The sequence below is a fragment of the Streptomyces endocoffeicus genome (assembly GCF_016741935.1).
Lineage (GTDB): Bacteria > Actinomycetota > Actinomycetes > Streptomycetales > Streptomycetaceae > Streptomyces > Streptomyces endocoffeicus.
Genome location: NZ_JAERRG010000017.1, coordinates 57,672 through 114,588 on the forward strand (window position 1 = coordinate 57,672; position 56,917 = coordinate 114,588).

Below are 56,917 nucleotides of genomic sequence, written 5' to 3' on the forward strand. Positions count from 1 at the left end.
AGCAGGGTGCACACCAGCGCGAGCAGGGTCGCGAGGGCGAGCACCATCCGGGTACGGGTGCGGAGCTTGCGCGGCTTGACGGTACGGAGCCTGCTCCTGAGCCCGCCGGTGAGCTTGATTCCGCCCGTGAGCCCGAGCCCGAGCCTGAGCCTGAGCCCGAACCTGAGTCCGAGCCTGCCCCTGGCTCCGGGGCCGTCCGTGCGGTGCGTGGCGCGGCGGCCGGAGCCGGTCAGGCGGAACACCGTACGGGGCGTGTCGTCCTGACGGGGCGCGGGGAGCCGGCGGCGCGGCCGCGGCAGCCTCGGCGGTCTGCCGCCGCTCACGGCGCCTCGCCCTCGGCCTTGGGGGCGCCCGGCCCATCGGCCGGGGTGTCGCCTCCGGCGGGCCCCTTGGGGGGCTTGGGCGTATCGGCCTGCGGGGGCTTCTGGGACTGGGGCTTCTGGGGAGACGCGGTGTGGCCGGGCCGTGTGGTGTGGCCGGGGGCCTGCGGGCGGCCGGAGCCCTCGGCGGGCGGCTCGGCCCCGGCGTGGTGCTGCTTCGACGGCGTGTGGGACCCGCCCGTGGGCCGCTTGCCGGGCGGGTGGGCGGCCGGATGTGACGGCGTGTGGCCGGCCTTGTGGTGCTTGCCGGGCCGGTGCCCGGCGGCGGAGTCATGGCCGCCGGGGCGGTGGTGCGCGGGGGAGTGCCGCGGTGCCGCGCGGGGGGCCTTGGGCGGGCCGGGCTGCGGAGGCGCGGGCCGTGGCCGGGTGGTGATGGGGGCCAGGGCGACGGGCTGCCGGGTGTCCCGGTGGTCCGGGCGGCCCGAGGCGTGGCGCTCGCGCCGGTGCTGACGGTCGGTCGGCCCGTACTCGTCGTCCCCGTACTCGTCCTCGTGGCCGTACGCGTGCGCGGCACGCCGCTCATGCGACCCGGAGGGCCCCGAACGCCCCTCGGGGGTGTGCTTCGGCCCCCGGTCGAACGCCTCGGTGGAGACGGGATGTCCGGGGATCAGCGTCTGCGGCGCGAACGGCGTACCGCCCGCGTAGCCCAACCCCAGGACCGCCGAATAGCCGAGGCAGGCGGCTCCCGCGACGACGCCCACATGCCGTACGAGCCGGCCACGGCGCCCGGACAGGTCCACGAACACGGGCCCCTTCCGGGCCACGTCAGCGCGGAGGGGACGCGAAGGCGCGCGCTCGGCCACATCTGACTGAGGATCCATACGGAAGAGGTTAAGGCAGAAAATACGATATGCGACACATAAGTCAAACATGCGGTGTGTCATAGTTCAGTAGGCTTCACCGAATATGCGAGGTTTGACGGGGAGAACGGCACGGGCGGCACCGGCCCCCGGCGCCTCGTACCGGACCACAAGGAGGAGCCAGAGCCATGAGGGCCAGCCCCCGCATGAGCGGAATCGCCGTGGCCGGCGCGGTGGTCTGCGCCACCATCGCCGTATGGGCGGGACACCAGAAGCAGTCGTCCGAGCCGCACGCCGCGCCCTCACAGCCCCGGGCGTCGCAGCCCCCCGCGGCGCGCCCGCCCGCCGAGTTCGTGCCGTACGTCAACGCCTGGTCGGACTCCGGCTATGACATGGCCGCCGCGGCGTCGCGCGGGGTCAAGGAGTTCTCGCTGGGCTTCGTCGTCGCGGGCGACGGCTGCGCCCCGGTGTGGGACGGCGGCACCTCGCTGGAGGACCAGGGGCTGGAGGCCCGGATCGAGGGCGTCCGCCGGGCCGGTGGCGACGTACGGATCTCCTTCGGCGGCGCCGAGGGCACCGATCTCGCCACCGTCTGCACCGACGTCCCCGAACTCGCCTCCACGTACGCCGAGGTGATCGAGCGTTACCAGGCCGCCAGGATCGACTTCGACCTCGAGGGCGAGGCGCTCGCCAACCCCGAGGCGGCCGCCCGCCGCGCCCAGGCGCTCGCGCTGATCCAGCGCACCCACGAGGGCCTGAACATCTCCTTCACCCTGCCCGCCATGCCGGACGGGCTGACCCCGCAGGGCGTCGCCCAGTTGGAGGCCGCCAAACAGGAGGGGGTCATCCTCTCGGGCGTCAACATCATGGCGATGAACTACAGCGGCGACCACACCGGCGACATGGGCGACTACGCCGTCCAGGCGGCCACCGCCGCCCAGGCCCGGATCCGCGAGGTGTTCGGCATGTCCGACGCCGCCGCCTGGAAGATCCTCGCCGTGACGCCGATGATCGGGGTCAACGACGTCACCGGCGAGACCTTCACGCTGGAGGACGCGTCCGGTCTGGCGCGGTTCGCCGCGGAGAAGGGGGTCGGACGGCTGTCGATGTGGTCCGCCGAACGGGACCAGCCGTGCACCCCGGAGATGACCCGGTCCGCCACCCCGACCGCCCCCACGGCCGGTGCCGCGGCCCCCGAGCCGACCGCGGACGTCGCCCCCAACACCCGCTGCAGCGGCGTCACCCAGCGCCCCGGCGCCTTCGAGGCGGCGCTGCGGGGCTGACCGGGCGCGCGGTCCTTGGTCCCAGGCGGAACCCCCGGCGGGGTCGAAGGGGCGGAGCCCCCGGGATGGGACGGGTAAGGGCGGCGGGGGCGCAGCCACGCCCCCGCCGCCCCGCAGGCGTTACGCCACCCCCGGCCCCCGCACCGGAATACTCGTGAACGTCGGCTGGGGCGCCGGGTCCTGGAAGAAGTCGTTCCCCTTGTCGTCCACCACGATGAACGCCGGGAAGTCCTCGACCTCGATCCTCCAGACCGCCTCCATGCCCAGCTCCTCGTACTCGAGGACCTCGACCTTCTTGATGCAGTCCTGGGCCAGCCGCGCCGCCGGGCCGCCGATCGAGCCCAGGTAGAAGCCGCCGTGCGCGGCACACGCGTCGGTGACCTGCTTGGAGCGGTTGCCCTTGGCCAGCATGACCTTCGAGCCGCCCGCCGCCTGGAACTGCTCGACGTACGCGTCCATCCGGCCCGCCGTCGTCGGCCCGAAGGAGCCCGAGGCATAGCCCTCGGGGGTCTTGGCCGGGCCCGCGTAGTAGACCGGGTGGTTCTTGAGGTACTCGGGCATCTCCTCGCCCGCGTCCAGCCGCTCCTTGATCTTCGCGTGGGCGATGTCCCGGGCGACCACCAGGGTGCCGGTCAGCGAGAGCCGGGTCTTGACCGGGTGCCTGGTCAGCTCGGCCAGCACCTCGTCCATCGGCCGGTCGAGGTCGACGGCGACCGCGTCCAGGTCCGGGCCCGCGCCCTTGACCAGCTCCTCCTCCGTCGTCTCCGGCAGGAAGCGCGCCGGATCGGTCTCCAACTGCTCCAGGAAGACGCCCTCCGGCGTGATCTTGGCGAGCGCCTGGCGGTCGGCGGAGCACGAGACCGCGATCGCGACCGGGCAGGAGGCGCCGTGCCGCGGCAGCCGTACGACCCGCACGTCATGGCAGAAGTACTTGCCGCCGAACTGCGCGCCGATCCCGATCTTCTGCGTCAGCTCGAAGACCTTCTCCTCCAGCTCCTTGTCGCGGAAGCCGTGGCCGGTCGGCGAGCCGGAAGCGGGCAGCTCGTCCAGATAGTGCGCGGAGGCGTACTTCGCGGTCTTCAGCGCGTACTCGGCGCTGGTGCCGCCGACCACGATCGCCAGGTGGTACGGCGGGCAGGCGGCCGTGCCCAGCGAGCGGATCTTCTGCTCCAGGAACTTCATCATGGAGCCCTCGTTGAGGACCGCCTTCGTCTCCTGGTAGAGGAAGGACTTGTTGGCCGAGCCGCCGCCCTTGGCCATGAAGAGGAACTTGTAGGCGCCGCCGTCGGTCGCGTACAGCTCGATCTGCGCGGGCAGGTTCGAGCCGGTGTTCTTCTCCTCCCACATGGTCAGCGGGGCCATCTGCGAGTACCGCAGATTGAGCTTGGTGTACGCGTCGTAGACACCGCGCGAGAGGGCCTCCTCGTCACCGCCCCGCGTGAGCACGTTCTGCCCGCGCTTGCCCATGACGATCGCCGTGCCGGTGTCCTGGCACATCGGGAGCACCCCGGCGGCCGCGATGTTGGCGTTCTTCAGCAGGTCCAGCGCGACGAAGCGGTCATTGGCGCTGGCCTCCGGGTCGTCGAGGATGCGGCGCAGCTGGGCGAGGTGGGCGGGGCGCAGATAGTGCGAGATGTCGTGCATCGCCTCGGCCGCGAGCTTGCGCAGCGCCTCCGGCTCGACCTTCAGGAAGGTGCGCCCATCGGCCTCGAAGGTGCTCACGCCCTCGGAGGTCACCAGACGGTACGGCGTGGTGTCCTCTCCCAGGGGCAGCAGGTCCGAATAGGCGAAACCAGGGTGGGCAGGGCGGGAGACGGGGGACATCGCGGCCATTCCTCACTCGACAGGGCTTGGGCTGACTTCGTCGACAGCGCGTCCATAAGCGTAGAACGGGGCCGCGGGAGGGGGCCTGTGAGGTAGGGCTCAGTGGTCAGTCGTAGGTCAGTAGTAGGGGAAGGATCAGGGATCGACCACTAGTCGCGATAGATCGCGACTGGGTACGCTGAGCCGGTGGATGAGCAGCAGCCCGTGCCCTTGACCAAATCCGCCCCCGCTCCGGCGCCCAGGGCCGCGTCGGCCCCGGCGCCCGCTTCTGCCGCGCCAGCTTCTGCCGCGCCCGCTTCTGCCGCGCCCGCGCCCGCGCCCGTCGCGGAGGCGGAGCTCCGCGCGTCCGACGCGGATCGCGACCGGATCGCGGACATCCTGCGGGAGGCCCTCGCCGAGGGGCGGCTCCAGCCGGAGGAGCACGCCGAGCGGATCGACGCGGTGTATCGCGCCAAGACCCTCGGCGAGCTGGAGCCCCTGGTGCGCGATCTGCCCACCGCTCCCACCCGCGGCGCCGCCTCCGCCGCCGCGCGCGACGCGGGGTCGGGGTGGCCGCGCTCCCTCCCCGAGTCGGAGAACCTGGTGGCGGTCTTCGGCGGTTCGACGCGCAAGGGCCGCTGGCGGGTCAGGCGCCGTACGAACGCCCTGGCGGTCTTCGGCGGCGTCGAGATCGATCTGACCGAGGCGGTCTTCGAGCAGCAGGAGATCGTCATCCATGTCGTGGCCGCTTTCGGCGGGGTGGATATCAAGGTCCCGGAGAACGTCTCGCTGCGCGGTTCGGGCGCGGGCATCCTCGGTGGTTTCGACGTCACGACGTACGAGGCGCAGGATCCCGACGCACCGGTGATCCACGTCACCGGGTTCGCCGTCTTCGGCGGTGTGGAGGCCAGGCCCAAGCGGGGTAAGCGGCTGAAGAACCTGCGAGCATAAGCCCTGAAGAAGGGGTGTGCACGGGGAAGTTCCGGGTGGGACAACGGTGTGCATAAGCGCGCGCACAGCGGGTAAGGCTTGGTGCATCGTCTCTCGTACGGCTGATGGGGGTGCTCACGGGGCCGTACACCTCGAGGCGGGCAAGGGTGACCACCGGAGCCGTCGTCAGGAGTAGACCGTGCTGCAACCGCATCAGCCCCTGCTGGAAGCCGCCGTGCCCCCGCAGCGCGTCCCCGCGCGGGATCAGGCCGGCCCCTGGCACTCGGAGGCGGTGTGCCGACGGGACGAGGCCGGGCTGTTCTTCGCTCCCTCCAAGGAGCCCACGGCTGCCAGGCTGTCGCGGGAGGAGGCCGCCAAGCGCGTCTGTGCGCGCTGCCCGGTCATGGTCGAGTGCCGGGAGCACGCACTGCTGCAGCCCGAGCCGTACGGAGTGTGGGGCGGGCTGACCGCGGCCGAGCGCCGGGTCGTGCTGGCCCGCCGCCGGCGCCGGGAGGCGGAGCTGCAGCGCGCGGTGCGGGTCGCCGCCGCCGGCTGAACTCTTCGGGACCTGGGCCGGGCACCGCCGGGAGGCGGGACCCGGCCCTTGTCATGCGGCGTCTGTCATACGGGGTTCGTCATGCGGGGGCTGCGATGCGAGGTCTGTCATGCGGCGTCCGCTGAACGCCGCCTCGGTTGAACGCCGCCTCGGCTGAGCGCCGCCGTCACCTCGCTCAGCTCGGCCGTTCGAAGTCGACCGAGGCGTAGGCGCGCAGCTTGGCGAGCCGGTGGGTGGAGTCGATCTGCCGGATCGTCCCCGACTTGGACCGCATGACCAGCGACTGGGTGGTGGCGGTCTCCGCGCGGTACCGCACCCCGCGCAGCAGATCCCCGTCGGTGATGCCGGTCGCGACGAAGAACACATTGTCGCCGCTGACCAGGTCGTTCGTCTCCAGGACCTGGTCGAGGTCGTGGCCCGCGTCGAGGGCGCGCTGCCGCTCCTCGTCGTCCTTGGGCCACAGCTTGGCCTGAATGGTGCCGCCGAGGCACTTGATCGCGCAGGCCGCGATGATGCCCTCCGGCGTGCCGCCGACGCCCAGCAGCAGATCCACACCGGTGCTCTCGCGCGCGGCCATGATCGCGCCGGCCACATCGCCGTCGGAGATGAACTTGATCCGGGCGCCCGCCTCCCGGATCTCCTTGACGATGCCCTCGTGACGGGGGCGGTCCAGGACCACCACGGTGACGTCCTCGGGGCTGGACTTCTTCGCCTTGGCGATCCGGCGGATGTTCACGCCGGGGGGCGCGGTGATGTCGACGAACTCGGCGGCGTCGGGGCCGGTGACCAGCTTGTCCATGTAGAAGACGGCCGACGGGTCGAACATGGTGCCGCGCTCGGCGACCGCGAGGACGGAGACGGCGTTGGCCATGCCCTTCGCGGTGAGCGTGGTGCCGTCCACCGGGTCCACGGCCACGTCGCACTCCGGGCCGGTGCCGTCGCCCACGCGCTCACCGTTGAAGAGCATCGGGGCCTCGTCCTTCTCCCCCTCTCCAATGACGACGACGCCGTTCATCGAGACGGTGTGGACGAGGGAGCGCATGGCCTTGACGGCGGCGCCGTCGGCGCCGTTCTTGTCGCCGCGGCCCACCCAGCGTCCGGAGGCCATGGCACCCGCCTCGGTGACCCGGACGAGTTCCAGGGCGAGGTTGCGATCGGGAGCCTCGGGGCTGACCTCTAGCTGGGACGGGAGATGGTGCTCGGTCATCGGAGCGCACCTTTCTGTACGGCGACGGACCGTGAGGGCCCCTCCGCCCCGCGAGGGGGATCAGGAGGGTGAGGGTGTTCATGACTTTATCCGCTGATTGGCTAAGTGAGCAGATAGCCCCACGCATGAGCGCGGCCCTGTTGCGAGGTGCGGCGACCCCATGAGGGACGATAGGGGGCGTGGCAGGTATGCGTGGCAAAGAGACGGTCCGGGACATGGTGCTGTCGCTGGCGGCGATCGGCGTCGTCGCGGCGGCCATCTACCTCTTCGGTATCCCGCATGACGAGGGCCCCAAGGGCGCCGGGGTGAAGACGGTGAACTACCGCGTGGAGCTGGCCACGGCCCGCCGCGCCGCCCCGTACCCGGTCGCCGCCCCCGATCCCGGGACCCTGCCCAAGGGCTGGCGCGCGACCTCGGTGACCTACCGCCCGGCCGCCGCGGAGGACGGCGCGCTCTGGCACCTCGGCTTCCTCGACCAGAACGAGGAGTACATCGCGGTCGAGCAGAGCGACGGCAAGCCCGTGCCGTTCGTAGAGGAGGTCACCCAGCAGGCGCGGGAGACCAAGCGGACGCAGCGGATCGACGGCAAGGACTGGGTCCGCTACGACGGCGACAAGTACGACGCGCTGGTGCGCACGGAGCCGGGCGTGACCACGGTGGTCACCGGGACGGCGTCGTACGGGCAGCTGACGAAGATGGCCGCGGCGCTCACCCAGAAGAAGGGCTGAGCGAGACGCGGGCCCTTGGGCCGGACCGCCGGTCCGAGCCAAGGGCCCGCGTCTCATCGCGCGTGATCGAGCGGTCGATCAGACCGCGGTCGATCAGACCGTGGTGATGACGTCGCCGTAGTCCAGGCGGGGGCTACGGGGGAACCAGGCGTCCTCGCCCGGCTTGCCGATGTTGATGACCATCAGCGGGGTGTGGTCCTCGTCCAGGAACTCCTTCTGGATCCCGGCCGGGTCGAAACCGGTCATCGGACCGGCGGCGAGACCGGCGGCGCGGATGCCCAGGATGAAGTAACCGGCCTGCAGCGAGGCATTGAGCGCCGCGGCCTGCTCGCGGGAGCCACGCTCGGAGAAGAAGACGTCCTTGGCCTGCGGGAAGTGCGGGAAGAGCGCGGGCAGCTCCTCGTGGAACTCGTTGTCCGCGGCGAGGATCGCGACCAGCGGGGCGGTCGAGGTCTTGGGCTGGTTGCCCTCGGCCATGTGCTGGACCAGCCGCTCACGGGCCTCGGGCGAGCGGACCAGCACGATACGCAGCGGCGACTGGTTGAACGCGGTCGGCGCGTACTTGATCAGGTCGTAGATCGCCTGCACCTGCTCCTCGGTCACCGGCTCATCGGTGAACGTGTTGGCAGTGCGGGCCTCGCGGAAGAGCAGGTCCTGGGCGGCGGGGTCGAGAACGAGTGCCATGGAAGAAACCTCTGCATAAGCGGGGATATCGCTGACGGGCTCCACTGTACGACGCTTAGATTAATGTTCAACTAAAAAGCTGGTGTGGGGTGGGGAAGGTGCGCTGAATCACAATGCGAAGCCCGGCGGAGCCGGTTGAGCGCGGTGGATCGGGTCCCGCCGGTGGGCGGCGCCCGACGAGCCCAGCCTCCCGCCGCGTCGGCGGGCGCGGGCGCCCCGCCTCCGCCGGACCCGTTGCGGGCCGCCGGAGGACGGCGCGATCGAGTGCGGCCGGTCGAAGGGGCAAGGCCGACAGCGACCGATCGATACCGAACGCCGATCAAGCGCGGCCAGCCGACGGCGAGCGCCGGTGGAGCGCGGCCGGTCGCGGCCGGTCGAGGCCCGCCGGTGGGCGGCGCGATCGAGTGGTGCCGGTTCGACGGCGTGCAAGGTCAGCGGCGGCCGGCGGTAAGCGATGGGCGGCGGCCGGTCAGCTCTCGGCGGGGTTCTCCGTGCCCTCGCCGGATGGGGCACCGACCGCGGCCTTCGACGGCGGGTGCCGGACGGTGTGCGGTCAGCCCTCCCCGGCGCTCTCCGCTTCCTCGGCGCCTTCGGCGCCCTTCGCGCCTTCGTCGTCCGCCAGCGCCGCGTCCAGCCGGGCCCTCGCGCCCTCCAGCCAGTGGCGGCAGACCTTTGCCAGCTCCTCGCCGCGCTCCCACAGCGCCAGCGACTCCTCCAGGCTGGTGCCGCCCGCCTCCAGGCGGCGGACCACCTCGACCAGCTCGTCCCGCGCCTGCTCATAGCCGAGCGTGGTCTCCGCCCGCGCGCTCTGCCCAGCCTGCCCGTCCGTCTGCCCGTTCGTCTGCCCGTCCGGCCCGGTCTGCTCGTCCGTCTTCGCCATACCCCTCACCCTATTCAGCGGGTCCGACAGCGACCCGCACCCGGAACTCGCCCTCGGAGACCCGCGCCCGCAGCTCCTCGCCCTCCGCGACCTCCTCGGCCGCCCGCACCACCGAGCCGTCGGGGTGCTGGAGCACCGCATAGCCGCGGCGCAGCGTCGCGGCGGGGGAGAGCGCCACCACCCGCGCCTGGGTGTGGGTCAGCTCGGAGTCGGCCCGGTCGAGCAGATGGCCCAGGCAGCGGCGGGCGCGCTCCAGCACCGCCGTGATCCGCTCCTCGCGCTCGTCCACCATGCGGTGCGGCTCCCGCATGCACGGCCGGGCCAGCGCGGCGGCGAGCCCCCGCTCCTCCCGGTCCAGTAGCCCGTGCACACTGCGCAGCGCCCGCTCCCGCAGCTGCTGGACGCGCATCAGCTCCTCGCCCACGTCCGGCACGATCTTCTTCGCCGCGTCCGTGGGCGTGGAGGCGCGCAGATCGGCGACCAGGTCCAGCAGCGGCGAGTCCGGCTCGTGGCCGATCGCGGAGACCACCGGCGTACGGCACGCGGCCACCGCCCGGACCAGCTGTTCGTCCGAGAACGGCAGCAGGTCCTCCACGCTGCCGCCGCCGCGCGCCACCACGATCACGTCCACCTCGGGCAGCGCGTCGAGCTCCTTGACGGCCTCGATCACCTGCGGCACCGCGTGCACCCCCTGCACGGCCACATTGCGCACCTCGAAGCGGACGGCGGGCCAGCGCAGCCGCGCGTTCTCCAGCACATCGCGCTCGGCGGCCGAGGCGCGCCCGCAGACCAGCCCTATCAGCTGCGGCAGAAACGGCAGCGGCTTCTTACGGTCGGCAGCGAACAGCCCCTCCGCCGCCAGCCCCTTCTTCAACTGCTCCAGGCGCGCGAGCAGCTCGCCCACGCCCACCGGGCGGATCTCGGCGGCCCGCAGGGACAGCTGGCCCCGCGGCGCGTACCACTCCGGTTTGGCGTGCACCACGACCCGCGCACCTTCGGTGACCGTGTCCGCGATCTTGTCGAAGACGGCGCGGAAGCAGGTGACGGTCAGCGAGATGTCGTAACTGGGGTCGCGCAGGGTCAGGAACACCACACCGGCGCCGGGGCGCCGGGACAGCTGGGTGATCTGCCCCTCGACCCAGACCGCGCCGAGCCGGTCGATCCAGCCCCCGATCAGCCGGGACACCTCGCCGACCGGGATCGGCGCCTCCGCGGACGTGTTGACAGCCATGACGGTGAGCGTATCGGCCACCACCGACAGCGGCGGGGGCCATCGCCCACACCAGGGGGCCATCGCCCACACCAGGCAGGGGATCGTCGCCCACACCAGGGGCCATCGCCTCCACCAACCGACGGACCCCGCGGTCATCGCCCCTACCATGGGGGACATGACTGCAACCTCCGCCCGCCGGGTCCTGCTCGCGGCCCCCCGTGGCTACTGTGCCGGTGTCGACCGAGCCGTGATCGCCGTCGAGAAGGCCCTGGAGCAGTACGGCGCGCCGATCTACGTGCGCAAGGAGATCGTCCACAACAAGTACGTCGTCCAGACCCTGGAGAAGAAGGGCGCCATCTTCGTCGACGAGACGGAGGAGGTGCCCGAGGGCTCCATCGTGATCTTCTCGGCGCACGGTGTCGCGCCGGTGGTCCACGAGGAGGCCGCCACGCGCAAGCTGGCCACCATCGACGCCACCTGTCCTCTGGTCACCAAGGTCCACAAGGAAGCAGTCCGGTTCGCCAAGGAGGACTACGACATCCTCCTGATCGGCCATGAAGGCCATGAAGAGGTCATCGGCACCAGCGGTGAGGCCCCCGAGCACATCACCCTGGTCGACGGCCCCGACGATGTGAAGAACGTCGAGGTGCGGGACGAGTCCAAGGTCGTCTGGCTCTCCCAGACCACCCTCTCGGTCGACGAGACCATGGAGACCGTGGACGCGCTCAAGGAGCGCTTCCCGCGGCTCATCAGCCCGCCCAGCGACGACATCTGCTACGCCACGCAGAACCGCCAGATCGCCATCAAGCAGGTGGCCGCCGAGTCCGACTTGGTGATCGTGGTCGGCTCCAAGAACTCCTCCAACTCGGTGCGGCTGGTGGAGGTCGCCCTCGGCGCGGGCGCCAAGGCGGGCCATCTGGTCGACTACGCGAGCGAGATCGACGAGGCATGGCTGGAGGGCGTCAGCACGGTCGGCGTGACCTCGGGCGCCTCCGTTCCGGACGTGCTCGTCGAGGGTGTCCTGGAGTGGCTGGCCGAGCGCGGCTTCGGCGATGTCGAGGTCGTCCAGCCCATGCAGGAGTCGCTGACCTTCTCGCTGCCCAAGGAGCTGCGCCGGGACCTGCGCGCCGAGGCCGCCGCGGCCTCCGGTGAGCAGGAAGCGTCGGCGTCCGCCGCCCGGCCGGAGGGGTCGCAGCTGTGACGTACGGCCAGGGGGACACGGGGGCGTCCGCGGCGAAGGTGTTCGGCATCGACATCGGCGGTTCGGGCATCAAGGGCGCCCCGGTGGACCTGGACCGGGGTGAGCTCGCCCAGGACCGCCATAAGGTGCTCACCCCACATCCGTCCACGCCCGAGGCGGTCCTGGACGGTGTGGTGGAGGTCGTCCGGTACTTCCACTGGTCAGGGCGGCCGGTCGGGGTGACCTTCCCGGGTGTGGTGAAGAACGGTGTCACCCTTACCGCCGCGAATGTCGACAAGAGCTGGATCGGCACCGATCTGGCGTCGCGCCTCACCGAGCGGCTGGACTGCCCGGTCACAGTGTTGAACGACGCCGACGCGGCCGGGGTCGCGGAGGCGACGTTCGGCGCCGCCCGCGGCATCAAGGGCACCGTGATCGTGCTCACCCTCGGCACCGGCATCGGCAGCGCGGTCTTCACCGACGGGCATCTGCTCACCAACACCGAGCTGGGCCATCTGGAGCTGGACGGCCACGAGGCGGAGAAGCGGGCCTCGACCAAGGTCAAGGACGACCACGAGCTCAGCTGGTCGCACTGGGCGCGCCGGGTGCAGAAGTACCTCCATCACCTGGAGATGCTCTTCTCTCCCGAGCTCTTCGTGCTGGGCGGCGGGGTGAGCCGTAAGGCGGACAAGTTCCTGCCGCTGATCGAGGGCGTCAGGGCCGAGATCGTGCCGGCGCAGCTTCAGAACAACGCGGGGATCGTGGGTGCCGGGATGGCCGCGGCCGCTGCTGCCGGCGACGCCGGGTGACCAGCACGGCCCGCCGTACGAGCACGATCACCACGGTCAGCAGCGTCCCCGCGTAGAGCCAGCCGGCCTGCAGCGACAGCGCGGTGAACACCCCCACCGCCTGTCCGCTGAAGCCCGTCGAGCCCTCGTTGATCGGCAGCAGCCCGACCGTATAGGCCAGCGGCGCCGCCACCGGCGCCGCCAGCAGATCGGCGGGCCGCACCCACAGCCCGCAGGCCGCGCAGGCGGGCAGGAAGAGCACGCTGTAGACGGTGGGCGAGCCGGAGAGCAGCAGCGCGTCCAGGCAGCCGATGCCGAGCATGGTGAGCGTGGTCAGCAGCCCCGCGCCCAGCCCGGTCAGCCGGGGATCGGGAAGGGACAGCCCCCGCGCCCGCCGCAGGACGGCGGGCAGCGCCGCGGCCGCTCCGGACGGCCCCGTACGGCGTGCGGCGGGCCGAGGCGCCCGGGCCGCACCGCCGGGCCGGCCCCGGTCCTGACCCGTGCTTCTGCCGCGTCCCGGATACGTGTCGTCCGCGGCCGGACGGGGCGGCGGTGCCGCCGCGCGGCGGGGCGTGCGCGTGCTGTAATGCTCCACCCGACCAACGTAGGTCGCCGGAGGGCCAGAATCCGGTCTTGGACACGCCCTTCGCAGGACCTTGGCAGTGTGTTCGACCGATTGTCAGCCCGGCCGGGTGATCGAGGGCGGCCCCGTAGACTGGTGGACCGGCCCCGGCTCCACCGGGGCCTGTCATCGGTCCGCACATCCCCGCCACGGGAAGCTACGGGAAGTCGTCAACGTGTCGCTCACGATCGGAATCGTCGGTCTGCCGAATGTCGGCAAATCGACCCTGTTCAACGCCCTCACCAAGAACGACGTGCTGGCGGCCAACTACCCGTTCGCCACCATCGAGCCCAACGTCGGCGTGGTCGGCGTCCCCGACCCCCGCCTCGACAAGCTCGCCGAGATCTTCGGCTCGGCCCGCAAGCTGCCCGCCACCGTCGACTTCGTCGACATCGCGGGCATCGTCAAGGGCGCCTCGGAGGGCGAGGGCCTGGGCAACAAGTTCCTGGCGAACATCCGTGAGTCGGACGCCATCTGCCAGGTCATCCGCGCCTTCAAGGACGAGAACGTCGTCCACGTCGACGGCAAGATCTCGCCGAAGAGCGACATCGAGACCATCAACACCGAGCTGATCCTCGCCGACCTCCAGACCATCGAGAAGGTGCTGCCCCGCCTGGTCAAGGAGTCCCGGATCAAGAAGGACAAGCAGCCCCAGGTCAAGGCCGTCGAGGAGGCCAAGGCCATCCTCGAAGAGGGCCGCACCCTCTTCTCCGCCGGCATCGTCCAGGGCAGCGAGCGCGCCGCCGTCCTCCACGAGCTGCACCTGCTCACCACCAAGCCCTTCCTCTACGTCTTCAACGTCGACGAGGAGGAGCTCACCGACGACTCCTTCAAGGCCGAGCAGCGCGCCCTCGTCGCCCCTGCCGAGGCGATCTTCCTCAACGCCAAGCTGGAGGCCGACCTCGCCGAGCTCGACGAGGACGAGGCCCTGGAGCTCCTCCAGTCCGTAGGCCAGGACGAGCCCGGCCTGGCCACCCTCGCCCACGTCGGCTTCAACACCCTCGGCCTCCAGACCTACCTCACCGCCGGCCCCAAGGAATCCCGCGCCTGGACCATCAAGAAGGGCGCCACGGCCCCGGAGGCGGCCGGTGTCATCCACACCGACTTCCAGAAGGGCTTCATCAAGGCCGAGGTCATCTCCTACGGAGACCTCGTCGAGACGGGCTCCGTCGCCGAGGCCCGCGCGGCCGGTAAGGCGCGCATGGAGGGCAAGGACTATGTGATGCAGGACGGGGACGTGGTGGAGTTCCGCTTCAACGTGTGATCGCGGCATTACTGTACGTCAATGCGATTGGTTTGACGTAGGTATCCAGGGTCGAGCCCTCTCGTGGGCTCGACCCTTCGTCGTTTCCATGTTGGGCTTGTTCACGCGAAAGACTGCGGAAGTGTGTCGACCGTCCAAGCCCACGAGGTCCACGGAGTCAGGTAGTTGGCGTACGCCGGACGTCCCGCGACTCCAGTAGGAGGGCGCGGAAGAACCCAACCCTTCGGCCGTCATGAGTACGACGCCTTGGTGCGTGACGTGCTCGCCGTCCCCGGAACAACTCCGGACGCTCCCATCTGAGGGATCCCGCTGTCGCCGAGCAAATCAGGGGCGAGCGTATGGGGGCGCAATGGCAGAGGTACGGTCTCATCGAAGCGGTTAGGCGCTACCACGAAGACCTTCGGTCGGGGAGTCGCCCGGGCTTGCGAGACGTCCTCGCGACAGAAATCATGCTGGCCCGTACGTGGGTTAGTGGCTGTAATTACTATTACTGCATCTCCGACTTCTACCCAAAATTCGTTGCCCTTCCGGCTGCTGCCGAAGCGTTGGGAATCGCCAGAACCACCGCTTACCGAATGGTGCGATCGGGATCTTTTCCCTGTCTGACCACGCGTATGGGGAGCAGTATCCAGGTACCTACGAAGGCCTTGATGCACTCACTGGACATTGCGGATATCATCGTTCACCTTGATGACGTGGAAAACGGGGCGGCTCACGTCGGCGAAAACTGACCTTGAGCCTTCATGCCATGACATGAGCCATGAACGGCTGGTGGCCTTCTTTCGCACTTCTGTGACGGTCAGCTCCGAATGGGATCACTGGACGGGTTCACTCTTTACTGAGCGAGGTCCGCGGCAACGGCGTTCCGCTTACCAGGCCTCGTGCTGGCTGGGTCCGGGCCCGTTACCGGAAGGCCATAATGATGCCCATCCGCCCTTGCGTGATCAGGTAGCCGAGTCAATCTCCAGCCCTGTGGTAGTGGAGCCCGCAGAGGTTGGTCATCGGTGGTCAGACGGTGCGGATGACAGGGGCAGGTTTGATGTCCTGGGCGTCGATGAGGGTGCCGATGTCGTTCGGGTCCGAGGTCCAGATGATGGCGCCGAGGCTGGCTGCCATGGTCACGACGGTGGCGTCGACGATGTCGGAGGTGCCGGCTTTGCCGCAGAGAATGCCTGCGGCTTTGGCGGTTTCGAGGCCGACGGGTACGACGTGGCACCCAGCGAGGAACTTGCCGAGTCTGACCTGGCGGCGGGAGTCCCGCCATGCCTGGCTGACGACGACGGACGGGACGTGGATGTCCCGTCCGTCTTCCAGGGCCAGGCTGTGGCGGGCCCACATGCGTCGGTCGTCGTTGTCGATGGCGATGAGTACCCCGGCGTCGTACAGGTAGGGGATGTTCACGCGGCCGAGGCTCCCGAGCTGCTGAGGTACTCGGCGTCGGCGGCGGCCAGGTCCGCGCGGGCGGCGGCGAGCTCTTCTGGAGTGAAGGCGCCGTGTTCGGCCTGCCACTCCTGGATGACGGCCCGGCTGGCCCGCAGGCGCAGCTCGCGTTCGGCTGCTCCGGCGACGAGGCGGGAGAGCGGGATGCCTTCTTCCTCGGCGGCTCCGGCCAGGGCTTCGACCAGGGATTCGTCGAGAGTGATAGTCACCTTCTTGGTAGCCATACATCAACCATAGCGTGGTATGGCCTTCGATGCTGATGCACGGATCACATGGTGGGGGGTGCGGAGGGCGGGAGCGCAATCAGTGAGGAAGGCTTTGTCGACTCGATGGCCCGCGGGGCTGCGGGTGAGGCTGGGTCCGTAGTCGCCAGAAAGGGCGGATTGGTGATGAATGTCTTGCTCGGCCGGGAGGTGGCGGTGCACGGTTTCGAGCACGGGCCAGTCGAAGGATCGGGACGGGCTGCCGGCCTCCATGCGCAATCTCGGCCCTCGATGCACGCCTCTGGCTCGATCTGCTAGGGCGGCTGGAGTGAAGTAAGATTCAATCTACGTAAGAATCTATCTACGTTAATCGCCCTGGGGTGTGTCGTGGAGTTCCAAGGCCGGGTCGGAGATCTTGAACTGCTGGCTGAGCAGTACCGGACGGTGGCAGAGGGGGGCGGAGCCACGCGAGGGCGGGCCTTGATCATGACTGGTCGGCGCCGTGTGGGGAAGTCGCGCCTGGTCCAGGAGTTCTGTGACCGTTCGGGAGCGCCGTACGTGGTCTTCCAGGCCACCCGGGGGCGTAACCCTGTAACTGAGCGCGCCGACTTCACCGCGACGCTCGGGCAGTCGCTACTGCCGGGGGCCGAGCTGGTCGCCGGTCTCCAGGCGCGGGACTGGAACCAGGCCCTGCGCTCGCTGGCGCTCGCGGTACCCGATGACTCACCCAGTATCGCGGTGATCGACGAGGTGCCCTGGCTGGTCGAGCAGGATCAGGAATTCGAGGGCGCACTCCAAACTGTCTGGGACCGTCACCTGTCCTCCAAGCCCGTACTACTGCTGTTGGTCGGCAGCGATATGTCGGTGATGGAGGCACTGCAGTCGTACGGGCGCCCGTTCTTCGGCCGGGCGGCGAAAATGACCGTCCACCCCCTGAATCTGGCTGATGTGCAGGCCATGACCGAGCTCGACGCCGCAGGGGCCGTTGATGCTCAGCTGATCACCGGCGGATTTCCCGAGATCGTGCAGTCGTGGCGGCCGGGTATGGGACGTACGGCCTTCTTGCAGGCTTCGGTCGCCAATCCACTCTCCCCGCTGTTGGTGGCCGGGGAGCTGTCCCTGCTGGGCGAGTTCCCCGAGGCTTCGCACTCACGAGCCGTACTGGAAGCGGTTGGCAGTGGGGAGCGCACGTTCAGTGCGATCGCGGCCCAGGCCGGCGGCGCCAGCGCGCTGCCGTCCGGCACGCTCTCCCCGCTGCTGGCCATGCTGCAGGCCAAGCGAGTCCTGGCCGCTGATCTCCCGCTGTCCGCCAAGCCGGACAGTAAGAACAAGCGCTACCGGATCGCTGACCCGTATGTACGGTTCTGGCTGGCCTTTTTGGCGCGCGTGATCCCACTCATCGAGCGCGGTCGGGGTGACTTGGCGCTGGCACGCATCGAGCGGTCGTGGACCACTTGGCGCGGTCGAGCCGTCGAGCCACTGATCCGCGAGTCCTTGCTGCGACTGATGCCCAATGACGAGTGGCCCGAGACCGAGGCCATTGGCGGTTGGTGGAACCGTCAGAACAACCCCGAGATCGATCTCGTCGGGGCGGACCGCGAGCCGGTGGCCCGGCAGGTGCACTTTGTCGGGTCGGTCAAGTGGCTGGAGACCCAGCCCTTCGGCCGTCACGAGTACGACGCCTTGGTACGTGACATGCTCGCCGTGCCCGGTACCGCCCCGGACACTCCACTGGTCGCGGTCTCCCGCTGCGGGGTGGCGGATGATCTGCCGCTCTCCGCGCACTGGGGCCCGGAGGATCTCGTGCGGGCGTGGCAGCCCCGATAGCCGCGGAGCAACGATGTGGTCCCTTCTTCTGCCGCGCGACGTCGTCGGGCGTGGCGGGTGACGCGCGCTGGGCGTCCGCCGAGAAGGGCGAAGCCATTTTGGACGCATGCGCGGAAGCGATCGCCGCATGGCTGATGGAATGACCCTGGCGCCCGGCGGTCACATCCGCTGGGCTGACCGCGGTGTCGCCCGTATGCCCGTATGTGCGAGATGGGCACGAGCGGGAGGCACCTCCCGGCACGGCGCGGATGGAACGAGCAAAGGGGCATCGACATGACGCAGGCGCCGAAGCAGGACGGCTACGCGGCTGAGTACCGGCGCAGCCTGGAGGATCCGGAAGCCTTCTGGCTGGACGCCGCCCGTGCCATCGACTGGACCGTCGCCCCGACCCGGGCCCTCGACGCGTCGGAGGCCCCGCTGTACCGGTGGTTCCCGGACGGGCGGTTGAACACCTGCCACAACGCTCTGGACCGCCATGTCGACGCCGGGCGCGGCGAGCAACTCGCGCTGGTGTACGACAGCCCGGTCACCGGCCGCAAGACGGCGTTCACCTACCGGGAGTTGCGTGATGAGGTCGCGCGGTTCGCCGGGGCGCTGGCCGGGCTCGGCGTGGCCCGGGGCGACCGCGTCGTGATCTATATGCCGATGATTCCCGAGGCGGTCGTCGCCATGCTGGCCTGCGCCCGCATCGGCGCCGTCCACTCGGTCGTCTTCGGGGGATTCGCCGCGCGTGAGCTCGCCGTGCGCATCGACGACGCCCGCCCCAAGCTCGTCATCGCCGCCTCGTGCGGCATCGAACCGGCCCGTGTCGTGCCGTACAAGCCGCTGCTGGACGATGCCCTCGCGCTGGCCGAACACCAGCCGGAGCACTGTGTCATCCGCCAGCGGCCGCAGTGCACGGCGGAGATGACCGGCCGTGACGTCGACTGGGACCGGGCCATGGCGACCGCCGAGCCGGTCGGCTGCGTCCCAGTGGCCGCCACCGACCCGCTGTACATCCTCTACACCTCCGGCACCACCGGTCGGCCCAAGGGCGTGGTGCGCGACAACGGCGGCCACGCGGTCGCGCTGCGCTGGTCCCTGGAGAACGTGTACGACACCCACCCCGGCGAGGTCTTCTGGGCGGCCTCGGACGTCGGCTGGGTCGTCGGCCACTCCTACATCGTCTACGCGCCGCTGCTCACCGGCTGCACCACCGTGCTCTACGAAGGAAAGCCCGTCGGCACTCCGGACGCCGGTGCGCTGTGGCGGGTGATCGCCGAACACCGCGTGACGGCACTGTTCACCGCGCCGACGGCGATCCGCGCGGTGAAGAAGGAGGACCCGCGCGGAGAACTTCTGCACGCCCACGACATCGGATCGCTGCGCCACCTGTTCCTGGCCGGCGAGCGCCTGGACCCGGAGACCTACCGCTGGGCCACCGACCTGCTCGGCGTTCCGGTGGTCGACAACTGGTGGCAGACCGAGACCGGCTGGCCGATCGTCGCCAACCCCATGGGCCTGGAGCCGCACCCGCTCAAGGCCGGTTCGCCCACCGTGCCCATGCCCGGCTACGACGTGCGCATCCTCGACGCCACGGGCCGCGACGCACCGCCGGGCGCCGACGGCGCGGTGGCGATCCGGCTGCCGCTGCCGCCCGGCACGCTGCTCACCGTGTGGCAGGACGACGCACGGTATGTGCGCTCGTACCTGTCCGCCTACAGCGGCTACTACCTCACCGGCGACGGCGGCCGTAAGGACGAGGACGGCTACGTCTACGTCATGGGCCGCATCGACGACGTGATCAACGTGGCCGGGCACCGGCTGTCCACCGGCGCGATGGAGGAGGTGCTCGCCGCTCACCCGGATGTCGCCGAGTGCGCTGTCGTCGGCGTCGCCGACCCGCTCAAGGGGCAGGTGCCGCGCGGTCTCGTCGTGCTCAAGGCGGGCCTCGACCGCGATCCGCGGGACATCGCCACGGAACTCGTCGCCGCCGTCCGGGAGACGATCGGCCCCGTGGCGGCGCTGCGCCGGGTCGACGTGGTCGCGGCGCTCCCCAAGACGCGCTCGGGCAAGATCCTGCGCCGCACCATGCGCGACATCGCCGACGGCCGGGACACCGAGCTGCCCTCCACGATCGACGATCCCGCGGTGATCGAGGCGCTGCGACCGGTACTCCGCGACGACGTCTAGTCCTCGTGCCCTACCCTCCGGTCGCCGGCGACCGGAGGGCGACCAGCGCCGCCCGCTGCTCTGACCATGGCAGCGCCGTCGACCGCGCCGTCGACAGCGACGGTAATTGGTGTTGGCTGTGGGGGCGGACCCGGTAGATTAGCGATCTTCGGGTGGCCGCAGTCTCCTGGAGTCCCAAAGGTAAACGCCATGAAGCACCGCGACCGGACACCCGCACGACTTCGCCTCGACAGCGCGCTGGACGGCCTGAGCGCTGTCTTTCGCGGGATGTCCGCCCACCCCGATGAAGACAACTGTGCGTGTCACTGGGGAAGCGCGGAAGACCTCGCGCTGCTGAAGACGCCGGATACGGAGCTTGACCCCGACCTTCTGCGTCGCACCTGGCAGGCAACCGACTGGACCTACAAGGCTTCCGTGCTGCGTCGGATCCTGCCCCAGTTCACCACGGCTCTCACCCGCGGCCTCATCGCGCCTCTTTTCGGTATGGAGGAAGTCGGACGCACCTTCCACCACGCCAAGTGGCAGCAGTGGCCCACCGAGCAGGCCGCGGCGGTGGAAGAATTCCTGCACGCGTGGTGGGCTCACGTCCTCACCGATCCCGACCCCGCCGTGCCGCCGTACGAAGTCCTCGCCCTGAACGCCGAAGCCTCCGCCACGCTCAGTCCGTGGCTCCACACCTGGGAGACCCAGACTCACCCCACGGCTGACCAGCACTTGGCGGACGCAGTGACCCACTGGGAGTGCAAACTTCTCGGGGATTACCTCCCCTGGGACACCTGGCACGACGAGGACGACATGCGCACCGGGCTGACAGCCTGGCTGCTGCTCCACGCCCCCGCTCGACTGCGGGCCCACGGCGCTTCTGAAGAGCTGCTCCACCGGATACGGCTGCTCGGCCTCACCTGGCCCGACCGCTGGGAGGACCCACACTGGCCGGGGTACCGCTACTGAACCCCGAGCCGGTGCCGCCACGGGCGCGGCACCGGCGGCCATCCCGCCCCACCGCGAATGCATGATCCGCGGGGTGCCGGTAACCCGCCGAGGGCCCACCACAGACGAGGAGGGGAGCAACGCCGTGCGCATCGGAATCATCGGAGCGGGCCACATCGGCTCGACGCTGGCCCGCCACTTCGCCTCGATCGGCTACGAGGTGGCGATCGCCAACTCACGCGGCCCGGACACCCTGGCCGACCTGGTGACCGACATCGGCGGCCCGATCCGCGCGGTGACCGCCGAGGAGGCGGCCCGGATCGGCGCGGCGGTGGTCGTGTCCATCCCTTACGGCCGCTACCGGGAGCTGCCGACCGAGCCGCTGCGCGGCAAGGTCGTCATCGACACCTGCAACTACTACCCCGAGCGGGACGGACACGACCCGGAGCTCGACGCCGACGCCACCACCTCGAGCGAGAAGATCCAGGCCCACACCGGCGCCAACCTGGTCAAGGCGTTCAACGCGATCTACTGGGAGAACCTCCGCGACCACGCCCGCCCCAAGGGCGCCACCGACCGGGTGGCCATCCCGCTGTCCGGCAACGACGAGGAGGCCAAGGCCGCCGTGGCCGGGCTGATCCGCGACATCGGCTTCGACCCCGTGGACGCCGGCCACCTGGGCGAGGGCGGCCGCAAGCACCAGCCGGGCAGCCGCGTCTACGCCAACGAGATGTCCTCCGCCGAGACCAGCGCCCTGCTGAGCGTCGCCTGAGCCCAGGGCTGACGCCCGTGGGTGCCCTCGTCAGCTGTTCCGGTTCGGGACGAGCCTGCTCAGATCGATCTTGATCTCGAATGGGACGGGGCGCTCCAGGATCTGGCGGAAGATTCCTGCTGGAGCGTACACACCGGTCGGCTCGTCGAGCTCGTACGCATGTACGACCGGCGCGCGGTCTTGTTCGTCCACACACCAGTAGTGCCGGATCCCGGCCTCCGCGTACTTGCGCAGCTTGACCGTACGGTCGCGGTGTGCGGACTCGGGCGAGACAACCTCGACCACCAGCTGTACGTCGTCCGGGGCGTACCAGGTGCGATCGGGGTCGAACGCTTTCGTGGTCACCAGAAGATCGGGCTCCGGGCGATCGCGGGCGTCGAGCCGTATGGTCATCTCTCGTTCGACGTCGAAGCCGTCTGGTACCTGCTCCATCAGCGTGGTGGTCAGGGCGGTGACGAGACGGCCATGCCATGACCGCCGGGGCGACATCATGAAAACGAGCGCTCCGTCGATCAGCTCGGTGTGGCGCGGCGCCTCGGGGAGGCGGTCCAGATCCTCCGCGAACCAGCCTTCCGCGCGCGGCGGGCGCATCCAGTCGGGCAGTGCGGTCATGGCTCAACGGTAGCGGTTTCGGGTGCTGGGAGGACGTCACCTTTCCCCCGCCGTCAGGGCTTCTTCGGCTTGTCCTCGCCGTAGAGCCAGACGTCGAAGAGGCGGGTCAGGTCCTTCCCCGATTTCCGTTCGCACAGCTCGATGAACTGCTTGGTGTCGGCGTTGCCGTGCTGGTGGTCCTTGAGCCAGGTGCGGAGGATGGTGAAGAAGGCCGGGTCGCCGACGGCCCGGCGGAGCTGGTGGAGCACCATCGCGCCGCGGCCGTAGACGGGCGGGTCGGAGACGCTGGCGACGGTCGGGGGGTCGGCGGGCGGGAAGTCCCAGATGCCCTCGCTCTCGTCGTCGGTGCCGTCGTAGAAGTCGTCGAAGATCTGCTGGGCGGTGCGGCCGTCGTGGTCCTCCTCCCACAGCCACTCGGCGTAGGTCGCGAAGCCCTCGTTGAGCCACATGTCCTTCCAGACCCGGGGCGTGACCGAATTGCCGAACCACTGGTGGGCGAATTCGTGGACGACGAGCGCCGTGTCCGGGGCCGCGTCGAAGAACGGTTTGGTCTGGGTCTCCAGGGCGTAGCCGAGGCCGGGGAGGTGGCCGACGACGGCGCCGGTGGAGGAGAAGGGGTACGGGCCGAAGGTGCGGCTCTCCCAGGTGATGACGTCGTCGACCTGCTTGGCGATGTCCTTGGCGTCGGCGGCCTCGGTGGGGTCGACGGCCAGGTACGCGGGCAGGCCCTTGCCGGTGGTCGTCGTACGGATCCCGAAGCGGCCGATGGCGACCGTGGCCAGATAGCTCGCCATGGGCTCGCCGCTGTGCCACCGGAAGGTGGTGCGGCGCCCCCGGGTCTCCTGGCTCTTCAGCTCGCCGTTGGAGACGGCGGTGTAGCCCTGGGGAACGGTGACGGCGATGTCGTAGGCGGCCTTGTCGGAGGGGTGGTGATTGCCGGGGAACCAGGTCATGGAGCCGGTCGGCTCGCCGAGGGCCACCGCGCCGTCGTGGGTGGGGATCCAGCCCTCCTTCCCGGTGTCCTCGCCGGTGAGGGTCTTCGGCTTGCCGTCGTAGACGACGGTGGCCGTGAAGGTGCGGCCCTTGGGGAGGGCCGAGGCGGGGGTGAGCACCAGCTCCGTGCCGCTGCGGGCGGCCTTGGCGGGACGGCCGTTCACCGTGGCCTTCCGCACCCGCAGCCCGGTGAGGTCGAGGTGGAAGGAGCTCAGCGCGCGGTCCGCGCGGGCGGTGATCCGGGCGGTGCCCTCGAGGTGGCGCGAGCCGGGGGTGTAGTCGAGGGCGAGACGGTAGCCCCGTACGTCGTAGCCGCCGTTGCCGAGCCGCGGGAAGAGCGCGTCGCCGACCCCCGCGCCATCCGCCCCGGCACTGGACGCCCCGTCCGCCCCCTGTGCCCCGGCGCCACCGGTGCACCCCGCGCACAGCGCGAGGAGCAGCACACCGGGCAGCACCCGCGAGAAGCGGCGAGTCGCCGTGGCCGCCGCGCGTGACCTGGTCATGCCCGCTCCGGCCCGGGCGCCGGGGGTGCGGCCCACTCCGGCAGCGGTTCGTCGTCCATCTCACGTCCCTACGCTTCGGCGGCTGATCCTCAGGAGCGTAATGCGCCCGACGGGCGGAAACGTGCGGGACCGCCGATGGCACGGCGCCGCGTCACGGACGCAAAGGCCGGGCGCTGCCCGGGGCCGGGCAGCTCACCGACCTTTGCGCGACTTAAACGTCCCTGAGCTGCAGTTCACCACTTCTAGTGAAGCTCTGGCCTCCAGTTGCAATCGGCAACCCTGAGTTGCCAAGCTGTTGCTGACTGTCAACCCAGGGAGTGCACGTGGCCTTTGGTGACCAGCCCGCATACCTCCGCGTCGCCGACGATCTGCGGAAGAAGATCGCCGCGGGTGAGCTGCCGCCGCATGCGCGTCTCCCCTCCCAGGCCAGGATCCGGGAGGAGTACGGGGTTTCGGACACCGTCGCTCTCGAGGCGCGCAAGGTGCTGATGGCCGAGGGGCTGGTCGAGGGGCGTTCCGGGTCGGGGACGTATGTGCGGGCGCAGCCGGTGCCGCGGCGGGTGGTCCGGGGCGGGTTCCACACCGCCGGGGAGACCACGCCGTTCCGGCAGGAGCAGACCGACGACCGGATCACCGGCACCTGGGAGACCGAGAGCGAGCAGGAGGCGGCCGGAGGCGAGATCGCCGGACGGCTGGGGGTCGAGGCGGGGGAGCGGGTGATGCGCACCCGCTATGTGTTCCGGTCGCAGGGGGAGGTGGTGATGCTCTCCACCTCCTGGGAGCCGCTCGAGCTCACCGGCCGTACGCCCGTGATGCTGCCCGAGGAGGGCCCGCTGGCCGGGCGCGGGGTCGTCGACCGGATGGCCGCCCTCGACCTGGTGGTGGACAACATGGCGGAGGAGGTCGGCGCGCGCCCCGGCCTGGCCGAGGAGGTGCTGGCGCTCGGCGGGGTGCCGGGCCACTGGGTGATGGTCATCTCGCGTACGTACTTCGCGGGCGGCCGTCCGGTGGAGACCGCCGATGTGGTGGTGCTGGCCGAGCGCTATCGGATCGCGTACCGGCTGCCGGTGAAGTGAACCCTTCGTCCGCCCGGTCCGGCCCGGGACCGGCTGGACCACCTTCGGGCGCACGCGCCCGCCTCCGCCTCCGCGCCCGCCTCCGCGTCCGGTGCGCGCCCACGCCCGCGTCCGGTGCGTGACCCTCCACCCCACCGGTGACCCCGCCTCGGTTCCCGCGCTCTCTGTTGCAAAACTCACATCAGTGCAGGTGAAAGGGGTTACTGGAAGGGGATCATCCGTTTCGCTCTTACGATGGACCGGTTTGTGTCCGGTCGTTGGGGGGCGAAAGGAGTGCCAGGAACTTGAGCACGGAGCAGGGTTCCCACTCGCATTATCGAAGGTCACTCGGACCGGTGGCCCTCACCGCCGTGGGTCTCGGGTCGATCATCGGCTCCGGCTGGCTGTTCGGCGCCGAGCGCGCCGCCGCGCTGGCCGGGCCCGCCGCCATACTGGCCTGGGTGATCGGCGCCGCCGTCGCCCTGACCATCGCCCTGACCTACTCCGAGCTGGGTTCGATGTTCCCCAAGGCCGGGGGCATGGTCCGGTACGGCCAGTACTCGCACGGCTCGCTGGCCGGTTATCTGGCCGCCTGGGCCAACTGGATCGCCATCGTCTCGGTGATCCCCGGTGAGGCCACCGCCTCCGTGCAGTACATGTCCTCCTGGGACTTCGGCTGGGCCAAGGCGCTGTACGACGGGAAGGAGCTGACCGGCAGCGGTGTCGCGCTCGCGTCCGTGCTGCTGCTCTTCTACTTCTTCCTCAACTGGTTCGCGATCACCCTCTTCGCGAAGACCAACACCGCGATCACCGTCTTCAAGGTGGTCGTGCCGACCCTGACCGCCGGGGCGCTGCTGCTGTCGCACTTCGACACCGGCAATGTCACCGGCAACGGCGGCTTCACCCCCAACGGCTGGAACTCCGTGTTCACCGCGGTCGCCGTCTCCGGCATCGTCTGGGCCTACAACGGCTTCCAGTCGCCGCTGAACATGGCGGGCGAGGCCCGTGACCCGGGGAAGTCGCTGCCCAAGGCCGTCATCAGCTCGATCCTCATCGCGCTGGTGATCTACGTCGCGCTGCAGATCGCCTTCCTGATGGCCGTCCCCGCCGCCGATCTGCGGCACGGGGGCTGGTCCGGGCTCTCCTTCAACTCCCCGCTCGCCGATCTCTCCCTGGCCTGGGGTCTGAACTGGCTGGCGATGCTGTTGTACGCGGACGCCTTCATCTCCCCGTCCGGCACCGGCATGATCTACGCGGCCACCACCTCGCGCATGATCCAGGGCGTCCAGGAGAACGGCCATCTGCCGGGGATCTTCGGCAAGGTCGACCCCAAGACCGGCATTCCGCGCCCGGCGCTGCTGCTCAACCTGGGGATCGCCTTCATCTTCCTCGCGGTCTTCCGCGGCTGGGGCTCGCTCGCCGAGATCGTCTCCGTCGCGACCGTGATCTCGTACATCACCGGTCCGGTGGCCGTGATGTCGCTGCGCCGCCTCTCCCCGGAGCTGCCGCGCCCGGTGCGGCTGCGCGCGATGCCGGTGATCGCGCCGATCGCGATGGTCTTCGGCTCGCTGGTGCTGTACTGGGCCCGCTGGCCGCTCACCGGCAAGGTCATCTTCATCATGGCGATCGGGCTGCCGATCTGGGCCTGGTACGAGCTGCGCAAGCCGTGGGCGGAGCTGCGGCCGCATCTGGCCGCCGGCGCCTGGATGGTCACGTATCTGCTCGTCATGGCGGCGGTGTCATGGGCCGGCGGCACGGAGTTCGGCGGGCGCGGCTATCTGCCGGCCGGCTGGGACATCGTGATCGTCGCCCTGATCGGGCTGGCCTTCTACTTCTGGGGCGTACGCAGCGCATGGCGCAATCCGACGCTGCTGGAGGCCGAGCGCGAGCTGGGCGCCACCCCGGCCGCCCCGGCCGACGAGGCGGGCGAGGCGGGCGAGGGCGGCGACGGCGACCGGGTGAAGGCCGGAGTCGGCGTCTGAGACATGGCCGGATGAGTGCCTCCTTGTAAGAACACGTATCCGCTGCGTGAAGGTAGGGCGTAGGCTCGGGCATATGCGGAACGGGATTTCCTTAACGGTGTCGCGGGGTCGTGCGCCCGGGCGCGCCACAGCGGAGGGGGCGGGGAGATGAGTGACGGGAACGCTGTGCTGCCCTGGCTCGTGATCCGCCAGGACAACAACGGCAACCGCTACCGCGTCGGGCGCTACGCCACCAGGACGGAGGCCCAGGAGGTGGCCGACCGCTTGGAGGGTGAGGGCCAGGAGCAGCTGTACGTGGTCGAGCGGACCGCCGCGTCCCGTCAGTCCGGTTAGCCCGAGTCCGGTTTCAGTCTGTGGAATGCGTACTTCTTCCAGAGCCCCGGGGCGTCCGCCCCGGGGCTCTGGTGTGCTTCCGTGCAGGCTAGGGTGCGGATCATGAGCGTGCGTGTGGTGGTGGGCGGAGCGGTGTTCGACCGGGGGCGGCTGCTGGCCGCGCGGCGCAGCGCCCCGCCCGAGCTCGCGGGCCGCTGGGAGCTGCCCGGCGGCAAGGCCGAGCCCGGGGAGACACCACAGGTGGCGCTCGTCCGCGAACTGCGCGAGGAGCTCGGGGTCGAGGTCGAGCCGCTCGAACCGCTGCCGGGGGAGTGGCCCCTCAAGCCCGGCTTCGTACTGCGGGTATGGACCGCGGCCCTGCGCTCCGGTGAGCCGCGCCCGCTCCAGGACCACGACGAGCTGCGCTGGCTCCCCCCGGACCGGGTGGACGAGGTCGACTGGCTGGACGAGGACCGCCCCGCGGTGGCGGAGGCGGTCCGCCGGCTGCGCGCGGCCGGGGCGGATGCGGACAACACCGGGGCCGGTGCGGACAACACCGGGGCCGATGCCGGGGCGTCGTCCGGCGCCGGGTCGGCCGAGGCCACCGAGGGGACCCGGCCACGCACTTCTTGAGAACGTCCCGCGCGGGAAAATCCATGGGGTTCGAGCCGCCTCCGTCTGGTTAGGAGTGAGGGGGAGCGCTGATCATGAGCGCTTCACCAAAAGCCGGGACGGACTCTGATGGCGGGCTGAGATAGTGCTGTGATCGTGAAGACCGTACTCGGGATGGCCGAAGTGCTGGATACTCGGCTATCTGAAGCCGGTCGGAGCACCTGAGCCGGAGGGGACGGGCGCATGAGCGAGAAGCCAGCGGGAGCTGATATGCCCGAGGAGACGGTGGGTTCGCAGGTGTCGCCGATGTCACAGGGGTCCTCGATGTCGGACATGTCGTCCATGTCCTCGATGTCGACGGTGTGGCAGAGCAGTCCTCCCGGTTCGATCTATGACTACATCCGGGTCGCCTCCTTCGCGCTCGGGCCCGACGGCCGGATCGCGCAGTGGAGCGAACGGGCCGCGGAGTTGCTGGGGCTGACGGCGGACCAGGCCATCGGCAAGGATCCGGTGGAGGCGTTCGTACCGCCGGAGTACCAGGAGACGGGCCAGCGCGCGGTGGCCGACATCCTCGACGGCCGGGAGTGGACCGGGCTGGTTCCCTACCGTAACCCCCGGACGCCGAGCGGGCATGGCATCGCCGAGGTCTATGTGATGCCCGCTCAGGACGAGGACGGAAAGCGGGCCGCGCTCTGTATCGCGGTGGACGTCAGCGCGTTGCGCGGACTGGAAACCGATCTTGCTTCTTCACAGGCCGTTTTCGGTCAATCTCCGCTCGGCTTCTTCCTCTTCGGGACCGATCTGCGGATCCTCCGCGTCAATGAGCGCTTTGCGAAGGTTTTCGGTCGCCCCACCGAGGAGTACCGCGGCATCACCCCGCACGATCTGCTGCCGCGTGGCGAGGCAGACCGGCTGGCCGCCGCGCTGCGCCAGGTCCTGGACTCCGGGCAGTCGCTGACCGACATGCCCATCGTGGGCCAGGCGCCGGGCAGCCCCGACCGCCGCCGCTGGTCGGTTTCGCTCTACCGGCTGCACAGCGGCTCCGGCCGCCCCATCGGCGTCGCCGGGCTCGCCACGGATGTCACCGGCCGCCGCCGCGCCGAACAGGAGGCCGCGGGCGTACGGCGCAATCTGGCGCTGCTGAACGAGGCCGGGGCCCGAATAGGCACCTCGCTCGACCTGGAGACCACCGCCCGCGAACTGCTGGACGTGGCCGTACCGCAGTTCTGCGACCTGGCCTCGGTCGACCTCTACCAGGGGCTGCTCTCCGGCGACGAGACCCCGCCCGGGCTCGCCGACGGCAGCGCCGAGCTGCGCCGCGTCGCCTTCGCCAGCGCGGTCTCCGACGGCCCGGTCCCCTTCGGCGACATCTGCCGCGTCAACACCGTGGAGGACCCCAAGCCCATCCAGGTCGGCGAGGTGCACCGCTACCCCTTCAACTCGCTGTGCGCCCACGCCCTGCGCACCGCCCAGGTCCGCGTCGTCCCCGGGCGGGACGGCAGCGAGGCCCTGGAGCTCGGGGCCATGCTGCAGTCCACCCTCGTGGTGCCGATGGTCGCGCGGGACACCGTCGTCGGCCTGGCCCAGTTCTCCCGCACCAAGGGCAGCGAGCCGTTCGGCGAACGGGACCGCGCGCTCGCCGTCGAGCTGGCCGCCCGCGCCGCCGTCAGCATCGACAACGCCCGGCTGTACCGCAGAGAACATGAACGCGCGCTGATACTCCAGCGCAGTCTGCTCCCGCCCGGCGACCCGGAGGCCGCCGGGCTCGATATCGCCTGCCGCTATCTGCCGGGGAACGCGGCGACCGAGGTGGGCGGCGACTGGTTCGACGTGATCGAGCTGCCCGGACACCGCACCGCGCTGGTGGTCGGCGACGTCATGGGGCGGGGGCTGCGCGCCGCCGTGGCCATGGGCGAGCTGCGCACCGCCGTACGCACCCTCGCCCTGCTCGACCTGGAGCCCGCCGAGGTGCTCTCCGCGCTCGACGAGATCGCCCGCGGCCTCGGCACTCCCGGCGGCTCGCACGCCGGCGCGCGGTCCGGCTCGCGCGCCCTCGTGCGCGACGGCAAGGCCGCCGACGACTCCTCCGATCTGACCGAGGTCTACCTCGCCACCTGCGTCTACGCCGTCTACGACCCGGTCACCCGGCGCTGCACGTTCGCCAACGCCGGGCATCCGCCCCCTGTCCTCGTGGAGCCGGGCGAGGACGCCCTGCTGATGGAGGTCCCGCCCGGATTGCCGCTCGGCGTGGGCGGCGAGCCGTTCGAGGAGATCGAGGTCGAGCTCCCCGACGGCGCGCTGCTGGCCCTCTACACCGACGGTCTGGTCGAGTCCCGCGACCACAGTCTTGACGAGGGGCTCCAGGCCCTGCGCGCGGCCCTCAACACCCCGGACGGCGCCGACGGCGCGAGCGGCGCGGCCGGCGCGGCCGGATCCCTCGAGGACGTCTGCGACCACGTCCTGAGCACCCTCGACACCCACCACGGCGAGGACGACATCGCCCTGCTGATGGCCCGGGTGCAGGGCCTGTCGGCCGAGTCGGTCGGCGACTGGCACCTTCCCAGCGCCCCGCAGTCCGTGGGCCGGGCCCGCGAACTGGCCCGGGAGCAGCTGGAGTCCTGGGGTCTTGACGATCTGGTGGACACCACCGAGCTGCTGGTCAGCGAGCTGGTCACCAATGCCCTGCGGTACGGAGAGGGCGAGATCCGGCTGCGGCTGCTGCTGGACCGCACGCTGGTGTGCGAGGTCTGGGACGGCGGTCTGGTGCAGCCCCGGCGGCGGCGCGCCCGGGACACCGACGAAGGCGGGCGCGGGCTCCAACTGGTCGGGCTGCTCAGCGCGGGCTGGGGCAGCCGCAGGACCCCGTTCGGCAAGACCGTCTGGTTCGAGCTGGCCCTTCCGGACGGCGAGTCCTCGGGCCCGGACTCGGTGGAGGCGCTGCTCAGCCTGTGGTGACGGGCCACGGCTCGCTGCGGCGGCGGCCCGTTACGGCAGCGGCCCGTACGGCCATGGCCCGTTACGGCGGCGGGCCCGCGGCACCAAGCGGAGGGCGAGCACCGGCCCCGGCGGGTCGGCGGGTCTTTCCCCTACCCGCCCCTTCCCGAAACCGGGGCTCCGCCCCAGACCCCGAACTGGGGCTTTGCCCCAGACCCTGAGCTGGGACTTTGCTCCAGACCCTGAGCTGGGGCTTTGCCCCGGGCCCCGAGCCGGGGCTCCGCCCCAGACCCCGAACTGTGGCTTTGCCCCGGGCCCCAGGCCCCGAGCTGTGGCTTTGCCCCAGGCCCCGAGCCGGGGCTTTGTCCCAGGCCCCGAGCCGGGGCTTCGCCCCAGACCGCGGGCCGAGGCTTCGCCCCTTCCCGCGGCATCGATATGCGGCTCCGCCGCGTGGCGGGGCTTCGCCCCAGACCTCGGGGTCCAGGGGCGGAGCCCCTGGTATCGGGAAGGGGCGGGGAGGGGATCAGCCCGCCGCAGGCGTCACTGCCCCCGCCGCCGGATCTTGTTGCCGAGCCAGACCAGCGGATCGTACTTACGGTCCGCCGCCCGCTCCTTGAGCGGGATCAGCGCATTGTCCGTGATCTTGATCTGCTCGGGGCAGACCTCCGTACAGCACTTGGTGATGTTGCAGTAGCCCAGTCCGTGCTCCTCCTGGGCGGTGCTCTTGCGGTCAAGACCGGCCTCGGCCGCCGCGTCCAGCGGATGCATGTCCAGCTCCGCGACCCGCATCAGGAACCGAGGCCCGGCGAACGCCTCCTTGTTCTCCTCGAAGTCCCGCACCACATGGCAGGTGTCCTGGCACAGGAAGCACTCGATGCACTTGCGGAACTCCTGCGACCGGTTCACATCCTCCTGCCACATCCGGTACTCGCCCGGACCCAGCCCCTCCGGGGGCACGAAGGAGGGCACCTCACGGGCCTTGGTGTAGTTGAACGACACATCCGTCACCAGGTCCCGCACCACCGGGAAGGCCCGCAGCGGGGTGATGGTGATCGTCTCGTTCCGTTCGAACACCGACATCCGGGTCATGCACAGCAGCCGGGGCCGGCCGTTGACCTCGGCGCTGCACGAACCGCATTTGCCCGCCTTGCAGTTCCAGCGGACGGCCAGGTCGGGGGCCTGGGTGGCCTGCAGCCGGTGGACGATGTCCAGCACGACCTCGCCGTCGTTGACCTCGACGTGGAAGTCCTTCAGACCGCCGCCGTCCTGGTCGCCCCGCCACACCCGGAAGTGGGCCTCGTACGCACTCACTGGGTCAGCTCCTCGTCCGTCAGGTACTTCACCAGCTCGTCCTTCTCGAACAGGTTCAGCAGGTCGGGCCGGATGGGCGGCATCTCACGCCGCTCGAGCCGGATCTGGCCGTGCCCGGTGTCGGGTGCCGCCAGCCCGCCCGAGGGGTCGGAGAGCCGGCAGACCAGATTGAGCCGTCGCCATTCCCGGTCCATCTCGGGGCAGTCGTCGCGGGTGTGCCCGCCGCGGCTCTCGGTGCGCTCCAGCGCGGCGCGGGCCACGCACTCGCTGACCAGCAGCATGTTGCGCAGATCGATCGCCAGGTGCCAGCCGGGGTTGAACTGCCGGTGGCCCTCGACCCCGGCGCGGCGCGCCCGGATCCGCAGACTGGCCAGCCGGTGCAGCGCCTCCTCCATCTCCTCGGCCTTGCGGATGATCCCCACCAGGTCGTTCATCGACTGCTGGAGCTCCTGGTGGAGGGTGTACGGGTTCTCCGGCGGCCCGGCAGGGCCCGCGGTCTCGTCCGGCTCACCGGCCTCGGCGCTGAACGGGCGCAGCGCCTCGGCCGCCGCCAGGTCCAGCTGTGCCTCGTCCGGCACCGGACGGGTGCCCGAATCCGCGATCTCCTGGGCGTAGCGGGCCGCGTGGAGCCCGGCGCGGCGCCCGAAGACCAGCAGGTCGGAGAGGGAGTTGCCGCCGAGCCGGTTGGAGCCGTGCATCCCGCCCGCGACCTCGCCCGCGGCGAACAGGCCGGGCACGCCGGTGGCGGCCGCGGTGTCCGGGTCGACGTCCACTCCGCCCATCACGTAGTGACAGGTGGGGCCCACCTCCATGGGCTCGGCGGTGATGTCGACGTCCGCGAGCTCCTTGAACTGGTGGTGCATCGAGGGCAGCCGCCGCTTGATGACCTCGGGGGACATCCGGGTGGAGACGTCGAGGAAGACCCCGCCGTGCGGGGAGCCCCGGCCCGCCTTGACCTCGGCGTTGATGGCGCGGGCCACCTCGTCGCGGGGGAGCAGCTCGGGCGGGCGGTGGTTGTGGTCCGGGTCCTCGTACCAGCGGTCGGCCTCGTCCTCGGACTGGGCGTACTTCTCCTTGAAGACGTCCGGGATGTAGTCGAACATGAACCGCTTGCCCTCGCTGTTGCGCAGCACCCCGCCGTCGCCGCGCACCGACTCGGTGACCAGGATGCCCTTCACCGAGGGCGGCCAGACCATACCGGTCGGGTGGAACTGCACGAACTCCATGTTGATCAGCGGGGCGCCCGCGAGCAGCGCCAGTGAGTGGCCGTCGCCGGTGTACTCCCAGGAGTTGGAGGTCACCTTGAAGGACTTGCCGATACCGCCGGTGGCCAGCACCACGGCCGGGGCGTCCAGGGCGAAGAACCGGCCCGATTCGCGCTCGTAGCCGAAGACCCCGGCGACCCGGTCGCCGTCCTTGACGATCCGGGTGACCGTGCACTCCTGGAAGATCTTCAGTCGGGACTCGTAGTCGCCGGTGGCGGCCTTGTCCTCCTGCTGGAGGGAGACGATCTTCTGCTGGAGGGTGCGGATCAGCTCCAGGCCGGTGCGGTCCCCGACATGGGCGAGGCGGGGGTACTCATGGCCGCCGAAGTTCCGCTGGGAGATCTTGCCCTCCGGGGTGCGGTCGAAGAGCGCGCCCCAGGTCTCCAGCTCCCAGACCCGGTCCGGGGCCTCCTGGGCGTGCAGCTCGGCCATCCGCCAGTGGTTGAGGAACTTGCCCCCGCGCATGGTGTCGCGGAAGTGCACCTGCCAGTTGTCGCGCTCGTTGACGTTGCCCATGCTGGCGGCGATGCCGCCCTCGGCCATCACCGTATGGGCCTTGCCGAACAGCGACTTGCAGATGACGGCGCAGCGCATGCCCTGCTCGCGGGCCTCGATCGCGGCACGCAGCCCGGCGCCGCCCGCGCCGATCACGACCACGTCCCACGCCTGCCGCTCGACTTGCGTCATCGGATGAGCACCTCTCCTAGAAAAAGCGGGGATCGTCGAAGGCGCCGCTCGCCACCAGATAGACGTAGAAGTCCGCGACGGCGACGCTGATGAGAGAGGCCCAGGCCAGCTGCATATGGCGTGCGTTGAGCCCGCTCACCCAGCCCCAGAGCCGATAGCGCACCGGATGCCGGGAGAAGTGCTTCAGCCGGCCGCCGACGATATGGCGGCAGGAGTGGCAGGAGAGGGTGTACGCCCAGATCAGCGCGATGTTGGCGAGCAGCACCAGGGTGCCCAGGCCCATATGGCCCCAGCGGCCGTGCTCGTCCCGGAAGGCGAGCACGGTGTCATAGGTGAGGATCCCCGCGACGATCACCGCGAAGTAGAAGAAGTAGCGGTGGATGTTCTGCAGGATCAGCGGGAAGCGGGTCTCGCCGGTGTACTTGGCGCGCGGTTCGGCGACCGCGCAGGCGGGCGGTGAGGCCCAGAAGCCCCGGTAATACGCCTTGCGGTAGTAGTAGCAGGTGAGCCGGAACCCTAGCGGGAAGATCAGGATCAGCAGTGCCGGGGACAGGCCCCACCACGCGCCGAAGATCTCCCAGTTGGCGCCGCCCTTCATGGGCACGCAGTTCTGGGCGACGCAGGGCGAGTAGAAGGGGGAGACGTACGGCTCGGCGTAGTAGTCGTCCCCCGCGAAGGCCCGCCAGGTCGAGTAGACGATGAACGCGAACAGTCCGGCGGCGGTGATGGCGGGGGAGAGCCACCAGCGGTCGCTGCGCAGATGGCGGCCGGGGATGGCGGCGCGCGAGGGGCTGTGCACGCCGTGCGGGGCCGTTCCGGAGTCTGCGGGTGCGGGCGTGGTGGCTTGCGGGTCGGTGCCTGTGGCCAAGGGGAACTCCGCGGTGGAGTGGTATGGGGGGACGGTGGGGATGCGCCCCGTGACGGGAGGCGCGCCGGCCCGTCCCTAGGGCGCGTGGCGATCTCTCGCGCCGAGGCCCTCGTCGTCGACGTCCGACCACAGCGCGCTGTCGTACGGGGCGTCGGGGACCGGAACCATTTCGGGGCGTGATCGCTCCACGGGAGTCGTCTCGCGCAGCAGGGCGAGGCTCTCGCGCAGGTGGTCCGCGTCGGTGCGGACCCGGCGTATCTCCAGCCCGCCGGCGCCCACCCGCTGCTCCAGCCGGGAGACGGAACGGACGAGGTCATCGAGACAGCGCTGGACGGCCGTCAAGTCGTCGTTCAAGGACATGACTTGCCCTCACTTCCGCGGTTGCGGTTGGCGACGCTTATGCGACAGCGAGTGTTACGCGCCACGGTCCTGGTTGTGAAGGGATCTGTCGGGATTGGCGCCGTCACCGGCGGGATTCCGCCGCCGCGCGCCGGAGTGCGCGCCCGCCGCATTGATCCGGGCGGGTGATCCTTTCCCCTCATGGCCGTCTCCATGGCCCTCTCGGCGTGCTGTCCGATGAACCGTCGCTTTGAGTGAGGAGTATATGCGATCAGCGTCACACTATGCCAAATGCGCATATATCCGTCACCCTGCGGAGGTACGAGCCATGCCCATCACCAGGAGCCGCCGCGCCATGCTGCTCGCCGCGGGAGTGATGCTGCCGCTGCCCGTACTGACCGGCTGCAGTTCGGACGACGACGGCCCACCGCCGCGCGCCGCCTGGGACATCGCCTCCGCACCCCGCTCCGGGACCGCCGGCACCGGCACCCTGCGCTGGGCCCTGGACGCGACGCCCACCACGCTCAACGCCTTCCAGAAGACCGCGGACACGGGCACCCAGCGGATCGCGGGCGCCGTGCTGCCCGCCCTCTACACCCTCGACGCCCGCGGCCGGGCCCAGCGCAACGGCGACTATCTGGCCTCCGCCGACGTCACCTCGACCGATCCCAAGCAGGTCGTGGTCTTCAAGCTCAACCCCAAGGCGGTGTGGAGCGACGGGCGCCCGATCGGCGCGGAGGACTTCCAGGCCCAGTGGAAGGCGCTGCGCGGCACCGACGAGAAGTACGGGACGGCGCGCAACGCCGGATACGACCGGATCGCCAAGGTCGAACCGGGGGACAAGGAGCACGAGGTCAAGGTCACCTTCGCCAAGCCGTACACCGACTGGCGCTCGCTGTTCACCCCGCTGTACCCGAAGAGCGTGATGGGCAACCCGGCGGTCTTCACCGCGGCCGCGAACAAGGGGCTCGCGGTCGGCGCCGGGCCCTTCATGGTCCGCCGGGTCACGGACTCCGAGGTCACCCTCGTCCGAAACCCCCGCTGGTGGGGCGACCGGGCGCGGCTGAGCCGGGTGGTCTTCCAGGCGGTCCCGGCCGAGAAGCGGGCCGAGGCGCTGATCGCCGGGCGGCTGGACCTGGCCGAGGTGGACGGGACCACCGCCCGGCGCATCCAGGCCACCGCCCCCGGCAAGCAGGCCGCGGGCGCCAAGCGGGGCTCCTCGGCCCCGGGCAAGGCGGGCGCGCCGGAGCCGTCCACGGGCGGCCGGGAGGCGTCCACCGGCGGCCGGGAGGCGGCCGAGGCGACGCGTACGGCGGGCACCGGGGCGGCGCGGGAAGAGTCGGGAGCCCAGGGAGCGGCCACCGGCGACACCGGCGACACCGACAAGAACCGGTCGCGGACCCGGGCGCTGAGCAGGTTCACCCTGCGCAAGGCCCTGGACCCGGCCTACACCCAGCTCGCCCTCAACGGCACCAAGGGCCCGCTCGCCGATGAGCGGGTACGCCGTGCGGTGGCCCGCGCGATCGACCGGAAGGCCCTGGCGAAGCTGGTGCTCAAGCCCATGGGGCTGCCGTCCGAGCCGCTCGGCAACCATCTGCTGATGGCGGGCCAGCCGGGCTACAAGGACCACAGCGGCGCCCTCGGCGCCCCGGACGCCAACGCCGCGCAGTCGCTGCTCGCCGACGCGGGCTGGCGGGCGGGCGGCACCGGCCGTCAGAAGGCGCTGGACGGCAAGACGGACGACCGGGGCAGCCGGTACAGCGCCCCGACCGCCACCGAGGGCGCCACGGGCTCCACCACGGACCCGGCCACCGACACCGCGTCCGGAACCGCCTCCAAGAGCGCCTCCGGCGCCCCGCCCGCGGCCGGTGACGCCGGGCGGTCCGGACGGCTCCGGGAGACGGCCGTCGTACGGAAGAAGGGACGGCCGCTGGTGCTGCGCTTCGTCCTCCCCGATGACCGGACCGGTGCCCGGCTGGGCACGGTCGGTGAGCGCATCGCCCGGATGCTGGAGAAGATCGGCGTCCGGACCGAGATCACCAAGGTCTCCGGCGAGAGCTACTTCCGGGACCACATCGCCACCGGCGACTACGACCTGGCCCTCTACTCCTGGCCCGCCTCCGCCTACCCGGCCACCGATGCCCGTCCCATCTACGCCAAGCCGCAGCCCGCCGCCGACGGCTCCCTGGTCGTCGAGCAGAACTACACCCGGGTGGGCACCGACCAGATCGACCAGCTCTTCGACCAGGCGCTCTCCGAGCTGGACGGCGGCGCCTCGCGCTCCCTGGTCAGCCGGGCGGACGCCCGGATCTGGGCGGCGGCCGGATCGATTCCGCTCTATCAGCGCCCCCAGCTGATCGCGATGCGCAAGGGCCTGGTCAACGCGGGCGCCTTCGGCTTCGCGACCCCCCGCTACCAGGACATCGGCTTCCGCCGCTAGGGGGTTCCGGCGGACCTTGACGCCTGCGGCGAGCTGTTCCCCTCCCCGCCCCTTCCCGAAACCGGGGCTCCGCCCCAGCCCCCGGTCCGGGGGTTCTGCCCCGGGCCCCGGTCCGGGGGTTCTGCCCCGGGCCCCTGTCCCGGGGTTCTGCTCCAGATCCCGGTCCGGGGGCTCTGCCCCAGGCCCCTGTCCCGGGGCTCTGCCCCAGATCCCGGGTCCGGGGGGCTCCGCCCCAGATCCCGGGTCCGGGGCTCCGCTCCAGGCCCCGGACCCGGAACTCCGCCCCTTCCCGCGGCGTCGATATGCGGCTCCGCCGCGTGGCGGGGCTTCGTCCCGGGACCCGGCTGGGCGTCCGACCGGTCATCCGCTGCGCCAGCGTGCCGACCGCGATCAGGCCGCCGGTGTGGGTGTTCGCGGCGGGACGGTCGGCTTGTCGGCCCCGGGGTCCAGGGGCGGAGCCCCTGGTTACGGGAAGGGGCGGGGAGGGGAAAGATCCGCCGGACACCCCCGTAGCCGCAGCCGCCAGCGGAGCCGCCGGGCGAGGCGACCGGCGAGGCGACCGGCGGGGTGACCGGCGCGGGGACGGGCGGTGGGACGGGGTGTGAGATGGGTCGCGGGATGGGCTGCGGCGTTCGTCCGCGCGGCGTCCCCGTACCATGGGGGTGAGGCCGAGGCGTGATCAGCCCGGCGGAAGGCGCGCCGCTTAAGGAGCGCGTCGCCACCCAACAACCGGGAGAAGCGCGCTTTCATGCCCACGCGCCACGACATTCGTAACGTCGCCATCGTCGCTCACGTCGACCATGGCAAGACGACCCTCGTCGACGCCATGCTGAAGCAGGCGGGCGCGTTCGCCGCCCACCAGCAGGTGGACGACCGGGTCATGGACTCCAACGACCTGGAGCGCGAGAAGGGCATCACCATTCTCGCGAAGAACACCGCCGTGAAGTACCACCCGGCGGACGGCGGCGACCCCGTCACCATCAACATCATCGACACCCCGGGCCACGCCGACTTCGGCGGTGAGGTCGAGCGCGGTCTGTCCATGGTCGACGCGGTCGTCCTGCTGGTGGACGCCTCCGAGGGGCCGCTGCCGCAGACCCGCTTCGTGCTGCGCAAGGCGCTCCAGGCGAAGCTGCCGGTGATCCTGTGCATCAACAAGACGGACCGCCCGGACTCCCGGATCGACGAGGTCGTGAACGAGGCGTACGACCTCTTCCTGGACCTGGACGCGACCGAGGAGCAGATCGAGTTCCCGATCGTCTACGCCTGTGCCCGTGACGGCGTGGCCTCGCTGACCAAGCCGGAGGACGGCACCGTCCCGGCCGACAGCGACAGCCTCCAGCCGTTCTTCTCCGCCCTGCTGGACACCGTTCCGGCGCCGGAGTACGACGCGGCGGCCCCGCTCCAGGCCCATGTCACCAACCTGGACGCGGACAACTTCCTCGGCCGTATCGCGCTGCTCCGGGTCGAGCAGGGCGAGCTGAAGAAGGGGCAGACGGTCGCGTGGATCAAGCGCGACGGCACCATCTCCAACGTCCGGATCACCGAGCTGATGATGACCGAGGCGCTCACCCGCAAGCCCGCCGAGGTGGCCGGCCCGGGTGACATCTGCGCGGTCGCGGGCATTCCGGACATCATGATCGGCGAGACCCTGGCCGACCCGGAGAACCCGATCGCGCTGCCGCTGATCACCGTCGACGAGCCCGCGATCTCGATGACCATCGGCACCAACACCTCCCCGCTGGTCGGCCGCGGCCCCGGCGGCAAGGGCGCCGACAAGTCCGCCGTGAAGGACCGCAAGGTCACCGCGCGGCTGGTCAAGGACCGGCTGGAGCGCGAGCTGATCGGTAACGTCTCGCTGCGCGTGCTGCCCACCGACCGCCCGGACGCCTGGGAGGTGCAGGGCCGGGGCGAGCTGGCGCTGGCGATCCTGGTGGAGACCATGCGCCGGGAGGGCTTCGAGCTCACCGTCGGCAAGCCGCAGGTGGTCACCCGGGAGGTCGAGGGCAAGGTCCACGAGCCGATCGAGCGCATCACCATCGATGTGCCCGAGGAGCACATGGGCGCGGTCACCCAGCTCATGGGCACCCGCAAGGGCCGGATGGACAACATGTCCAACCACGGCTCCGGCTGGGTCCGTATGGAGTTCATCGTCCCCTCCCGCGGTCTGATCGGCTTCCGTACCGAGTTCCTGACCGCGACCCGCGGCACGGGTATCGCCCACTCCATCCACGAGGGTCACGAGCCGTGGTTCGGCGAGCTGAAGACCCGTAACAACGGCTCGCTGGTGGCCGACCGCTCGGGTGCGGTGACCGCCTTCGCGATGACCAACCTCCAGGAGCGCGGGGTGCTGTTCACCTCGCCGGGCACCGAGGTGTACGAGGGCATGATCGTCGGCGAGAACTCCCGCTCCGACGACATGGACGTCAACATCACCAAGGAGAAGAAGCTCACCAACATGCGGTCCTCCACCGCGGATGTGACCGAGTCTCTGGTCCCGCCGCGGCTGCTCTCGCTCGAGCAGTCCCTGGAGTTCTGCCGCGACGACGAGTGCGTCGAGGTGACGCCGGAGACGGTGCGGATCCGCAAGGTGGTGCTGGATCAGAAGGAGCGCGCCCGCAGCGCTGCCCGCGCCAAGCGCTGACGCGCACCGCGCCAAGCGCTGACGCTCGCCGCCGCCCGCGCCAAGCGCTGACGCTCGCCGCCGCCCGCGCCAAGCGCTGACGCTCACCGCCGCGCGCCAAGCGCTGACGCTCGCCGCCGCCCGCGCCAAGCGCTGACGCGCACACCCGGGCGCGGGGGCGCCGGGGCTCACACCCGGCGCCCCTGCGCACGACGGCGCCGATCACGGAGCGTAGGCGCCCCACCGCGCCTCGGTGAGCTGCCCACGGCCCGGACCCATCGCCTCCACGGCGGGGGTCCGGGCCGTTGCCATGTCAGCAATGTGCCAGTCAAGCAGTTATCCGGATCTCCCTGTCCGAATATCGGCGCCCGAGCTCCGCATGATGTGTTAACAGTCCGTTTCGCGTGTGTCTGTCTGGGGCAGTTTTGTCCGGATTTCGAAGCTCCGCGCGTAGATGCTGTGACCAAAGCGAGACCCATAAGGTGTGGTTTACGGGCCGGACGTGCTCAATCATGGGGTCCATTGAGCTCGGGTCAATGGGTCACACGCTGTGGGGAGCGCGGACCTACGAGCGCATCTGGGGGGTTCCGGTCCCTTTCGCTGTCAGGGGTGTCAGCGTGTCTCCGGGCGCCCCCTCTCGTAGTGACAGTGGACTCCTGAGGAGGCAAACCCATGCGCGGTGCCAAGAGCGCCAAGTGGGTCGCGTTGGCGGCAGTCGTGGCGCTGGCCGCGACCGCCTGCGGTGGTAACGACAGCGACAGCGGCAGCAATGACATGAACAAGGGCACGGCGGACCCGAATGGGATACTCACCGCCCAGCTGAGCGAGCCGCAGAACCCGCTGCAGCCGGCGAACGCGAAGGAGAGCCAGGGCAGCCGGGTGCTGCGGGCGATCTTCGCGGGCCTGGTGGACTACGAGCCGGGCACCGGCAAGCTGGTCTACGTCAACGCCGAGTCCGTCACCCCCAACAAGGACTCCTCCGTCTGGACCGTCAAGCTCAAGCCGGGCTGGAAGTTCCACAACGGCGAGGCCGTGACCGCCAAGTCCTACGTGGACTCCTGGAACTGGTCCGCCAACGTCGCGAACAACCAGACCAACTCCAGCTGGTTCCAGGACATCAAGGGCTACGAGGACGTCCACCCTGAGAAGGGCAAGCCCAAGGCCGACAAGATGTCCGGCCTGAAGGTCGTCAACGACAACGAGTTCAAGATCGAGCTCAACAGCTCGGTCTCGTACTTCGCCTACAAGCTGGGCTACGACGTGTGGTCCCCGCTGCCCACGGGCTTCTTCAAGGACCCCAAGGGCTTCGGCGAGAAGCCGGTCGGCAACGGCCCCTACAAGTTCGTCTCCTGGGACCACAAGAAGATGATCAAGGTCCGCAAGTTCGCGGACTACCAGGGCCCGAACAAGGCCAAGAACGGCGGCATCGACTTCAAGAACTACACCACCGCCGACGCCGCCTACTCGGACCTGCGCTCCAACAACCTCGACTGGATCGAGCAGGTCCCGACCACCGCGCTGACCAACTACAAGAGCGACCTGGGCAAGCGCGCGATCGACGAGGAGTACTCGGCGGTCCAGTCGGTCGTCCCGGCCTTCTACACCAAGCAGTTCAAGAACATCGACCCCAAGGTCATCCAGGGTCTGTCCATGGCGATCGACCGTGACACGATCACCAAGACCGTGCTCCACGGCTCCCGCACCCCGGCCGACAGCTATGTCGCCCGCGGCGTGATCGGCTACAAGGCCGGCGCGCTCAAGGAGCAGGTCACCTACGACCCGGCCAAGGCCAAGTCCCTCATCAAGGAGGGCGGCGGGGTCCCGGGCAACAAGATCTCGATCCAGTACAACGCCGACCAGGACCACAAGCCCTGGGTGGACGCGGTCTGCAACAGCATCCGCAAGGCCACCGGCGTCGACTGCGTCGGCGACTCCAAGCCCGACTTCCAGGCCGACCTGAACGCGCGTGACAAGCACCAGGTCAAGTCCATGTACCGCGGTGGCTGGGTGCTCGACTACCCGGTCAACTCGAACTTCATGAGGGACCTCTACGGCTCCAAGGCGGCCGGTAACACCAGCGGTTACGCCAACAAGCAGTTCGACGAGCTCGCCAACAAGGCCGACAAGGCCGCCACCCTCGACGAGACCGTGAAGCTCTACCAGCAGGCGGAGCAGGTTCTCGCGAAGGACATGCCGGCGATCCCGCTGTGGTTCTACAAGGTCAACAGCGGCCAGTCCAACAAGGTCCTGGGGAAGATCCCCTACGGCCAGGACGGCGACCCCATCTTCACCGACGTCCAGGTGAAGAAGAAGTAATCATCGGGACCGCCGGCCGGTGCCGCCGCTTCTCCCACCGGGGAGCGGCGGCACCGGCCCGCAGGCGTGAGGCCCGCAGCTCATCCCCCCACCCGCGTGGCGCTGACGAGACGTGGCCTCCGCCGCCCCCCAACGGCATGGAGGCATAATGGGGCGCTACGTCGCCAGGCGACTGCTCCAGATGATCCCGGTCTTCATCGGGACCACACTGTTGATTTTCCTCATGGTCCACGTCCTTCCCGGCGACCCCATCAGAGCGATGTGGGGAGAGAAGGCCGCGGACCCCGCGCAGGTCGCGTCCCTGCGCCATGAGTTCGGGCTGGACCAGTCCCTCCCGAAGCAGTACCTCGACTACATGGTCGACCTCTTCCAGGGCAACTTCGGCAAGACCTTCGGCGGCCGCCCGGTCTCCGAGGAAATGAGCATGGCCTTCCCGGTGACCCTCCGCCTCGCGGCGGTGGCCCTCACCATCGAGATCATCGTCGGCATCGGGCTCGGTGCCTGGGCCGGACTCCGGGCCGGCCGCGCCGCCGACACCGGCGTGCTGATCTTCACGCTGATCGTCATCTCGATGCCGGTCTTCGTCCTCGGCTATCTGGCCCGGTTCATCTTCGCCGACGAGCTCGGCTGGCTGCCACCGAACGTCCAGGACTCGATGAACCTCCAGCAACTCCTGCTGCCAGGGTTCGTCCTCGCGATGCTCTCCATGGCGTATGTGGCCCGGCTGACCCGGACCACCTTCGCCGAGAACCTGCGCGCCGACTACATGCGCACCGCGCTCGCCAAGGGGCTGCCGCGCCGCCGGATCGTCGGCGTCCACCTGCTGCGCAACTCGCTGATCCCGGTGGTCACCTTCCTCGGCACCGACGTCGGCGCGCTGGTCGGCGGCGCGGTGGTCACCGAGGGCATCTTCAACGTCCAGGGCGTCGGCAACCTGCTCTTCAAGGCGCTCGGGCAGCGTGAGGGCACCACCATCGTCGGGGTCGTGACCATCTTCGTCCTCGTCATTCTGCTGATCAACCTGCTCGTCGACCTGCTGTACGCGGTCCTGGACCCGAGGATCCGGTATGCCTGACATGACCAAATCCCAGTCCGGCGGCACGGCGGTCGACACGGCGGTCGACGCCGTGGCCCCGCCGACCGCGGTGGACACCGCCGCCCCCGGCGCCGCCTCCCAGGGCAAGCCGCGCTCGCTGTGGGGCGACGCCTGGTTCGAACTGCGCCATCGCCCGCTGTTCTGGGTCTCGGCGGTGCTGCTGGTGCTGCTGCTGGCCGTCGCGGCCTTTCCCGGGATGTTCACCAGCGCCGATCCGCGCAACGGCGATCTGACCAACCACTTCCTGACCAAGCCGGAGCTGACCCACTTCTTCCAGGCCGACTGGTTCGGCTACGACGGTCAGGGCCGCTCGATCTACGCCCGGGTCATCTATGGCACCCGCGCCTCGATCATGGTCGGCGTCGGCGTGACCGCGGTGGTGACCCTCTTCGGCGGTCTGCTGGGCATGGCCGCCGGATACTTCGGCGGCTGGATCGACTCGATCATCTCCCGGATCGTGGACATCTTCTTCGGTCTGCCGTTCCTGCTCGGCTCGATGGTCGTGCTGAACGCGTTCACCGAGCGCAAGGTGTACGTCGTGATCGCGGCCCTGGCCTTCCTCGGCTGGACCACCATCGCCCGGGTGATGCGCAGTTCGGTGATCACCGCCAAGCAGGCGGACTACGTCACCGCGGCGCGTGCCCTCGGTGCCGGAACCGGCCGGATCCTTTTCCGGCACGTCCTGCCGAACGCGCTGGCCCCCACCATCGTGGTGGCCACCATCTCCCTCGGCGCCTACATCTCCGCCGAGGCCACGCTGTCCTTCCTCGGCCTCGGTCTCGCCGACCCCACCATCTCGTGGGGCATCGACATCTCCGACGCCAAGGACGCCATCCGGGACAACCCGCATGTGATGCTGTTCCCGGCCGGAATGCTGAGCCTCACGGTCTTCGCATTCATCACGCTCGGCGACGCGGTGCGCGACGCCCTCGACCCCAAGCTGCGCTGAGGAGGGCGTACGTGACCACCATCGAGAAGACCACGAGCGCCACCGCCCGCGTGGGCGAGGACGACGACGGCACCCCGCTGCTGGAAGTCCGCGACCTGCATGTGGAGTTCCACACCCGGGACGGTGTCGCCAAGGCCGTCAACGGCGTCAACTACAGCGTCCGCGCCGGTGAGACGCTCGCCGTCCTCGGCGAGTCCGGCTCCGGCAAGTCGGTGACCGCCCAGGCGATCATGGGCATCCTCGACATGCCGCCCGGGAAGATCCCGCAGGGGCAGATCCTGTTCCGGGGCGAGGACATGCTCACCATGGCGGGCGAGGAGCGCCGGAAGATCCGCGGCCGCAAGATCGCCATGATCTTCCAGGACGCGCTCTCGGCGCTGAACCCGGTGCTCTCCGTGGGCTATCAGCTCGGCGAGATGTTCCGGGTCCACCAGGGCCTGTCCAAGAAGGAGGCCAAGGCCAAGGCCATCGAGCTGATGGACCGGGTCCGCATCCCGGCGGCCAAGGAGCGGGTGAGCGACTATCCGCACCAGTTCTCCGGCGGTATGCGCCAGCGCATCATGATCGCCATGGCGATGGCCCTGGAGCCGGACCTGATCATCGCCGACGAGCCGACCACCGCCCTGGACGTGACCGTCCAGGCCCAGGTGATGGACCTGCTCGCGGAGCTCCAGCGCGAGTACCACATGGGTCTGATCCTGATCACCCATGACCTGGGTGTGGTGGCGGACGTCGCCGACAAGATCGCCGTGATGTACGCGGGCCGGATCGTCGAGACCGCCCCCGTGCACGAGCTCTACAAGCGCCCGGCCCACCCCTACACCCGCGGTCTGCTGGACTCCATCCCGCGCCTGGACCGCAAGGGCCAGGAGCTCTACGCGATCAAGGGGTTGCCGCCCAACCTGCTCAAGATCCCCACGGGCTGCGCCTTCAACCCGCGCTGCCCCAAGGCGGAGGACATCTGCCGTACGGACGTCCCCGCCCTGGTGCCGGTCACCGAGCAGGACGGCACGGAGCTGCCGGGCCGCGGCAGCGCCTGCCACTTCTGGAAGGAGACCCTCCATGGCTGACGCCGAGAAGAACGAGAAGGCCATGGAACCGGCCGCGGACGCCACCCCCAACGTCACGGAGGTGGAGACGGTCGACGCGGCCACCGAGGACGAGGCGGTCGCCGCGCTCGAGGCCAAGGTCGACCGCGGTGAGCCGATCCTCCAGGTGCGCAATCTGGTCAAGCACTTCCCGCTGACCCAGGGCATCCTCTTCAAGCGGCAGATCGGCGCGGTCAAGGCGGTCGACGGCATCTCCTTCGACCTCTACCAGGGCGAGACCCTCGGCATCGTCGGCGAGTCCGGCTGCGGCAAGTCCACCGTCGCCAAGCTGCTGATGACCCTGGAGACCGCCACCGCGGGCGAGGTCTTCTACAAGGGCCAGGACATCACCCGGCTGTCGGGCCGGGCGCTGCGGGCCGTCCGCCGCAACATCCAGATGGTGTTCCAGGACCCGTACACCTCGCTCAACCCCCGTATGACGGTGGGCGACATCATCGGGGAGCCCTTCGAGATCCACCCCGAGGTGGCCCCGAAGGGCGACCGCCGCCGCAAGGTCCAGGAGCTCCTGGACGTCGTGGGGCTGAACCCCGAGTACATCAACCGCTACCCCCACCAGTTCTCCGGCGGCCAGCGCCAGCGCATCGGCATCGCCCGCGGCCTCGCCCTCAACCCGGAGATCATCATCTGCGACGAGCCGGTCTCCGCGCTCGACGTGTCCGTCCAGGCACAGGTCATCAACCTGATGGAGGGCCTCCAGGACGAGTTCAACCTGTCCTACATCTTCATCGCCCACGACCTGTCCATCGTCCGGCACATCTCCGACCGGGTCGGCGTGATGTACCTGGGCAAGATGGCCGAGATCGGCTCCGACACCGAGATCTACGACCACCCGACGCACCCCTACACCCAGGCGCTGCTGTCGGCCGTCCCGGTCCCGGACCCGGAGTCGCGCGAGGGCCGCGAACGCATCATCCTCACCGGCGACGTCCCCTCCCCGGCCAACCCGCCCTCCGGCTGCCGCTTCCGCACCCGCTGCTGGAAGGCCGAGGACAAATGCGCCAAGGAGGTCCCCCTCCTCGCCATCCCCGAGCGCTTCGCCGGCACGGATTCGCCTGCGGCGCACGAGTCGGCGTGCCACTTCGCGGAGGAAAAGGACGTGGTCCACGCCTAGCGCTACCGCGCGGGCCGCAGTTTGAACGACGAGGGCCGCCCGGGACGTGATCCACGTCCCGGGCGGCCCTCGCCGTCGTTCAGGAGACGGCGGGCGGTGGATTGAGCGTGAACCATACGGCCTTGCCGGTGACGCCCGAGTCCTTGTCGGTGTAGTCGTGCACGCCCCAGGTGTCGGAGCACGACTCGACGAGCGACAGCCCCCGGCCGTTCTCGTCGTCGGTCCGCGCCGATACTGGCTGCGGCAGCCCGTCGCCGGAGTCCCATACGGTGACCCGGAAGTCGGACGGCGACGGCTCCCAGTCCATGCTGACGTACGCGTCGGTGGTGGTGTTCCGGTACGCGTTGGTGACCAGCTCCGACACGAGCAACTCGGCCGTGTCCACGATGCAGTCGAGCCGCGCCGCCCTGAGGATGTGACGGATCGTGGCCCGTACGACGCCCACGGCGCGTGGGTCGTGCGGGATGAACAGGCCGTAGGACCAGGGCTCTTCGGGCGTGCGCATGGGGCAGCCTCCGGTTGAATGCCTACTGTGACTGGCGCCATACGTAACGTAGCGCGATAGGTTGCCAATTCACGACACAATCGGCACGCTTCGTGGTTGAGTGGTCGCACTGTCCATGACGAAGGAGGGCGTATGGGGCTTCGGGTTAACCCTACGTATCGCCAGCGACGCTTCGGGGCTGAGGTTCGCAGGCTGCGCGAACGTGCTGGCCTAAGCGTTGGCCAAAGCGCCGCGGCGATGAGCATGAACCAGTCGCATATCAGCAACGTTGAGTCCGGACGTACTGGCCTATCGCCTGAGCGGCTACGCGCCCTGGCCGGAGCCGTAGGGTGTGAAAGCACAACCTACGTTGACGCGCTTGTAGCGATGGGCCAGGCGTCGGGCAAAGGCTGGTGGAGTGCGTATCGCGACAAAGTGCCCGTCTCACGCATGGACACGGCCGAGTTGGAGGCCGGTGCCGATGCGATGCTCTGCTACGAGCCAATGTTCGTGCCGGGGCTGCTGCAGACCCGAGAGTACTCGGCGGCGATCCACCAAGCCGGGTACGTCCCCGCGTCACGCGAGGACAACAACTCGTCCGTCGAGTTCCGCCTGGAGCGCCAGAAGGTGCTCGTCGGCGAGCAGCCTCCTCAGTTCCATGCGGTGGTCCATGAGGCCGCCTTGCACACCACGTTGAATCGTCGCGACATCATGCGCACCCAGTTGCTGCGGCTGATCGAACTGTCCCGGCTCCCCAACGTCACGGTCCAGGTCCTCCCGTTCGATGGCCCGGTCCCGTTTGGTACGTCCTTCACGCTGATCCGGCCCAGCGTGGCGGAGTTGAGCACGGTGATCGTGCCGCACATCGAGCAGTCGCTCTACCTGGGCGAGAATGCCGCGATCGCTCGATACAACGAGGTTTTCGCTACTATGTGCGAAGTGGCGTTGCCTCCTGTCGATGCGACGGTTTCGCCGGAGGCGCATGGCGTGAAGGACTCGCTGGGGTTGATCCAGCGGCTCCTCTATCCCCTGCTCTAGGAAGGCGCACACATGTCTCAGCTCAGGTGGCGGAAGTCGAGCTTCAGCGAGGGCCACACCGACACGTGTGTCGAACTCGCCGCCGACTCCGTCGGCACCCCTCGCCTCCGCGAGAGCGACGACCCGGAGGTCGTCATATCCACGACCCCCGCCGCGCTCCGCGCGTTTCTGCGGGCCGCGAAGGCGGGGGCATTCGACCGCCCTTCCGGGAATGCTTGATCTGGCGCAACTAATTTGTCAAACGTTTTCCAGAGGGGTACCCCACCCCGGGCAATCGGGAGCCGGTCCGGCGGTCCGGCGACGGCCTCGGTCTCCGAGCACCGGCGCCGCCACCAACGCTCACCCCCAGAGCCCGGCGCCCGGCGGCGGCGCCTGGCCCCCCACCCCCCGACCCATGCTCAAATGCGCCGAAGGCGCGAGACGGTGCCGCGCTGTACCTCGTAGGGTCGTGGCATGACTGCCCCTCACTCACCGGTCTATCAGGAGTACTACACCCGCACGCCCCTTCAGCTCTTCTCGGGTGCCGGCTGGAAGCGACTGGTGGCCTTCCGAGCCGATGAGTCCGGTATCGCCCTGGGCGGCGCCGCATTGCGGTACAACCGGTTCCTGGCCGTCGTGCCGTGGCGGGACATCGAAGCCGTCGTGGTGTGGGCCACGCAAACCCGCACGGAGAAGCCGGTACCGTACATAAGTCTGAAGCTGCGGCCGGGCGTTCCCGCCCCTCCTGGCCCCAACCGGAAGCTCACCCAGCAGTTCGCCGCGGGTTTCGCTCCGCACCTCGAGTACGAGGTCGTCAGGAACAGTCGGCGCATCGTCCTCTGGAAGGTCGATCAGGCCAGGCTCACCGCCGCAGTCCAGGCGTTCGCGCCCCAAGTTCAGCTGCGTGTCCACCCGGTGCACCGGGAGCGACCAGGGCAGGGCGGCGCGGTGGGACGCGGGTCCGGCGCGAGCATCTTCGACATCATGCCCTGACCTCCGCGCGCTCCTCCGCGAAGTGGCACGCCGAGGCGTGGGCGGCGGGGCCCGCCAGGCCCGTCGGCACCGCCAGCACCGGCACCTCCGTCGCGCAGCGCTCCTGGGCCTTCCAGCAGCGGGTGCGGAAGCGGCAGCCGGAGGGCGGGTTGGCCGGGGAGGGGACGTCGCCCGTCAGGAGGATGCGGGTCGGGCGGGCGCGCGGCTCCGGGTCGGGGTCCGGGACGGCCGACAGCAGGGCCTGGGTGTAGGGGTGCGTCGGGTGGTCGTAGATCTCCCGGCCGGTGCCCGTCTCGGCGAACCGGCCCAGGTACATCACGGCCACCCGGTCGGAGATATGGCGGACCACCGACAGGTCGTGGGCGATGAAGACGTAGGACAGGTCGAACTCGTCCTGGAGGGTCTCCATCAGGTTGACCACCTGCGCCTGGACGGAGACGTCCAGCGCCGAGACCGGTTCGTCCGCGACGATGATCTCCGGTCGTAGCGCCAGTCCCCGGGCGATGCCGATGCGCTGGCGCTGGCCGCCGGAGAACTGGTGCGGATAGCGGTTGATGTGTTCCGGGTTCAACCCCACCACGTCCAGGAGGTCCCGGACCGCCCGCCGCCGGTTGCCCTTCGGGGCCGCCTCGGGGTGGATCTCGAAGGGCTCCCCGATGATGTCGCCCACCGTCATCCGGGGGTTGAGCGAGGTGTACGGGTCCTGGAAGACCATCTGGATGTTGCGGCGGACGGCACGCAGCGCCCGGCCCGACAGCCGGGTGATGTCCTCGCCCCGGTAGTGGATCGTCCCGGCCGTCGGCCGTTCGAGGCTGACCAGCAGCTTGGCGACGGTGGACTTGCCGCAGCCGGACTCGCCGACGATGCCGAGGGTCTCCCCGCGCCGCAGGGCGAAGGAGACCGTGTCGACCGCCCGGACCGCGCCGATCCGCCGCTTGAACACCACGCCCTGGGTCAGGGGATAGAGCTTGGCCAGGTCGCGGACCTCCAGGACCGGCTCATCGGGCTCAGGCATGTGCTCAGGCATGTGCTCAGGCATGGGCTCGGGCATGAGCTCAGGCATGCAGCTCCTCCTTCCAGAAGTGGCAGGCGCTGGTCCGTCCGTCGGCCCCGGCGTCCGCCGTCACCTCGTACAGCGGCGGCCGTTCGACGCGGCAGACCTCCTGGGCACGCGGGCAGCGAGGGTGGAAGGGACAGCCGGAGGGCAGGGCGAGCGGGCTGGGCGGCGCGCCCTTGATCGCGTAGAGCCGCTCGCCGCGGTCGTCCACGCGCGGCACGGAGTCCAGCAGTCCGCGGGTGTACGGGTGGGCGGGGCGGCGGTAGAGGTCGCGCACCGGCGCGGTCTCCACGATCCGGCCCGCGTACATCACGGCGATGGTGTCGGCCACGTCCGCGACCACGCCCAGGTCATGGGTGATGAGGACGAGCCCCATCGCGTACTCCCGGCGCAACTCCGCGAGCAGCTCCATGACCTGGGCCTGAACGGTGACGTCCAGCGCGGTCGTCGGCTCGTCGGCGATGATCAGGTCCGGCTCCAGCGCCATCGCCATGGCGATCATGATGCGCTGGCGCATCCCGCCGGAGAACTGATGCGGATAGTCCCCGGCCCGCTGCCCCGCCGCCGGGATGCGGACCCGGTCCATCAGCTCGACGGCCCGCCGCCGGGCGTCCCTGCGGGACATCCCGCGGTGCACCTCGTACATCTCGGCGAGCTGGGCGCCCACGGGAAGCACCGGGTTGAGGGCGGAGAGCGCGTCCTGGAAGATCATCGCCAGCGCGGCGCCCCGGATCCGGCGGCGCTCCTCCGCGCCCATGGTCAGCAGGTCCCGCCCCCGGAACAGCACCTGGCCGCCGGTGACCCGGCCGGGTGGGGAGTCGAGGATGCCCATGACCGCCTGGGCGGTCACCGACTTGCCGGAGCCCGACTCGCCCAGCACGGCCAGCGTCCGACCGGCGTCGACGGCGTACGAGACGCCGCCGACGGCCTCGGCGATCCCGTCCCGGGTGCGGAATTCCACGCGCAGGTCCCGTACGTCCAGCAGGCGGGCCGCCATGGCTAGCGCAGCTTGGGGTCGAGGGCGTCGCGCACCGCGTCGCCGAGCATGATGAACGCGAGCACCGTGATGGACAGCGCCCCGGCCGGCCACAGCAGCATGTGCGGGGCGTTGCGGATCTGGGTCGCGGCCGAGGAGATGTCGATCCCCCAGGAGACGGTGGGCGGTTTGAGCCCCACGCCGAGGAACGACAGCGTGGCCTCCAGCGAGATGTAGGTGCCCAGTGCGATGGTCGCGACGACGATCACGGGCGCCACGGCGTTGGGCGCGATATGGCGCAGCAGCGTCCGGCCGCTGCTCGCGCCGAGCACCCGCGCCGCCTGCACGTAGTCGTGTTCCTTGACGGTCACCACCGAGCCGCGCGCGATCCGGGAGATCTGCGGCCAGCCCAGCAGCACGATGAAGCCCACCACCGGCCAGACCGAGCCGCTGGTGACCACCGACAGGAAGACCAGCCCGCCCAGCAGGATCGGGATGCCGAAGAAGACATCGGCGATCCGCGAGAGCAGCGTGTCCCACCAGCCGCCGAAGTACCCGGCGAGCCCGCCCAGCACGCTGCCCAGCAGCGCCGCGCCGAGAGTGGCGCAGATGCCGACGGTGATGGAGGCGCGGGCGCCGTAGACCGTGCGGGTGTAGACATCGCGGCCCTGGAGGTCGTAGCCGAAGGGGTGGCCGGGGGCCGGGCCGTCCTGCGCCCTGGCCAGGTCGCCGTGGTACGGGTTTCCGCTCGCGATCAGCTGCGGCCAGATCGCGATCAGGACGAGGAAGACGATGATCAGTGCGGAGGCGACGAAGACCGGGTTGCGGCGCAGATCGTGCCAGGCGTCGGTCCACAGCCCCCGTCCGGTGGGCGCGGCCGGTCCGCCGGAGCGGCGGCCGGGCTCCCCGCGCCAGGGGAGCGCGAGGCGCCAGGGGCCGCGCCGTGGCCCGCCCTTCAGGGGCTGGGGGCCGGAGGCGGGGAGGTCCATCGGACCACCACCGACACCGCCACCACCGCCACCACCACCACCACGGCCGCCGGCCGGTGCGATCGCCTCGGTCATGTCATAGCGCGGGTCAAAGGGCTCAGGCATACCGGATCCTCGGGTCGAGCACGGCGTAGAGGAGGTCGACGAGCAGATTGGCGAGCAGGAAGACGATCACCAGGACGGTCACGAAGCCGACGACGGTCGGCGAGTTCTGGCGCAGGATGCCCTGGTAGAGCTGGTAGCCCACGCCGTGGATGTTGAAGATCCGCTCGGTGACGATGGCCCCGCCCATGAGCGCTCCGATGTCCGTGCCGATGAAGGTCACCACCGGGATCAGCGAGTTGCGCAGCAGATGGCGGGTGACGATCCGGTGGCGCGGCAGCCCCTTGGCGACGGCGGTGCGGACGTAGTCGGCGCGGGCGTTCTCCACGATGGAGGTACGGGTGAGACGGGTGGTGTACGCGAGCGACACCAGCCCCAGCACCACCCCGGGCAGCAGCAGCTCGTTCAGCGGCGCCTCCGGGGAGACCGACGGCCTGGCCCAGCCCCAGCTCACGCCGAACAGATACTGCAGCACCGTGCCGCTGACGAACGTCGGGACCGAGACCACGACGAGGGTGAGCAGCAGCACCGAGGTGTCAAGACCCCGGCCCCGGCGCAGCCCGCTCAGGACGCCCAGGGTGAGGCCCAGCGCCATCTCGAAGGCGACCGCGACGAGGGTGAGCCGGAGGGTGACGGGGAACGCGCTCGCCATCAGCTCGGTCACCGGCTGCCCGTTGAAGGCCGTACCGAAGTGGCCGCTGAAGATCTGCCCCATGTAGTGCGCGTACTGCCGCCACAGCGGCTCATCCAGATAGAGGTCCTTACGGATCCGGGCGGCGGTGGCGGGGTCGGGGGCCTTGTCGCCGAAGAGCGCGGCCACCGGGTCGCCGAGCGCGTACACCATGAAGAAGATCAGGAACGTGGAGCCGATGAAGACCGGGATCATCTGCAGCAGCCGCCGCAGCGCATAGCGGCCCATGGCTCAGCCGACCCTGATCTGCGAGTAGACCGGCACGCTGAACTGATTGAGCGCCACCTCGCTGAGCCGCCGCGAATAGCCCGCGCTGCCGTTCTGGTACCACAGCGGGATCGCGGGCATCCGCTCGGCGAGGATCTTCTCCGCGTCCCGGAAACCGGCGACGGCCCGGCCGTCGGCGGAGGCGGCGTTGGCCTGGTTGACCAGCCGGTCGAAGCCGGTGTCGCTGAAGTGGCCGTCGTTGGAGGAGGCGCCGGTGTAGTACAGCGGCTGGAGGAAGTTCTGGATCAGCGGATAGTCCATCTGCCAGCCGGCCCGGAACGGCCCGGTCATCTTCTTCCCCGCCATCTTGTTGCGGTAGTCGGCGAAGGTGCCGACCGGTTTGCCGACACAGGCCCGGTCGTTCCGCAGCACGGTGTTGACGCTGTTGCAGACCGCGTCCACCCAGTCCTTGTGGGAGCCGGTGTCGGCGTTGTACGTGATCGTCATCCGGCCGCCGGGCAGCCCGCCGCCCGCCTTGATCAGCTTGCGCGCCCGGACCGGGTCGTAGCGGCAGGCGTCCCCGCACAGCCCCGGCTGATAGCCGCCCTGGCGGCGCAGCACCGGCGAGGTCCAGTCGGTCGCGGGGGTGCGGGTGCCCTGGAAGATCCGCTCGGTGATCTGTGCGCGGTTGATCGCCATCGAGATGCCCCGGCGGACCTTGGCCTTCGCCGGGCCGCTCCAGGTGCGGTCGTACATCGGGAAGGTGAGGGTCTGGATGATCCCGGCGGGCTGGTTGATGTAGCGGTTTCCGAGATCGGAGCGGACGAACTTCAGCTGCTGCGCCGGGACATCGTCGACCAGATCGAGATTGCTCGCCTGGAGATCGGTGTAGGCGGTGTTGCTGTCCGTGTAGACGCGCAGGTCGACGCCCTTGTTACGGGCCTTGTCCGGGCCGGGGTAGCCGTCCCAGGCGCGCAGCTTCATCACCGAGCCCTTGGCGTACGACCGCACCTGGTACGGGCCGTTGCCGATGGGCTTCCTCAGCCAGGCGGCGTGGTCCTCGAAGAACGCCCGGGGCAGCGGCACATAGGCGTTGTAGCCGAGGGTCTTGGGCCAGGTGGAGAACTTCTGGCTGAGCCGGACGGTGAAGGTCCGGTCGTTTCTGACCCGCAGCCCGGAGAGGGCTTTGGCGGTGGGGGCGCCGCCGGAGGCGGGGTGGACCTTGTCATAGCCCTCGATGTACTCGAAGAAGTAGGCGTTGCGCTGCTTGTGGTCGATCCGGGCGCCGTAGTTCCAGGCGTTCACGAAGGACGCGGCGGTGACCTTCTCCCCATTGGCGAACCGCCGGCCCTTCTTGAGGGTGATGGTGTAGTTCCGCTGGTCGGAGCTCTCGATCCGCTCCGCGAGCGCGTTCTTGGCCTCGCCGGTCCTCGGGTCGTAGCGCTTGAGCCCCCGGAAGATCATGTCGAGGACCTTGCCGCCCTGGACGTCATTGGTGTTGGCGGGCTCCAGCGGGTTGGGGGGATCGCCCCAGGAGGACCGGACGACACCGGCGTCGGAACCGCCGCCCCCGCCGCCGCAGGCGGTCATGGTGGTCGCGGTGGTCGCGGCCGTAACGATCAGAACGACGGCGCGTACGGAATGCCGGGCGCGCAGGGGATACGGGGCTCCGCGACGCATGGCGCCTCCCGACGATCCGGTCCAAGATCGGCCTTACGGGGCATCCGGCGGATCTCTCCCCCTCCCTCCGCCTCCCAGACCCCGGGGTCCAGGGGCGAGGCCCCTGGTTTCGGGAAGGGGCGGGGAGGGGACTAGCCCGCCGCAGGCGGCAAGATCCGTCGGACTCCACCTAGGCCCATCTGACATCCGCCGGGGCGACGGCGCACGTCGATGACCGCTGTCCGGGGTGGCGAGGCCGGAGGGGAGGGAAGTAGGTGTGCCATCGGGCGTCGCTTCCGCGACCTGCGCTGACCGCCGCCCACCGTGGCGAGACCGACCGTGGCGAGACCGACCGTGCCGAGACCGGCCTCGGGGAACGTCACTTCGTCAGGATCGCGCTCGCGACCACATCGAAGAGGTGATCGGCGCGCGACGCGAGCGAGGGTTGATCGCCGAGCCAGGCGAGGGCCGCGATCAGCGCGAAGAGATCGGTGCCATCGATGTCGGTCCGCGCCGTGCCCGCGGCCTGGGCACGGGCGAGGAGCCGCGTACCGGCCGCGCGCAAGGTGACGCACGAAGCGTGGAGTGCGGATTCGGTGTCCTCGATGGCGGCTGCCATCAGCACGGTCACGCCCCGGTACTCGGTTGTCCACGCGACGCAGTCGCGCAGCCACGAAACGAGAGCGTCTTCGGGCGAGCCCGCCGTTTCGAGTTCGCCCGCCCTTGTCGTCAGCTCGTCGAAGCTCGTGTGGAGCAGGGCCTCCAGCAGCGCCTCGCGCGTCGGAAAGTGCCGGAGCAGCGTCGCGAGCCCCACACCGGCCTTGCGTGCGATGTCGCGCAGCGACGCGTCGACGCCCTGCTCGGTGAGGACGGTGCCCGCGACTGCGAGCAGGTGGTCACGGTTCTTCTTGGCGTCGGCCCGCATCTGCCCCTCTTGACTATCCGGACCAGTGGTCCATATATTCGGATCAGTGGTTCGGATATATGGACCACTGATCCGTTCAGCGTATCCCCTGGCAGGGGCAGGAGAAAATAATGTCGACACACACGATGCGGGCGATCCGGCTGCACGACTTCGGCGGCCCCGAGGTGCTGCGTCATGAGGAGGCGCCGGTCCCCGTACCGGGGCCGGGCGAGGTGCTCGTCCGCGTGCACGCGGTCGGTATCAACCCTCCCGACTGGTACGCGCGCGAGGGAATGCCCGACGTACCTCCCGAGCTCAAGCCCCCGTTCGAGCTCCCCCTGATTCCGGGGACCGACGTCTCGGGCGTCGTGGCGGCCGTCGCCCCCGATGTCACCGGCTTCGCGGCCGGAGACGAGGTGATCGGCCTGCTGCGCTTCCCCACCGCCCTCCAGGGCAGCGCGTACGCCGAGTACGTCACCGCGCCGGCGTCCGACCTCGCCCGCAAGCCGGCCGCCGTCGACCATGTGCGGGCCGCCGGGCTGCCCATGTCGGGGTTGACGGCGTGGCAGTACTTGATCGAGCTCGGGCACGACCATCCCTCGCCGTTCCAGGAGGCCCGGCACCGTCCGATGGCACTCGACGGCGGGAGCACGGTGCTCATCAACGGCGCCGCCGGTGGCGTGGGGCACCTCGCTCTCCAGCTGGCCAAGTGGAAGGGGGCCCGCGTCATCGCCGTGGCCTCCGGCGCCCATGAGACGTTCCTGCGCGAGCTCGGCGCCGACGAGTTCATCGACTACACCAAGGACCGGCCCGAGGCGGCCGCCCGTGACGTCGATCTCGTCCTGGACACCGTCGGCGGCCCCGACAGCAGGCGCTTCCTGCGCACCCTCAGGCGCGGCGGGTCCCTCTACCCGGTGTACTTCGGCGAGTTCGACGACGAGGAGAACGCGAAGCTGGGCGTCACGGTCACGGCCACCCAGGTCCGCTCGAGCGGTGCGCAACTCGCCGAACTGGGGCTCCTGCTCGACGCGGGCACGGTTCGCGTCGCGGTGGACAGCA

The 56,917-nt window shown here is 70.1% G+C and carries 51 protein-coding genes (2 of these 51 only partly in view); 28 read left to right on the plus strand and 23 right to left on the minus strand.

Annotated elements, in window-relative coordinates; translation table 11 throughout:
- A protein-coding gene (locus JK364_RS33890; RefSeq protein ID WP_201855323.1) for a bifunctional polysaccharide deacetylase/glycosyltransferase family 2 protein crosses the window boundary here: on the minus strand, positions 1-47 show its 5' end (the start). The gene continues 2,041 nt to the left of window position 1, outside the view; only the first 47 of its 2,088 coding nucleotides appear in the window; its start codon is at positions 45-47; its stop codon lies off the left edge, out of view.
- Between the two features lie 272 nt (positions 48-319).
- A complete protein-coding gene (locus JK364_RS33895; RefSeq protein ID WP_201855191.1) occupies positions 320-1,201 on the minus strand; it encodes a hypothetical protein in 882 nt (293 codons plus the stop codon).
- 167 nt (positions 1,202-1,368) lie between these two features.
- Here JK364_RS33895 and JK364_RS33900 point away from each other — a divergent pair, with 167 nt between their 5' ends.
- On the plus strand, positions 1,369-2,463 hold the full coding sequence (locus tag JK364_RS33900; protein WP_201855192.1) for a chitinase: 1,095 nt from the start codon (positions 1,369-1,371) through the stop codon (positions 2,461-2,463).
- Between the two features lie 120 nt (positions 2,464-2,583).
- Here the strand turns inward: JK364_RS33900 and JK364_RS33905 are convergent, their stop codons facing one another.
- Positions 2,584-4,287, minus strand: coding sequence for a fumarate hydratase (locus JK364_RS33905; RefSeq protein ID WP_201855193.1), 1,704 nt, complete (start codon positions 4,285-4,287; stop codon positions 2,584-2,586).
- Positions 4,288-4,473: 186 nt separating this feature from the next.
- Here JK364_RS33905 and JK364_RS33910 point away from each other — a divergent pair, with 186 nt between their 5' ends.
- Positions 4,474-5,217: a DUF1707 SHOCT-like domain-containing protein gene (locus JK364_RS33910; protein ID WP_201855194.1), complete on the plus strand. Its 744-nt coding sequence runs from the start codon at positions 4,474-4,476 to the stop codon at positions 5,215-5,217.
- 178 nt (positions 5,218-5,395) lie between these two features.
- Positions 5,396-5,752, plus strand: a complete 357-nt coding sequence (locus JK364_RS33915; protein WP_020868722.1) for a WhiB family transcriptional regulator — start codon at positions 5,396-5,398, stop codon at positions 5,750-5,752.
- 175 nt (positions 5,753-5,927) lie between these two features.
- Here the strand turns inward: JK364_RS33915 and glpX are convergent, their stop codons facing one another.
- Positions 5,928-6,959: a class II fructose-bisphosphatase gene (gene glpX / locus JK364_RS33920; RefSeq protein WP_093464363.1), complete on the minus strand. Its 1,032-nt coding sequence runs from the start codon at positions 6,957-6,959 to the stop codon at positions 5,928-5,930.
- A 188-nt stretch (positions 6,960-7,147) separates the two neighbouring features.
- Here glpX and JK364_RS33925 point away from each other — a divergent pair, with 188 nt between their 5' ends.
- Positions 7,148-7,687, plus strand: coding sequence for a DUF4245 domain-containing protein (locus JK364_RS33925; protein ID WP_201855324.1), 540 nt, complete (start codon positions 7,148-7,150; stop codon positions 7,685-7,687).
- A 93-nt stretch (positions 7,688-7,780) separates the two neighbouring features.
- Here JK364_RS33925 and JK364_RS33930 read toward each other — a convergent pair whose 3' ends face one another.
- From JK364_RS33930 to xseA, 3 genes are all read right to left on the minus strand, one after another.
- A complete protein-coding gene (locus JK364_RS33930) occupies positions 7,781-8,371 on the minus strand; it encodes a malonic semialdehyde reductase (protein ID WP_201855195.1) in 591 nt (196 codons plus the stop codon).
- Between the two features lie 553 nt (positions 8,372-8,924).
- Positions 8,925-9,251 (minus strand): exodeoxyribonuclease VII small subunit, encoded by a 327-nt coding sequence (locus JK364_RS33935; RefSeq protein ID WP_201855196.1) that lies wholly within the window; start codon positions 9,249-9,251, stop codon positions 8,925-8,927.
- Positions 9,252-9,261: 10 nt separating this feature from the next.
- Positions 9,262-10,482, minus strand: coding sequence for an exodeoxyribonuclease VII large subunit (gene xseA, locus JK364_RS33940; protein ID WP_201855197.1), 1,221 nt, complete (start codon positions 10,480-10,482; stop codon positions 9,262-9,264).
- 148 nt (positions 10,483-10,630) lie between these two features.
- Between xseA and JK364_RS33945 the strand changes: the two genes are divergently transcribed.
- Both JK364_RS33945 and ppgK read left to right on the plus strand, forming a co-directional pair.
- Positions 10,631-11,665 carry a 4-hydroxy-3-methylbut-2-enyl diphosphate reductase gene (locus JK364_RS33945; protein WP_201855198.1) on the plus strand — a complete coding sequence of 345 codons (1,035 nt, stop codon included), beginning with the start codon at positions 10,631-10,633 and terminating at the stop codon, positions 11,663-11,665.
- Positions 11,662-12,453 carry a polyphosphate--glucose phosphotransferase gene (ppgK, locus tag JK364_RS33950; RefSeq protein ID WP_201855199.1) on the plus strand — a complete coding sequence of 264 codons (792 nt, stop codon included), beginning with the start codon at positions 11,662-11,664 and terminating at the stop codon, positions 12,451-12,453. Before JK364_RS33945 ends, ppgK begins: the two co-directional genes overlap by 4 nt.
- Here ppgK and JK364_RS33955 read toward each other — a convergent pair.
- Entirely contained in the window at positions 12,359-13,027 is a 669-nt protein-coding gene (locus JK364_RS33955) for a DUF6542 domain-containing protein (RefSeq protein ID WP_201855200.1), read from the minus strand. The genes ppgK and JK364_RS33955 overlap by 95 nt on opposite strands.
- Before the next feature lie 202 nt (positions 13,028-13,229).
- On the opposite strand from JK364_RS33955, the gene ychF reads away from it, so the two are divergent.
- On the plus strand, positions 13,230-14,318 hold the full coding sequence (gene ychF / locus JK364_RS33960) for a redox-regulated ATPase YchF (protein ID WP_201855201.1): 1,089 nt from the start codon (positions 13,230-13,232) through the stop codon (positions 14,316-14,318).
- A 449-nt stretch (positions 14,319-14,767) separates the two neighbouring features.
- Positions 14,768-15,049, plus strand: coding sequence for a helix-turn-helix transcriptional regulator (locus tag JK364_RS58170; protein ID WP_372462047.1), 282 nt, complete (start codon positions 14,768-14,770; stop codon positions 15,047-15,049).
- Positions 15,050-15,326: 277 nt separating this feature from the next.
- Here JK364_RS58170 and JK364_RS33970 read toward each other — a convergent pair whose 3' ends face one another.
- Positions 15,327-15,719 (minus strand): PIN domain-containing protein, encoded by a 393-nt coding sequence (locus tag JK364_RS33970; RefSeq protein ID WP_201855203.1) that lies wholly within the window; start codon positions 15,717-15,719, stop codon positions 15,327-15,329.
- Positions 15,716-15,982 (minus strand): hypothetical protein, encoded by a 267-nt coding sequence (locus JK364_RS33975; protein ID WP_201855204.1) that lies wholly within the window; start codon positions 15,980-15,982, stop codon positions 15,716-15,718. The genes JK364_RS33970 and JK364_RS33975 overlap by 4 nt, the downstream gene beginning before the upstream one ends.
- Before the next feature lie 366 nt (positions 15,983-16,348).
- On the opposite strand from JK364_RS33975, the gene JK364_RS33980 reads away from it, so the two are divergent.
- From JK364_RS33980 to JK364_RS33995, 4 genes are all read left to right on the plus strand, one after another.
- Positions 16,349-17,788, plus strand: coding sequence for an ATP-binding protein (locus JK364_RS33980; protein WP_201855205.1), 1,440 nt, complete (start codon positions 16,349-16,351; stop codon positions 17,786-17,788).
- Between the two features lie 273 nt (positions 17,789-18,061).
- Entirely contained in the window at positions 18,062-19,960 is a 1,899-nt protein-coding gene (locus JK364_RS33985; RefSeq protein ID WP_201855206.1) for a propionyl-CoA synthetase, read from the plus strand.
- Between the two features lie 189 nt (positions 19,961-20,149).
- Positions 20,150-20,911 (plus strand): hypothetical protein, encoded by a 762-nt coding sequence (locus JK364_RS33990; RefSeq protein ID WP_201855207.1) that lies wholly within the window; start codon positions 20,150-20,152, stop codon positions 20,909-20,911.
- A gap of 124 nt (positions 20,912-21,035) precedes the next feature.
- Positions 21,036-21,662 carry an NADPH-dependent F420 reductase gene (locus JK364_RS33995; protein WP_201855208.1) on the plus strand — a complete coding sequence of 209 codons (627 nt, stop codon included), beginning with the start codon at positions 21,036-21,038 and terminating at the stop codon, positions 21,660-21,662.
- Between the two features lie 30 nt (positions 21,663-21,692).
- On the opposite strand, the gene JK364_RS34000 is transcribed toward JK364_RS33995, so the two are convergent.
- Positions 21,693-22,274, minus strand: coding sequence for a Uma2 family endonuclease (locus tag JK364_RS34000; RefSeq protein ID WP_201855209.1), 582 nt, complete (start codon positions 22,272-22,274; stop codon positions 21,693-21,695).
- Between the two features lie 53 nt (positions 22,275-22,327).
- Entirely contained in the window at positions 22,328-23,770 is a 1,443-nt protein-coding gene (locus JK364_RS34005; protein WP_201855210.1) for a M1 family metallopeptidase, read from the minus strand.
- Positions 23,771-24,093: 323 nt separating this feature from the next.
- Here JK364_RS34005 and JK364_RS34010 point away from each other — a divergent pair, with 323 nt between their 5' ends.
- From JK364_RS34010 to JK364_RS34030, 5 genes are all read left to right on the plus strand, one after another.
- Entirely contained in the window at positions 24,094-24,846 is a 753-nt protein-coding gene (locus JK364_RS34010; RefSeq protein WP_201855211.1) for a GntR family transcriptional regulator, read from the plus strand.
- 284 nt (positions 24,847-25,130) lie between these two features.
- The gene (locus JK364_RS34015) at positions 25,131-26,807 is read left to right on the plus strand and encodes an APC family permease (RefSeq protein WP_201855212.1); all 1,677 of its coding nucleotides are present in this window, start codon (positions 25,131-25,133) and stop codon (positions 26,805-26,807) included.
- A 147-nt stretch (positions 26,808-26,954) separates the two neighbouring features.
- A complete protein-coding gene (locus tag JK364_RS34020; protein WP_037960218.1) occupies positions 26,955-27,140 on the plus strand; it encodes an SPOR domain-containing protein in 186 nt (61 codons plus the stop codon).
- 102 nt (positions 27,141-27,242) lie between these two features.
- Complete coding sequence (locus JK364_RS34025) at positions 27,243-27,752, plus strand: (deoxy)nucleoside triphosphate pyrophosphohydrolase (protein ID WP_230992906.1); 510 nt, start codon at positions 27,243-27,245, stop codon at positions 27,750-27,752.
- Positions 27,753-27,974: 222 nt separating this feature from the next.
- Entirely contained in the window at positions 27,975-30,686 is a 2,712-nt protein-coding gene (locus tag JK364_RS34030; RefSeq protein ID WP_201855213.1) for a SpoIIE family protein phosphatase, read from the plus strand.
- 519 nt (positions 30,687-31,205) lie between these two features.
- Here JK364_RS34030 and JK364_RS34035 read toward each other — a convergent pair.
- The 4 genes from JK364_RS34035 to JK364_RS34050 all read right to left on the minus strand — a co-directional run bounded on the left by JK364_RS34035 (position 31,206) and on the right by JK364_RS34050 (position 35,156).
- The gene (locus tag JK364_RS34035; protein WP_201855214.1) at positions 31,206-31,976 is read right to left on the minus strand and encodes a succinate dehydrogenase/fumarate reductase iron-sulfur subunit; all 771 of its coding nucleotides are present in this window, start codon (positions 31,974-31,976) and stop codon (positions 31,206-31,208) included.
- Positions 31,973-33,928, minus strand: coding sequence for a fumarate reductase/succinate dehydrogenase flavoprotein subunit (locus JK364_RS34040; RefSeq protein ID WP_201855215.1), 1,956 nt, complete (start codon positions 33,926-33,928; stop codon positions 31,973-31,975). Before JK364_RS34040 ends, JK364_RS34035 begins: the two co-directional genes overlap by 4 nt.
- A gap of 16 nt (positions 33,929-33,944) precedes the next feature.
- On the minus strand, positions 33,945-34,796 hold the full coding sequence (sdhC, locus tag JK364_RS34045) for a succinate dehydrogenase subunit SdhC (protein WP_201855216.1): 852 nt from the start codon (positions 34,794-34,796) through the stop codon (positions 33,945-33,947).
- Between the two features lie 75 nt (positions 34,797-34,871).
- Entirely contained in the window at positions 34,872-35,156 is a 285-nt protein-coding gene (locus tag JK364_RS34050) for an Rv0250c family protein (protein ID WP_201855217.1), read from the minus strand.
- A gap of 307 nt (positions 35,157-35,463) precedes the next feature.
- Here JK364_RS34050 and JK364_RS34055 point away from each other — a divergent pair, with 307 nt between their 5' ends.
- The 7 genes from JK364_RS34055 (at position 35,464) to JK364_RS34085 (ending at position 46,779) form a co-directional block, all read left to right on the plus strand.
- A complete protein-coding gene (locus JK364_RS34055; protein WP_201855218.1) occupies positions 35,464-37,575 on the plus strand; it encodes an ABC transporter family substrate-binding protein in 2,112 nt (703 codons plus the stop codon).
- Between the two features lie 748 nt (positions 37,576-38,323).
- The gene (gene typA / locus JK364_RS34060) at positions 38,324-40,219 is read left to right on the plus strand and encodes a translational GTPase TypA (RefSeq protein WP_201855219.1); all 1,896 of its coding nucleotides are present in this window, start codon (positions 38,324-38,326) and stop codon (positions 40,217-40,219) included.
- Between the two features lie 651 nt (positions 40,220-40,870).
- The gene (locus JK364_RS34065; protein ID WP_201855220.1) at positions 40,871-42,514 is read left to right on the plus strand and encodes a peptide ABC transporter substrate-binding protein; all 1,644 of its coding nucleotides are present in this window, start codon (positions 40,871-40,873) and stop codon (positions 42,512-42,514) included.
- A 148-nt stretch (positions 42,515-42,662) separates the two neighbouring features.
- On the plus strand, positions 42,663-43,589 hold the full coding sequence (locus JK364_RS34070) for an ABC transporter permease (protein ID WP_201855221.1): 927 nt from the start codon (positions 42,663-42,665) through the stop codon (positions 43,587-43,589).
- Positions 43,582-44,559, plus strand: a complete 978-nt coding sequence (locus tag JK364_RS34075; RefSeq protein ID WP_201855222.1) for an ABC transporter permease — start codon at positions 43,582-43,584, stop codon at positions 44,557-44,559. The genes JK364_RS34070 and JK364_RS34075 overlap by 8 nt, the downstream gene beginning before the upstream one ends.
- Positions 44,560-44,570: 11 nt before the next feature.
- Positions 44,571-45,629 carry an ABC transporter ATP-binding protein gene (locus tag JK364_RS34080; RefSeq protein WP_201855223.1) on the plus strand — a complete coding sequence of 353 codons (1,059 nt, stop codon included), beginning with the start codon at positions 44,571-44,573 and terminating at the stop codon, positions 45,627-45,629.
- Entirely contained in the window at positions 45,622-46,779 is a 1,158-nt protein-coding gene (locus JK364_RS34085; protein WP_037952147.1) for an ABC transporter ATP-binding protein, read from the plus strand. The genes JK364_RS34080 and JK364_RS34085 overlap by 8 nt, the downstream gene beginning before the upstream one ends.
- A 79-nt stretch (positions 46,780-46,858) precedes the next feature.
- Here JK364_RS34085 and JK364_RS34090 read toward each other — a convergent pair whose 3' ends face one another.
- Positions 46,859-47,284: an ATP-binding protein gene (locus JK364_RS34090; protein ID WP_201855224.1), complete on the minus strand. Its 426-nt coding sequence runs from the start codon at positions 47,282-47,284 to the stop codon at positions 46,859-46,861.
- Between the two features lie 132 nt (positions 47,285-47,416).
- On the opposite strand from JK364_RS34090, the gene JK364_RS34095 reads away from it, so the two are divergent.
- From JK364_RS34095 to JK364_RS34105, 3 genes are all read left to right on the plus strand, one after another.
- Positions 47,417-48,301, plus strand: coding sequence for a helix-turn-helix domain-containing protein (locus JK364_RS34095; RefSeq protein WP_201855225.1), 885 nt, complete (start codon positions 47,417-47,419; stop codon positions 48,299-48,301).
- 12 nt (positions 48,302-48,313) lie between these two features.
- A complete protein-coding gene (locus tag JK364_RS34100) occupies positions 48,314-48,520 on the plus strand; it encodes a DUF397 domain-containing protein (RefSeq protein ID WP_201855226.1) in 207 nt (68 codons plus the stop codon).
- A 234-nt stretch (positions 48,521-48,754) separates the two neighbouring features.
- Positions 48,755-49,273, plus strand: a complete 519-nt coding sequence (locus tag JK364_RS34105; RefSeq protein WP_201855227.1) for a hypothetical protein — start codon at positions 48,755-48,757, stop codon at positions 49,271-49,273.
- Here the strand turns inward: JK364_RS34105 and JK364_RS34110 are convergent.
- From JK364_RS34110 to JK364_RS34135, 6 genes are all read right to left on the minus strand, one after another.
- Complete coding sequence (locus JK364_RS34110) at positions 49,263-50,288, minus strand: ABC transporter ATP-binding protein (RefSeq protein ID WP_201855325.1); 1,026 nt, start codon at positions 50,286-50,288, stop codon at positions 49,263-49,265. The two genes, JK364_RS34105 and JK364_RS34110, sit on opposite strands and share 11 nt — an antisense overlap.
- Positions 50,289-50,328: 40 nt before the next feature.
- Entirely contained in the window at positions 50,329-51,327 is a 999-nt protein-coding gene (locus JK364_RS34115) for an ABC transporter ATP-binding protein (protein ID WP_201855228.1), read from the minus strand.
- A gap of 2 nt (positions 51,328-51,329) precedes the next feature.
- Positions 51,330-52,400 carry an ABC transporter permease gene (locus tag JK364_RS34120; protein ID WP_201855229.1) on the minus strand — a complete coding sequence of 357 codons (1,071 nt, stop codon included), beginning with the start codon at positions 52,398-52,400 and terminating at the stop codon, positions 51,330-51,332.
- Positions 52,393-53,316 carry an ABC transporter permease gene (locus JK364_RS34125; RefSeq protein WP_201855230.1) on the minus strand — a complete coding sequence of 308 codons (924 nt, stop codon included), beginning with the start codon at positions 53,314-53,316 and terminating at the stop codon, positions 52,393-52,395. The genes JK364_RS34120 and JK364_RS34125 overlap by 8 nt, the downstream gene beginning before the upstream one ends.
- Before the next feature lie 3 nt (positions 53,317-53,319).
- Positions 53,320-54,975, minus strand: coding sequence for a peptide ABC transporter substrate-binding protein (locus JK364_RS34130; RefSeq protein WP_372462036.1), 1,656 nt, complete (start codon positions 54,973-54,975; stop codon positions 53,320-53,322).
- A gap of 358 nt (positions 54,976-55,333) precedes the next feature.
- Positions 55,334-55,879: a TetR/AcrR family transcriptional regulator gene (locus JK364_RS34135; protein WP_201855231.1), complete on the minus strand. Its 546-nt coding sequence runs from the start codon at positions 55,877-55,879 to the stop codon at positions 55,334-55,336.
- Positions 55,880-55,989: 110 nt separating this feature from the next.
- On the opposite strand from JK364_RS34135, the gene JK364_RS34140 reads away from it, so the two are divergent.
- A protein-coding gene (locus JK364_RS34140; RefSeq protein ID WP_201855232.1) for an NADP-dependent oxidoreductase crosses the window boundary here: on the plus strand, positions 55,990-56,917 show its 5' portion. It continues 86 nt past the right edge of the window; 928 of the gene's 1,014 nt are visible here — the first part of the coding sequence; it begins with the start codon at positions 55,990-55,992; its stop codon lies beyond the right edge, outside the window.

Excerpts from the sequence above, each read along its gene's own strand:
- JK364_RS33895 (WP_201855191.1), bottom strand. The coding sequence starts at position 1,201 with ATGGATCCTCAGTCAGATGTGGCCGAGCGCGCGCCTTCGCGTCCCCTC.
- JK364_RS33900 (WP_201855192.1), top strand. The coding sequence starts at position 1,369 with ATGAGGGCCAGCCCCCGCATGAGCGGAATCGCCGTGGCCGGCGCGGTG.
- JK364_RS33905 (WP_201855193.1), bottom strand. The coding sequence starts at position 4,287 with ATGTCCCCCGTCTCCCGCCCTGCCCACCCTGGTTTCGCCTATTCGGAC.
- glpX (WP_093464363.1), bottom strand. The coding sequence starts at position 6,959 with ATGACCGAGCACCATCTCCCGTCCCAGCTAGAGGTCAGCCCCGAGGCT.
- JK364_RS33925 (WP_201855324.1), top strand. The coding sequence starts at position 7,148 with ATGCGTGGCAAAGAGACGGTCCGGGACATGGTGCTGTCGCTGGCGGCG.
- JK364_RS33930 (WP_201855195.1), bottom strand. The coding sequence starts at position 8,371 with ATGGCACTCGTTCTCGACCCCGCCGCCCAGGACCTGCTCTTCCGCGAG.
- JK364_RS33935 (WP_201855196.1), bottom strand. The coding sequence starts at position 9,251 with ATGGCGAAGACGGACGAGCAGACCGGGCCGGACGGGCAGACGAACGGG.
- xseA (WP_201855197.1), bottom strand. The coding sequence starts at position 10,482 with ATGGCTGTCAACACGTCCGCGGAGGCGCCGATCCCGGTCGGCGAGGTG.
- JK364_RS33945 (WP_201855198.1), top strand. The coding sequence starts at position 10,631 with ATGGGGGACATGACTGCAACCTCCGCCCGCCGGGTCCTGCTCGCGGCC.
- JK364_RS58170 (WP_372462047.1), top strand. The coding sequence starts at position 14,768 with ATGCTGGCCCGTACGTGGGTTAGTGGCTGTAATTACTATTACTGCATC.
- JK364_RS33975 (WP_201855204.1), bottom strand. The coding sequence starts at position 15,982 with ATGGCTACCAAGAAGGTGACTATCACTCTCGACGAATCCCTGGTCGAA.
- JK364_RS33985 (WP_201855206.1), top strand. The coding sequence starts at position 18,062 with ATGACGCAGGCGCCGAAGCAGGACGGCTACGCGGCTGAGTACCGGCGC.
- JK364_RS33990 (WP_201855207.1), top strand. The coding sequence starts at position 20,150 with ATGAAGCACCGCGACCGGACACCCGCACGACTTCGCCTCGACAGCGCG.
- JK364_RS34000 (WP_201855209.1), bottom strand. The coding sequence starts at position 22,274 with ATGACCGCACTGCCCGACTGGATGCGCCCGCCGCGCGCGGAAGGCTGG.
- JK364_RS34005 (WP_201855210.1), bottom strand. The coding sequence starts at position 23,770 with ATGACCAGGTCACGCGCGGCGGCCACGGCGACTCGCCGCTTCTCGCGG.
- JK364_RS34020 (WP_037960218.1), top strand. The coding sequence starts at position 26,955 with ATGAGTGACGGGAACGCTGTGCTGCCCTGGCTCGTGATCCGCCAGGAC.
- JK364_RS34025 (WP_230992906.1), top strand. The coding sequence starts at position 27,243 with ATGAGCGTGCGTGTGGTGGTGGGCGGAGCGGTGTTCGACCGGGGGCGG.
- JK364_RS34030 (WP_201855213.1), top strand. The coding sequence starts at position 27,975 with ATGAGCGAGAAGCCAGCGGGAGCTGATATGCCCGAGGAGACGGTGGGT.
- JK364_RS34040 (WP_201855215.1), bottom strand. The coding sequence starts at position 33,928 with ATGACGCAAGTCGAGCGGCAGGCGTGGGACGTGGTCGTGATCGGCGCG.
- JK364_RS34050 (WP_201855217.1), bottom strand. The coding sequence starts at position 35,156 with ATGTCCTTGAACGACGACTTGACGGCCGTCCAGCGCTGTCTCGATGAC.
- JK364_RS34055 (WP_201855218.1), top strand. The coding sequence starts at position 35,464 with ATGCCCATCACCAGGAGCCGCCGCGCCATGCTGCTCGCCGCGGGAGTG.
- typA (WP_201855219.1), top strand. The coding sequence starts at position 38,324 with ATGCCCACGCGCCACGACATTCGTAACGTCGCCATCGTCGCTCACGTC.
- JK364_RS34065 (WP_201855220.1), top strand. The coding sequence starts at position 40,871 with ATGCGCGGTGCCAAGAGCGCCAAGTGGGTCGCGTTGGCGGCAGTCGTG.
- JK364_RS34070 (WP_201855221.1), top strand. The coding sequence starts at position 42,663 with ATGGGGCGCTACGTCGCCAGGCGACTGCTCCAGATGATCCCGGTCTTC.
- JK364_RS34075 (WP_201855222.1), top strand. The coding sequence starts at position 43,582 with ATGCCTGACATGACCAAATCCCAGTCCGGCGGCACGGCGGTCGACACG.
- JK364_RS34085 (WP_037952147.1), top strand. The coding sequence starts at position 45,622 with ATGGCTGACGCCGAGAAGAACGAGAAGGCCATGGAACCGGCCGCGGAC.
- JK364_RS34090 (WP_201855224.1), bottom strand. The coding sequence starts at position 47,284 with ATGCGCACGCCCGAAGAGCCCTGGTCCTACGGCCTGTTCATCCCGCAC.
- JK364_RS34095 (WP_201855225.1), top strand. The coding sequence starts at position 47,417 with ATGGGGCTTCGGGTTAACCCTACGTATCGCCAGCGACGCTTCGGGGCT.
- JK364_RS34100 (WP_201855226.1), top strand. The coding sequence starts at position 48,314 with ATGTCTCAGCTCAGGTGGCGGAAGTCGAGCTTCAGCGAGGGCCACACC.
- JK364_RS34105 (WP_201855227.1), top strand. The coding sequence starts at position 48,755 with ATGACTGCCCCTCACTCACCGGTCTATCAGGAGTACTACACCCGCACG.
- JK364_RS34110 (WP_201855325.1), bottom strand. The coding sequence starts at position 50,288 with ATGCCTGAGCCCGATGAGCCGGTCCTGGAGGTCCGCGACCTGGCCAAG.
- JK364_RS34115 (WP_201855228.1), bottom strand. The coding sequence starts at position 51,327 with ATGGCGGCCCGCCTGCTGGACGTACGGGACCTGCGCGTGGAATTCCGC.
- JK364_RS34120 (WP_201855229.1), bottom strand. The coding sequence starts at position 52,400 with ATGCCTGAGCCCTTTGACCCGCGCTATGACATGACCGAGGCGATCGCA.
- JK364_RS34125 (WP_201855230.1), bottom strand. The coding sequence starts at position 53,316 with ATGGGCCGCTATGCGCTGCGGCGGCTGCTGCAGATGATCCCGGTCTTC.
- JK364_RS34130 (WP_372462036.1), bottom strand. The coding sequence starts at position 54,975 with ATGCGTCGCGGAGCCCCGTATCCCCTGCGCGCCCGGCATTCCGTACGC.
- JK364_RS34135 (WP_201855231.1), bottom strand. The coding sequence starts at position 55,879 with ATGCGGGCCGACGCCAAGAAGAACCGTGACCACCTGCTCGCAGTCGCG.